We start from the raw sequence: 57,671 nt of genomic DNA, 5'->3' as shown, positions 1-57,671 counted from the left end.
GCGGCAGTCGTTGCCTTGTCTACCACTGCGATGCCACCTCTAGCAAACGCTGCTGATAACGTTGATTTTACCCTAGTCAAGCAGGCACCACGCTCTAACTTGCAAGTCGCCATTGTGCCGTTTGCAGGGGCAGAGAGTATCTCGGGCATCATCACCAATGATTTGACCAATTTGGGGCAATTTACTTTAGATAGTAATTTACCAGAGCGGCCTCATAGCAGTAGTGAAGTCACTTTGCCTGTCTGGCAGCATAACGCCGTGCCTTATTTGGTGGTTGGCAATACGCGCAGCAATCGTGGCAATATTGAGATTAACTTTGAAGTCATAAATGTGGCGACAGGTGAGGTGATGCAGGGTCTGCAAACCGTTACCAGCAAAAATAACTCACAAAGTTTGCGTATGGCAGGGCATAAGGTTGCTGACCGTATCTATGAGATATTGACAGGCATCAAAGGCGATTTTTCTGGGCGCATTGCGTATGTGGTTGAAACAGGCAAGCCCAAAAACCGTGTCTCACGTTTGGTCATTTCTGACGTGGATGGGTTTAACCCAAAAGTGATTTATGAGTTTAACGGTACCATTAAAACCCTAAATACCTCTGCTGACAATCAAACCTTTACTTTTCAAGTTCAGCCCGACACGCTAGGCTATCCGCAGGTCATGTCTGCCAATATTGTCAGCGGAGCAGTCAGCAATTTGACGAATTTTAAAGCCATGAATTATGGCGCATCCGTGAGTAAAGATGGTCGCGTGATATTTAGTAGCAGTTTTGAAAACGGCATACCGCAGATTTATTTGGCGCAAGGTGGCAATTCTCGTCGATTGACCAATGACCCTGTGGGGGCTATTTATCCTAGTTGGGCGCCTGATGGGCAATCATTTGTCTATACTTCAGACAGAGCCGGTGGTAAAAAAGGCGGTAATAAAGGTCAAATTTATCTATATAATCTATCAACCGGTAGTGAACAGCGTTTGACGGGCGGCGGACTAAGCAGTATGGGGCGCATCAGCAATGATGGTAAAAAAATGTCCTATTTGTCGGGTGCCAATCAAGGCGTGGTGATGGATCTGGGTTCGCGCTCGGTAACCGCTGTAAATAACGTTGGGTTAAGTGAAGCCCCAGGTGTCTCACCCAATGGACAACACTATATTTATTCCAATAAAAATGTCATTACCATTGTATCAAATGGCAAATCCATCAGTATTAGCCCATCCCAAAATGGCGTACCCAATGGCTTGATTTATGGACCACTTTGGCTCAATCCAGACGCCAATAATGTTTTACCTTAACCAAGCCACAAATAACATGAAGCATGTTTATCTCTTACTCCGTTTATGGTGCGCCGCTGTTATGGCAATTGTCATGGCAATTAGCTTGGCGATGACAGGCTGTCAGACCATGCGCTCGCCATCAACAACCTTATCTAACACCTCCTTGCAAAGTTCGACCTCATTGCCCAAAGTCATAGCGACTGCGCCAACCAATTTGCCGCATATGGATGCTAGACAGCTGTCAGGCAAGTTAATTTTTATTTATTTAACTGGATTTGGGGAAAATCGCCAAGGGCAGCTGATTGAAACCCAAATCGATGGCAGCGACCCAAAGACTTTGTATAAGGTCAATGGTACGATAATGAGCTTATCTGCCAGTCGCTTAGGCGATCGCCTGATTTTTACGGTTCAAGCAGGCAAAAGTTATCCTAAAGTCGTTATCCTTGATAGAGCGACTTTGCAAGTTACTGAGATTTCTGGGGTGTCTGCGGTTTCTGCCAAACGCACCCATAATTTTAGTGGCGCAATCTCCCCCGATGGACGCCAATTGTTACTAGCAAATAGCCAAATGGGCAATCCAGAGATTTTTTTGACCGATAGCAGCGGCAATATAAAACAACAACTGACCCATCAACCAGCGATTGATTTAGCCCCTGTGTGGCTGCCAGATGGTCAATCCTTTATATTTACGTCAGATAAAGCCAAATTTTTACAACCGCAACTTTATCAATACCATTTTGCAAAACAACAATTTTTGCCTTTAAACTTGCCCGGTAAAACCAATGCCATCGCTCGGGTTAGTCCCTCGGGGCGTTTGATCACTTACGTCAGCGATAATAGCCAAGGCAGGCTCGCAGATATGGCAACTAAAAAAAATATCGCTATCAATGATGAAGGATTGGCTGAACCTGCCAACTTTTCGCCCGATGGCAACTATTTGCTGTATTCGGCAAAAAACCGCATAAAAATCATCCCAGTACCAACCTTTAAACCATTGGCATCACAGCAGTCCCCTGTTAGCTGGACGGTCGAGTTTGCCGATAGCAACCACCAACCATTTACCATTCGAGAACCGATTTGGGTAATACCCTAAAGTCCATAACAATCAATTGAAATTCTATACTACGACCCGATAAAAAAAGTAATAATCATTGATGGAAAATTATAATGAACCTAGAAAAACCAACAGATGCTCACACACCTGACCCAGCCAACCCACAATTTGGTAGTGGGGCGAATGGTTATCCATCAGCGTTACCGCAATACACGCAGCTCAGTCAACACTTACCGGTGACCCAAAGCCAAATCAGTTATAACCACATTACTTATGCGTTGGCGCTGTTTAGTTATTTTACCGCGGGACTGACTTGGATTATTCCGATTGTGATGAATTATTTAAAGCGCGATGAGGCTAGGAACACGTGGCTTTATAGTCACTTTGATTGGCAAATCAAAACATTTTGGTACAGTATATTTTTTTGGGTGATTGGTTTTGTCATGGTGATTTTTGCAACGGGTGGGCTATTTTTTGGCGCTGCCGTTGATAGCAATCATGCGATGGGTGGCAGCTTTATTGTCGGTGCTTTAGGCGGCTTGATAATCGTCGCCACAGTCTTATGGCATCTGTATCGCATTATTCGTGGTTGGATTGCGTTGTCAAATGGTCGAGCCGTGCCTTAGTCTTTGATTATAGGACGTTAAAAGCTAAAATCTGTAATCTATAAGCCGAGTTAAGCTCATATAGTAGTTAATGTAGCAGTGAAGGCAAAGAAAATTGCAGGTGTTTATTTAGCGTCAACACTGATATAATAGCTTTTCTGATTTTGACGAGATAGTCTAGACAGCGCGTCAACGGGTGCTATCTCTCAAGCTAAATAGGTTAGTTCTGCTTGTATAAAGGGCAGAGTCAATTAGATTCACCCATGCAATGTGAGTGCTTATTCAACTATGTATGCCTTTCTTCGTCCGTTCTTATTTAACACCGATCCTGAAAAAGCCCACGAAATCACGTTATCGTTACTCGAAAAATCGCAAAAATTTGGGATGCTCGGGTTTTTGTACGGTAAACAAGAACTAACAACTGAATGTATGGGGTTAACCTTTACCAATCCGGTTGGTTTGGCAGCAGGGCTTGATAAAAACGGCGAATATATCGATGCGTTAGCAGCATTGGGTTTTGGCTACATCGAAATTGGTACGATTACCCCAAAACCACAGCCTGGCAATGACAAACCCCGTCTATTTCGTATCAAAGAAGCCCATGCCATTATCAATCGCATGGGATTTAACAATAAAGGCGTCGATTATCTCATTGAGCAAGTCAAGCGTGCAAAATATCAAGGCATTTTGGGTATTAATATTGGCAAAAATGCCAGCACGCCTGTTGAAAATGCCCTTGATGACTATATTTATTGTCTAGAGCGAGTGTATCCTTACGCGTCTTATATTACGGTGAATATCTCCTCTCCCAATACCAAAAACCTGCGTGACTTGCAAAGTGGTGATGCGCTCACGGCGCTGCTTGATGGTATCAAATCACGTCACAGCCAACTCGCTAGCCAACATCAGTATTATGTGCCATTGGTACTGAAAGTTGCCCCAGATTTGGAAGAAGATCAAATTGATTATATTGCCAAAGAATTGGTGCGTTTTGATATTGATGGGCTGATTACCACCAATACCACCTTAAGCCGCAATGGGGTAGAAGACTACAAAACCAGTCAAGAAGCAGGCGGGCTATCAGGTCGACCACTCAGTCACCGTAGTACCCAAGTTCTTGAGCAGTTTGCCGAACGCTTACCGAGCTCAGTTGCACTTATTGGCGTAGGCGGCATTGACAATGGTCAACGTGCGGTTAAAAAGATTGAAGCAGGTGCGGATTTGATTCAACTCTATAGTGGTTTGATTTATGAAGGGCCAGAGCTCATCCAAACCTGTGTTGAAGCCATTGACGGTTATCGTCTAAGCCAACATTCACCCTCTAATTTGTAAATCCCATGATACGAGCTTGACCCGATGACTTTGTTAGATATGGTAGTGTTGTTTGTATTGTTTATTGGGTTGTGGCAGGGGTTTAATAATGGCTTGATGCGCTCACTGGTGGGCATGTTTGGTTGGCTATTGGCGCTGCTGCTCGCCAGTTATTTGGCAAAACCTTTAGCCCCGTTTTTTGTGTCGCTGACGGGCTCAACCGGCCTTAGTATCATTGCGGCATTCTTGGCAATTGGCTTATTTGTCATCGTGGGACTGCAAATTGTATTATGGGTGATGAGTAAAACCTTGCAGGGGCTTCGGCTGAGCATCCTAGATAAATTGGCAGGCGCAGGGTTTGGCTTGGTCAAAAATTTGGTCATTGTGTTGATGCTGGTGAGTTTATTGGCGCCTTTTGTCAGTCAACGTGACTTTTGGCAGCAGTCTAAGTTTGCCAAGGCGCTACTGCCACTAGCACCTTTTGCGACCCAAATCACCCAACAGCTTGCTGCCAATCTGGGGAAAACCGCTTTCGAAGGAATAGGGCAAATGGGCCAATAGCATTGGTAAGTTTAACTGACGGCTAACATCTTCTAAGCCGCCAAATAAGGTAGTTTCATTCAATTTTCATCAGGTCTCATAGCCATCCGTGAAAAATCAAAGGGGTAAAATATGTGTGGAGTTGTCGGTATAGCCGCTCACAGTCCGGTTAATCAAATGCTATACGATGCGCTGACTATGCTGCAGCATCGTGGGCAAGATGCTGCGGGTATTGTGACATGTCAAGATGGCCGTCTGTTTTTGCGTAAAGAAAATGGCATGGTGCGCGATGTGTTTATGACCCGTCATATGATGCGTCTTGTCGGTCATCAAGGCATCGGGCATGTACGCTACCCAACGGCTGGTACGTCTAGTAGTGCGGAAGCTCAGCCTTTTTATGTCAATTCGCCGTATGGTATTACCTTGGCGCATAATGGTAATTTGACCAACGCAGAAGAGATTGCCAAAGAACTGTTTATGGAAGATATGCGCCATATTAATACCGATTCTGATTCAGAAGTCTTGCTCAATGTGCTAGCGCATGAGATGCAAAAACTCGGTATCCAGCATCCAAGCCCCGATGATATTTTTGAAGCGATGACATCCGTCTACAAACGTATCGAAGGCGCGTATGCGGTAGTCGCTATGATTACGGGCTATGGTATTTTGGCATTTCGTGACCCCAATGGCATTCGTCCGCTGATTTTTGGTCAACGATTAGCGGAAAATGGCGGTTTTGAATATGTGGTGGCATCTGAGTCAGTTGCGTTAACTGCATTGGGTTTTGATATCGTTCGAGATGTGAAGCCCGGTGAAGCGATTTTTATTGATGAAAACAATAACTTCTTTAGTCGCCAATGTGTCGAAGCCAAAGAGTTTAGACCTTGTATTTTTGAATATGTCTATTTTGCCCGCCCAGATTCGATTATTGATAATATTTCTGTTTATAAAGCCCGTATGCGTATGGGCGAGTCGTTAGCGCAGAAAATCATCAAAGAATGGGGTGAAGATCACGGTATTGATGTGGTTATTCCTATTCCCGATACCTCACGTACTTCTGCGATGGAGCTTGCCCAACATCTAGGCGTAAAATACCGTGAAGGCTTTATGAAAAACCGTTATATCGGTCGCACCTTTATTATGCCAGGTCAACAGCAGCGCAAAAAATCGGTACGTCAAAAATTAAGCGCGGTGCCTTTTGAATTTAGAAATAAAAACGTATTGTTGGTCGATGATTCAATTGTACGTGGCACGACTTGTCACGAGATTATCCAAATGGCACGTGATGCAGGCGCCAATAATGTGTATTTTGCCAGTGCCGCGCCACCGGTCAAATATCCCAATGTGTATGGTATTGACATGCCAGCGCGCAATGAGCTGATTGCCTCAGGTCATAGTGTGGAAGAAGTGTGTAAAATCATCGGCGCGGATCGTTTGATATTCCAAGATTTGGATGACTTGATTGAAGCGGTACAAGACAAACACAGCGATGCCAAAAAATTTGATTGTTCGGTATTTGATGGCAAATACATCGCCGGTGGTATTGATGAAGATTATTTGGATGAATTGCAGCGTAAACGCAGTGATAAAGCCAAACAGAAAAAATCTGGTATACAAGACGTGGCTGATACGCCTGTGGATATCGTCGGGGTGCAAACCGAGGTATAAGTTATCCTTCATAAAAAAAGCCCAAGTAGGGCTTTTTTTTATGGGGATTGAAAACCTATCAGATTCAATCCCCATAAAAACCCATTAAGGCTAGCAATACCCACCAGCATACTTAGCAGTAATTGCTTTTTCCAATGATAGCTGAGCAACACCACTAAAAGCGCCAATATCTCTGCCACAAGTAATGGCGATAAGCCCAGACTCATACTCATAGCGTTGGGCATAGGCTTGGGCTGCTGCCAATGCAAGGAAGTTAAAATCAACAGCGTCATCACGGATAATGGCAATGCTTTATTCACCGCGAGCAACAAGGGGGCATCCAATAAACGCTTTGGCAAAATTATCGGGGTCAAGCGGGTGAGAAAAGTCACCAACGCCATGGCAAAAGTAGCGGCGACTAAATAAAAGTTATCAGGTGGTGTGTTCATAATATTCTAACGATTAATGGATAAATTTTTTGGCGGTTGAGCTGTCAGATAGTTTGAACTGTCAGAGAGCTTGCTCATGAGCAGATTTATTGCTCATAAAAAAGTGGATGATAATGAGTCCCAAACTCACGCAAATCGCTGATAGTAAAAGCCAATCGGATATAAAATAAAACGCCGCTGTGAACGCAATGATGGCGATGAAGATGGGATAGTAAGCCTTGACTGCTTTAAACTGCTCGTAGGCTAAAATAGCAAATAAGCACACTAACGCAAAATCCAAATGGGGCACCCAATCATTGAGCCCTTCACCCAGCAAAATGCCCAATATAGTACCGATAACCCAATAACACTGATTGAGCAAACTCACAGGTAGTATGAGTCTTTGGCGTTCATTTTCATGAAGGGTGGTTAACACGGAAAAAGTTTCATCGGTTAACGCAAACAAGCAATAAAATCGACTGATAGGATTGGTTGGTAATTGTTTTAATAAAGGAATGGCATAGAAAGCATGGCGCAAATTTATCGCTAAAGTATTGCTGGCGATGGTTGAGATTCCAACCCCACCCGCTAACAGCGTAATAGAAGCATATTGCGCCGCACCCGCATATAACACCACACTAGATAAAATCGCCGCCCATATAGGAAGTTTTGCTGCCACAAACAACACGCCAAAGGCAATCCCCGCAGGGATATAACCCATTGCCACAGGAAAACTTACTTTAAACGCCTGTTGCCATAACCCATTTTTCATTAATTCATTTGTCATCATTGCTATTCTTGTTTAGATTCTAGCCATAAAAATACCCTAGCAAGTAGGGTATTTTACCGCTCAAATCATTTATTGATTATCTACTACTTTGTTGTCATAGATAGGCGCATTGCGGTCTTCAAAAACCACTTCGTCCTCAACAAATTCTGGTTTGACTTCGACAATAAAGTCTTTGCGCGACATACCTAGCCACAGTGGAATCGCACTGGCGATATACACCGATGAGAAAGTACCTAAAATCAAGCCAATGAGCAATGCTACTGAGAACCAATGTAAGCTTTCGCCGCCAAGCAGCAGCATCGCGACCACCACTAGCAACACCGTTGAAATGGTCATAATAGTACGACGTAGCGTTTCAGTGAGCGATAGATTGACAATTTGCGTTGGGCTCGCACCACGGACACGGCGAAAATTCTCACGGATACGGTCAAAGACCACGATGGTATCGTTAATCGAATAACCAATCAGTGATAACACCGCGGCAAGCACGGTCAAATCAAACGGCCATCCGAAAAGTGCGAAAATACCCACGGTGATAATACTATCGTGAAATAACGCCAACACCGCGCCTAAGGCTAATTTGGCTTGGAAGCGCACCATCACATAAATAAACATACACAGTAATGCCAGTGCCGTTGCCCCCAAGGAGCTGACATAAATCTCATTACCTACTTGACTGCCAACCACGTCAATATTCTTGATGGTGGCATTGTTGTTGGGTAAATCTAACGCAGTATCGAGCGAGTTTGATAACCCTTCGATTTGTTTTTGCGGTGGCAGGCGTACCAAAATTTCTTTGTTACTGCCCAAATATTGCACCACACTGTCATTGATTTTATGGCTTGATAAGGCTGACTGAACTTGGGCTTGTTGCACCGGTTGCTCATAAACAACCGTGGCTGACACACCGCCAGTAAAATCCAAGCCTAGATTTAAACCTTTGGTTAAAATAGCGACCAAACCCAGAATCGTTAAGATGGCGGATAATATGGCAAAAGGTTTAGATACCTTTAAAAAATCAATAATACGCCGACCGGCAAAGAATTTTTCACCGCCAAAATCCTCTGCCGAAAATTCAGCGCTGGTAGCGTTAGCCACCGCCAACCCAGCGGTTTGGGTTGCAGTGTCGGTAGGTTGAGCAGGCTGCTTGACTAAATTTTTATTCACCCCTTTACCATTACGGCGCGGCGTTTTGCGGTGCTGTTTATTTGATGCCATTTCATCACTACGACGTACGCCGAGCTCTGAGAGTTTTTGCTCGGGGTTGATGGGTTCTGAGCCGTCTAAACCGTCTAGATCCTCTAACTTGTCATCATTCATTATTTATTCGCTCCTTAACCAATACTTAGGCGTTTGACAGTTTTGCGGTAGCCATAAGCTAACTGTACCAGTGCACGCGTGACGGTCACTGAGGTGAAGATAGAGCTGGCAATACCAATGGCTAAGGTGACAGCAAAACCTTTAATCGGACCTGTACCAATCGCAAATAAAATAAATGCGACAATCAAGGTAGTCAGCTGTGCATCAAAAATACTGGTAAATGCGCGGTTAAAACCTGCCACAATCGCAGATTTTGGTCTGGCGCCGTTGGCAAGCTCTTCGCGGATGCGTTCAAATATCAGCACGTTGGCATCCACCGCCATCCCGATGGTTAACACGATACCTGCGATACCCGGCAGGGTTAGCGCAGAACCAATCAATGACATGATGGCTAAAATCATCATTAAGTTAAAAATTAACGCAATATTGGCAATCAAACCAAATAAACGATAAAAAATAATCATAAATAAGAACACGAGTAAGTAGCCGACTTGGGTAGAGAACATACCTTTTTGGATGTTATCTTGTCCCAATGATGGACCAATAGTACGTTCTTCAACAAAATACATGGGCGCCGCTAGTGCACCTGCACGAAGTAACAAAGCCAGCTCTGAGGCTTCTGCATTACTATCTAAGCCCGTGATTTGGAAAGTTGAGCCAAAGACGCCTTGAATGGTCGCTTGATTGATAATGTGGCTTTCTGCGTAAGGTGTCCTTACTTCTTTATTTTGACGCGTCACTGGGTCTGGCTGGAAGGTGATACGCTGCTTATTTTCAATAAACAGCACAGCCATTTGTTTGCCCACTGATTTTGCTGTGGTATTTTGCATCAAACGACCACCTGCGTTATCCAGTGTGATATTCACTTGAGGGCGACCGTTTTGATCCATCCCTGCTTGGGCGTCTTGTACATTTCGACCGGTGACCACAGCTTGACGTTCCAATAAGGTTTTTTGTGGGCTATCGACTTCACCAAATGAATAGGCTTCAGTGCCTGCAGGCAATACCCCAGATGGATTGGCTTGGAAAGTATTGTTTTGGTCAGACACCATACGAAATTCTAGATTGGCAGTACGACCAATGACCCGTTTGGCTTCTGCGGTATCTTGTACCCCGGGTAATTCCACCACAATACGGTTGGCACCTTGGGATTGCACCACGGCTTCAGCCACGCCTAGCTCATTAATACGGTTTCGTAAAGTCGTCAAGTTTTGGGTGACCGCATCTTGAGATATTTGTGAAATCGTCGACTGGGTCAAGGTCATGTTAATCGCTGGACCCCCCGCATTGATGAGCGGTTGTAATTCGTAATTTGTCCCAAAGCGACTACGTAACACATTAATGGCTTGATCACGCGCGGCATTATCGACAAAGTTTAACGTCAGATTATTTTGCCCTGCTTGTAAATTGGTCACGGCAATTTTTTGGTTGCGTAGCTCTGTACGGATATCTCGGGTTAGGTTTTCCAAACGCTGAGAGACGGTTTTGCTCATATCGACTTCTAGTACAAACCGTACACCACCCCGCAAGTCCAAGCCTAATTTAATAGGATTGCCGCCAATATTACGTAGCCATGCTGGCGTGGTTTGTGCCAAGTTTAGTGCCACCACGTAATTGTCGCCAAGCTTTTCTTTTAGCACTTGTTGCGCTTTAAGCTGCGTTTCAGTCGACTCATCACCAATTTTTAACAAAGCTGATTTACCATCAAAACTGTTGTTTTTGGTTGGAATATTGGCGGCATTTAGGATGGTTTCCGCTTGCTTTAGCACATCATTGGTCAATGTGGTACTAGCGGAAGCCCCCGTGATTTGAACGGCGGGCTTGTCTGGATAAAGGTTTGGTAGGGCATACAGGGTGCTCAGTAGCAGCACAATGCCGATTAAAAAGTATTTCCAAGCAGGGTAGTGCATAATCTTGACTTCTTAAACTTGATTTTTTTAGGTAACTAGTTGTTCTACTAGGTTTATTAACCGTAGGGCTATTAACCGCGATCAACAAGGCAGTACAATATCATAATAGCCAGTTGGCAACTTAACAGAATGCTAGGTCGCCAACCTGACAGGTGAGCTGCATCAGCAATTATTTAAGACTATCAATGGTACCTACAGGCAATACCGAAATGATTGAGGCTCGTTGCACCATCACCTCTTGGGTAGTATTTAATGCAACAACCGCATATTCACCTTGAAGTTTTTTGATTTTTCCCATCAAGCCACCGGCAAATACCACTTCATTGCCTTCTTTAATGGCATCAATCATTTGACGATGCTCTTTGTTACGACGGCTTTGTGGTCGGATAATAATAAAATAAAAAATAGCAAAAAAAGCCAATGGCAATAGCATTTGCATAATGGTGGAAGCACCCGTTCCAGTAGGCGCTGCCGCCGCACCTTCCGCATGGGCAGATTGGATAAATGCTAAAATAGCGGTAAGTAGCATAGTTAAAATACCCTTAAATTGAGATTTAGTCATAAAATGGTGATAAAAACAACCTGTAATGATAACCGATTTAGCCAAATTAATAAATGATTAACCCTTGTTTGCTGAAATAATTCAGCGCTGTAAAAACGATGATTGATTTGGCGATCTAGCGATTTTGGATAGTTTTGGATAATAAGTTCAAAAATTTTTATCGGGGTTATTCACTATTTTATGCTTGATAATTAACAATGACGTAACAATAAAGTTAATGGTTATGCTATGCTTAGTTGTAACAAATTATTTCTTTTAGGGTCAAACAATTGGGTGTTACCAATTGAAGGAAAATCTCATGAGTATCACGTTAAATTTTCAACCGATTGATAAAATCCGAAAGCAAGTAAAGTCAAAACTATGGCTAGGTCTAGTCATCGCGACTTCGTTAACCGTCCCAACGCTGGCAAACGCTGAAATCACCCAGCGTGATATCGACAATTACGGTACTGCAATGGCGGCTGCAGCAAATGCCAAAAGTATTTCGCGCGTTGCAAGCCTAGTGGCAGATGATGCCTTGATATCCGTGTCGCGTAAAGGAAAAACCACCACTTTAAATAAAAGCAATTATCTAAACCTGCTGCAAAACAACTGGTCAAAAGCAACGCGATATGGCTATGATATCCAATTAAACAATGTGGTAATTAGCGGTAACCGTGCCAAAGCAGATGCGATAACAACAGAAGTCATCGTCGAAAATAACGTGACGACACGTTTAGTAACAACTTCACGTATTACCTTTGCTGAAAGCGGTAATTCGGTGTTATTGTCTAGGGCGATTAGCCAGCTTGTAATTGAAAAGCACTAAGTTAGTGGTATTAAAAGTGGTGTTAAACAGGGTGGTGCAAAAGTTTTGTGCCACTTTTTTTATGGATTCTAGTATAATTTCAGCCAATATTTAATTTCACTGGCTTGAAATCACAGCCGTTTTTTTATTTATAATGTCAAATTTTAGCTTATATTCGTTCATAGCTTTACGCTATGAGATGGGTATATGTCCTACATCTAAATTGCAAAAAAGAGCTAGGAATTATCATGTTGCTTTCGATAAGCCATTCATCAAAAAAAACTATCAAACCGTTAAGTTTAGCTATTTCTTCTATTATTTTGGCAGCCTGTAGCAGTGCGCCAACCAGTACTACCAGTCCAGCGGGTAAACCCATGATTGGATCATCCAGTCACAGCAAAAGCACGGTGCGTAGCGCGCAAGAAAATGCAGCGCTACTGGATATGGATAGTTTGGATGAACTGGAAGGCCTGCTTGAAGCCACCGACATGACCATGGTAGAGAATAACGCTTTGTTGGTTCAGCGCTATGGTAATCTGTGGGATAGACTGCGCGTCAATTTTCGTATGAACTCCAATGTGTACGATCCGCGTATTGAAGCGCAAAAAAGTTGGTTTATTAGCCGCCAAGACTATCTAAACCGATTAACAGCGCGTGCTAGCCGCTATTTATACTACACAGTGCGCGAAGCTGAACGTCGCAATATTCCAACGGAACTGGCATTATTGCCTGTCATTGAAAGCTCTTATGACCCCAATGCCAATAGTAACGCGTCTGCTGCAGGGTTATGGCAGTTTATTCCAAGTACAGGCCGTATTTATGGGTTAAATCAAACCAGCACCTTTGATGGTCGCCGTGATGTGATTGAGTCAACCCGTGCCGCTTATGACTTTTTGACCGCCTTGTATAACCAATTTGGGAGTTGGGAGTTGGCATTGGCATCCTACAATGCCGGTCCAGGCCGTGTCCAATCCGCGATTAATTACAATGCAGCGCGCGGGTTACCAACGGATTATTGGTCGCTCAAACTACCCACTGAAACGATGAACTATGTCCCTCGATTTTTGGCTGTGGCGCAAATCGTCAAAAATCCGAGTACCTACAATGTGTATTTACCCGCAATTGCGAACCGTCAGCATTTTAGAAGTGTCCCTGCCAATGTTGGCGTGAGCTTGTATGAGATTAGTAGTTTGACAGGCGTAAGCTATGAAGAACTGCGTGCCCTAAATCCTGCGTTGATTGCAGGTACGGTAGATATGTCAGGCCCAAGCCGTATTCTGATTCCTAATGATCTCAATGAATCAATTGACCGTAAAATCACCCAATTACGCGGTAATGGTTATATGAGTCAGCAAGGTTATTTGGCAAACAATAGCTATGTCACGCCTAAAACTGTTACACCGACTTATAACACACCGACCACAAACTCTGGCAACCAAACCCGAACTACCACCACAAGTCAGGGTGATTCACTCAGTGCCGCCAAACAAGCCTATAGCAAAAAAGAAACAGTTAATTTGCCATCGTCTAGCAGCGATTTGGCGGCGATGGCAACTAGTATGGTTAAAAACCAAACCACGACTTATATCGCCCCCATTCCTAGTACACCAAGCATCCAAAGCCGCAATACAGTAATCAAAGAACCACCGATTACCGCCACTGAGCAAAAAATAGTGACCGCTGAAATGCAGTCTACCAATACATTACCAACCACTTCAGCCGTTGTTACTGCCAACAACACCGTGGTGCAAGAACCACCTTTATCCAATCAAGAGCGTAACTTGATTGCTAAAGAAATCGAAAAAACCGCACCCCAAGTAGAGCAAGCGATTAACCCTACAGATGGTAATATCAAGCTCAATGCCATCCAGACCCAGCAAGCTATATTAGAAGCCAAAGGCGAAACCAAAAAACTCAGTTACGAAGAGCCGCCAGTGGTGTTGCCAAAAGAGGTCAAAATTACCCAAGCGTCGAGCTTAAATGGTAAAGCACCAAACACGGCGCAAGTGACCACGAGCAAATCCAATACCGCCAGTGAAAGCAATGCTGTCACGGTTAGCAAGCCGGCTGCCAAAAAACGTCCGAGCGGCACACGCAGCATCTATCAAGTCAAAGCTGGCGACACCTTGGCAAATATCGCCAGTCGTATGGGTGTGAATTGGCGAGATATCGCTGAATGGAACCAAATTGACCCAAATGCCGCCTTGCTAGCAGGTTCAACACTTTACTTATACAACGCCAAGCCTATCGAACCCAAAGTAGCAGAAGCGCCAAAACGTAAAGCCAATAGCTATATCGTGCAAGCGGGGGATACCTTGACAGGCATCGCTGACAAGTTTGATCTAAATGTCGGTGAGTTAGCAAAATTCAATAATTTACCAGTAACTTATCAAGTGCGTACCAACCAAAACTTGTGGTTAATTTCAGACAAAATGCCAAAGCCGCCAGTGGCACAGCCAGTAGCGCAAAAGCCTGCCCCTGCTAGAGCTGAAGTGCAACCGGTATCCAGTCGTTATACGGTTCAGACGGGTGATACCTTGTCGGGTATCGCTGATCGATTATCCGTATCGCCCAAAGACATTGCTGATGTCAACGGTTTTAACACCAATTATCGTGTGCAAAAAGGACAAGTCATCATCGTGCCTGTCACAGTTGAAAAGGTCAAATATGCGCTAGCTGGCAAATCGATTAACTACACAGTACGCCCAGGTGATAGTTTAGGTAGTGTCGCCAATAACTTTGATTTAACGGTAGCAGACTTGGCGAAAGCCAATTATCTAAAACCCACAGCCAACTTAATTCAAGGGCAAAAACTGGTTATTCCTCAAGCAGGATTGGGTACGGTGGCTAGTGTGACAGCGACCCGCGAACCTACCGTCAAACGCGACTCTGCAAAACCCGAGAGCAAAAAAGAAACAAAAAAAGAGACCAAAGCAGCCAAAGACGCCCAATCAGAGGATGATAACAAGCTAGCGTTAAACCCAGTAAGTAAATATAGTCATGGTGATGCACAAGGCTATCAAGTAAAATCAGGTGATAGTCTGACAAACTTGAGTGCAAAATATGGCGTTTCTAAAAGTGAGCTTGCCGCTTTAAATAACTTAAAAGGTAATGAGTCGTTGTTGATTGGTCAAAACATCAAAATTCCGAAAACCACAACAACCTATAAAGTCAAAGCAGGCGAAGGCTTAATTTCTTTGGCAGGACGCTTTGGCATCAGCCCTAAAGAATTGGCTAGTTTAAATAACTTGTCACCAACAGCGTCGCTAAAAGTAGGTCAAACCATTACGGTGCCAAGATAGGTTATAGTTTATAAAATAAAAAACCACTGTGTAAAAATAGTGGTTTTTTACTTAAGTTTTTGCCCGGTTTTTATAGTTTAGTTTTTATACTTAGCAAGGAAATAATAGGCAATAAAAAAGCGTATTTAATTAAAAATACGCTTTTTCAGCTATAAAGAGATAAGGGTTAATTAGTTAACGATATCTTTTAAACTTTTGCCTGCTTTAAAGCTTGGGACTTTGCTTGCTGGGATTTGGATTTCTTCTTTAGTTTGTGGGTTACGGCCAGTACGTGCTTGGCGTTCTTTGACACTAAACGTACCAAAGCCAACTAATGACACGGTATCATTAGCTTTCATTGCTTCGCCAATCGTTGCGATAAAGGCATTTAATGCTTCAGTTGATTGGGCTTTAGAAAGGCCACTTTTTTTAGCAATGCTATCAACTAATTCTGACTTATTCATAAGAATATCCTTCAAATTTTTAGGGATGAAAATAAACGTTATATATACAAAGCACACGCTTGGCAATTAATTAGGCTCAAAGCCTTAAGTATCAAGTGCTGCATAAGTAATTATGATTCGATTATAAGTAAACTCCAACGGCTTCACAAGCAGTTTAAGCATAATTTCTGTGGAATTAAGCATTGATTAACGTGTTTTTGCAAAATATAGCGGTTGGCACACCAAACGATAACATTTTATTTCAACAAAAACCGCTAAAACTTGTTATATAAAAGCATAATGGCTGAAATCAATCTAGCCATTATGCTTTTATTAGCAGCCAATATGAATATTGAACGACTAGCATTGTTTTATACCAGACTTACAATAATTAATGTTATTAACAACCTTTTGAAGTTACACTATCGACAAATTACAAAACCCATATTTGATTAATTTTGTGGAAATTTAATGAACGATAATTTTCAAACTTCGACCAATGCCCCAAGCAATATAGCCACGACAGCGCTCAATGTGGTATTAGTGATTATTGAAACCTTGCTGACCCTGTTGCTACGTTTTGATGCAGATCTTCGTAAGACTGTTTATCCTTTAGCCACGACCAATACTGTCGTTCGTATTCATGCTTATGTCCCAAGCGTCACTTTTTATATGACCTTTACGGTTAATGGTATTTTGCTAGACAGCCAATTACAGCCTTCTCAGCAGGTCGATGTGACCATCAATGGCTTTACTTGGCAAATTGCACAGAATTTATTTACCAACCAGCCTAAAGCCATCGAGCAGCTACAAATTCGCGGCGAAGCACAAAAGATGGCAGAGGTGAAGGCTTTTTTACATCAAATTGGTATCAATCAGCTATTACAAGTCATCACAAAGGCAGTCAAAGGCGATAAAGACAAGCAAAAAACCAAAAAGCCTATCAAAACCGATGCTGACTACAAACAACAAGTTGAGATACTCAATAGCCAAGTCAACGCCGCAAATCTACAAAAAACAGCGCTTGAAGCACAAATTGTAGAATTAAAAAGTAAAAATCAATGGATGAAACGCGCGGCAATCGCATTTTTTGTATTATTCGTTATTTGCGCGATTGGTTGGGTAGTAAAATAACACCCATTCTCCTATATTACTTTGATAAAAAATTGCTTTGATAAAAAATCGCTTATCATTGAGTAAATAAATCCGAGAAATAAATAAATCCGAGTGTTTTAGTAAGAATTAATCTTGACTAAAAGACTCGGATTTTCATATAATAGCCATACCAACCATAAAACGTGTTTTCACAGCTTACTGTGCTTGAACGGATTTAAATTTTTAACTTAAGTGGGGCTACTATGCGATTGACAACCCGAGGACGCTATGCAGTGACGGCGCTGCTAGATTTGGCATTGCAAGAGCAAAAACATGAATTGGCTGTGTCATTGTCTGATATCGCAAAACGTCAAGAGATTTCTATTTCTTATCTTGAGCAGTTGTTTTCAAAGCTGCGTAAAAAAGGGTTAGTCGTGAGCACTCGCGGTGCGTCAGGCGGTTACCATATTGCCAAACCCATCAATGAAATCTCGATTATGACCATTATTTCAGCGGTTGATGAGTCGGTGGATGCTAGAGCTTGCGAAGGCAAAGGCAACTGCCAAGATGGCGCTATGTGTTTAACCCATGATTTATGGAATGGATTGTCTGAGCAAATTGAAAACTATTTGTCCACCGTGACACTAGATACACTTATTAATCGTCAAATTATCCGTGAAATTTCTGAGCGTCAAATTTTGATGGTTGAAGACATGCAGGATAAAAATCAGTCTGCGGCAAACCCAATGACAGAAGCACCCGTATTACAACGGGCAAAGCATAGCACCACTAAAGTTAGTAATATTAGTAATAATCATTCATTAGCTGATAACAGCAAAACCTTAAAACAAAATTCTGGGGAGAATTTGTTAGCATGAATAAATTAGTCTATTTAGATTATGCCGCGACCACACCAATTGATGAGCAAGTCGCCCAAAAGATGATGAAATACATGACCTTTGATGGCGTGTTTGGTAATCCTGCCTCGCGTTCGCACGGGTTTGGTTGGCAAGCTGAGGAAGCGGTTGAAACTGCCCGTGAGCAAATCGCAGAATTAATCAACGCCGATCCACGTGAAATTGTATTTACTTCAGGGGCTACTGAGTCAGACAATTTAGCGATTAAAGGGGCGGCGCAATTTTATAGTGGTAAAGGTAAACATATCATTACCAGTAAAATTGAACATAAAGCTGTGCTAGACGTCTGCCGTGAATTAGAAACAGAAGGTTTTGAAATTACTTATCTAGACCCACAGCCAAAGACAGGTCTGATCACGGTTGACCAAGTGAAAGAGGCTATTCGTGAAGATACTATTTTAGTGACCCTAATGATGGTTAACAACGAACTTGGCACGTTAACAGATGTCGCGGCAATTGGTGAAATCACACGTGAAAAAGGTATTATTTTTCATGTCGATGCGGCGCAGGCAGCTGGTAAAACTCCGATTGATTTAGAGGAATTAAAAGTTGATTTGATGAGTTTTTCTGGGCATAAAATTTATGGCCCTAAAGGTATTGGTGCTTTATATGTTCGCCGCAAACCACGTGTGCGTCTAAAATCTCAAATGCAAGGTGGTGGTCATGAGCGTGGTATGCGTTCAGGTACTTTGGCAACGCATCAGATTGTAGGAATGGGTGAAGCCTTTGCCATTGCGGGCAAACGTATGGCAGAAGATGAAGCCAGACTGACAAAACTGCGTCAACGCCTTTGGGATGGCTTAAAAGAGCTTGATGAAATTTATCTTAATGGTGACATGAATCACAGTATTCCAAACATCGTCAACATCAGCTTTAACTTTGTAGAAGGCGAATCGTTGATGATGTCATTGAAAGATTTTGCCGTGTCATCGGGTTCTGCTTGTACGTCAGCGACGCTTGAGCCTTCGTACGTATTACGCGCGCTTGGATTGTCAGATGAGCTTGCTCACAGTTCAATTCGTTTTAGTTTGGGTCGCTATACCACCGAAGAAGATGTTGACCATGCGGTTGCTGAGATGCGAACCGCGGTTGAAAAATTACGCGCTTTATCACCGCTTTGGGATATGTATAAAGAAGGCGTTGATTTAAATAGTGTGGAATGGAATGAACATTAATTTGAATTAAAAATTAATTTCCATTAAAAATTTATTCAATTGAATTAATAAGTAAAGATTAGTCAGTTACGTTTGACGTAACCAGCCAAAAGGAAAATGAAATGGCCTACAGTGATAAAGTGCTTGACCATTATGAGAATCCACGAAATGTGGGAAACTTAGATAAAGATGCCAAAAATGTCGGTACCGGTATGGTCGGTGCCCCAGCGTGTGGTGATGTGATGCGCCTGCAAATCCAAGTGGGTGATAACGGTATCATTGAAGATGCGCGCTTTAAAACCTATGGTTGTGGTTCAGCCATTGCATCAAGCTCATTAGTGACAGAGTGGCTTAAAGGCAAAACCCTGGATGAAGCTAGCGCAATTAAAAACAAAGATATCGCAGAGGAGCTAGCCTTGCCACCGGTTAAAGTGCACTGCTCAGTGCTGGCAGAAGACGCCATTAAAGCAGCGATTGAAGATTATAAATCTAAAGCCAATGCTTGATTGATTGTGCGATTCTAAAAGTCTTATTGACTCATCCTCAATAAGACTTTGGCTCAGTTACTTAAAGTGAGTCGCTTAAAGATTGAAATTAGTAGATGGGGTAGTAAAGTGATTGAATTATCAAACGATGCAGCTCAACATGTACGCGATTTTTTACAAAACCGTGGTCATGGCGAAGGTATCCGTGTGGGTATCCGTACCGCAGGTTGTTCCGGTTTAGCGTATGTACTGGAATTTGTTGATGAGCCAGACCCTAACGACCAACGTTTTGAAAGCAACGGGGTTAGTGTATTTGTCGATCCAAAAAGCTTGGTTTATCTTAATGGTTTGAAAATGGATTTTGTCAAAGAAGGTCTCAATGAAGGCTTTAAATTTAGTAATCCAAACCAAAAAGGTGAGTGTGGCTGTGGTGAATCTTTCACCGTTTAGTTTTTAATATTTTTTTTGTCAGTATAGTGATGGCTCGGTAGGGGAAGTTGAAAATGGTTAATTATTTTGAGTTGATGAATATACCCCAACAATATCAAATTGATATCGCCAAGCTTCAGCAGACCCTTCGCCAACTTCAATCTAAGTTCCATCCTGATAACAATCTTGATGCGTCTGTAGCTGAGCAACACCTTTCGCTATCTGCTAATACCGATGGTTTTTTGCCTGAATCAATCGCCAAATTATCCGCACTAAAGCCTGAGCAAGCGTCTGCGATTATTAATGAAGCCTACAATACGCTTAAAAACCCTGATTCTCGCGCATCACATTTGTTGGCACTCAAAGGCATTTCACAATCTATTAACCAGCCGATTCGTGATTTGAACTTTTTAGACGATGCCATGTCATTTCGCATCGATTTAGATGATGCTGATAGCCAAAGTATTACGCAACTTAGCAAAAAACTTACCGAATGGCTAAATAATTATCAACTTGCCTTTAACGAAGTTTATCAAAAAATTGATAACCCAGCTGAAGGTGAGGTTAATGCTGATGCCTTAACCAAACAGGCGATAGATATTATTCAAAAACTACAGTTTTTGGTTAAACTGCAAGCAGATGTGGCAAAAACCACCGATGAATTAGCCCAGCAGAATTTTGATAATGATGATGATCTGTATGTGTAAATCATGATTAAAGGGTAAATCTTTCTAACATTGGTTAATTTATTTGGTTTATCATGTTTTTAATTTATAATACCATCCGTTTTGACTTTCTATAAAGATACAAACTAAGCTAAAGATATAAACTAAGCTGGTTTTATTTTCAAATTATTTTTTCTATTTTTTAATTGGTCCAATTTATGTCGTTATTACAAATCGCTGAACCCAATCAAAGTGCCAAGCCCCATGCGCATCGTTTTGCTTTAGGAATTGATTTAGGAACCACGCGCTCACTGGTAGCGGTAGTGCGTTCAGGCGAGCCACAAGTGATTGGTGATAAAGTTAGTGAGTGTCAATCCAGTGACAATAACGCCAATGACGACAGTCAAATTGCTACTCAGGTAAAAGGTAGCGATTGCCAAAAGCTTTTACCCTCGGTGGTGTATTTTGGTTTAGATGACAATGGTAATCCAGAAACTTTGGTAGGTAGTCATGCTGAAGCAATGGCAGAACAAGCGCCAAGCTACACAGTACGCTCGGTCAAACGGTTTATGGGACGAAGCATCAAGGATATTAAGTTCAATCATCCCTATGAATTAGTCGGTGATGTCGACGTCATGCCAAGTATCCAAACCCCACAAGGTGCCAAAAACCCTGTTGAAATATCAAGTATCTTGTTAAAACATCTGTATGATCGGGCAAAATTGGCATTACCTGACAATAGTATTGTAGGGGCGGTGATTACGGTGCCGGCTTATTTTGATGAAGCACAGCGCCAAGCGACTAAGGATGCGGCTAAATTGGCAGGCATTCATGTGATTCGCTTATTAAACGAGCCGACGGCTGCTGCGATGGCGTATGGGCTGAACCAATCACAAGACGAAGCGTATCATCTTATTTATGATTTGGGTGGGGGCACGTTTGATGTATCGGTGTTAAAGCTCAATCACGGTGTGTATGAGGTGCTGGCAACTGGCGGTAATAGCGCACTGGGTGGCGATGATATTGACCGCTTGATTGCTAATTGGCTGATTCAACAAACAGGCTTGAATCCATCAACCATTGATAACCATCAAAAACAGCTGCTAAACGTACAGGCTCGCACGCTTAAAGAGCAGTTGTCAAAAACAGACCAAGTGACTGCCAAGCTTTCAATCAGCGGTCAAGCTTTTGACATTGTGTTAACCCAAAGCAATCTTCGCCAAATTATCCAGCCTGTCACTGACCGTACATTAGCGGTGTGTGCGCAAGTGCTACGTGATGCTGGACTTGAGACGTCCCAGCTTGATGAAGTGGTATTGGTAGGTGGTTCGACACGAATGCCATTGATTCAGCAAATCGTAGCAGAAACGTTTAATCAGCCGCCACTGTCACGCATCAATCCAGATGAAGTCGTCGCATTAGGCGCAGCCAAATATGCCGACCAATTAATCGGACAACAGCAAAATACGGTGTTGCTGCTTGATGTCACGCCTTTATCCTTGGGGCTTGAGACCATGGGCGGTCTCACCGAAGTGATTATTCCGCGTAACACGCCCATTCCTGTGACCCGTAAACAGGTATTTACAACCTATCAAGATAACCAAAATGGTATGATTATCCATGTGGTACAAGGTGAACGCGATACGGTGGCTGACAATCGCTCGTTAGGACAGTTTAAACTGACTGATATTCCAGCGATGAAAGCAGGATTGGCGCGTATCGAAGTCACTTTTCAAATTGATGCCAATGGTCAGTTAACAGTTTGGGCTAAAGAGTTGACAACGGGCAAAGCAAGCCAAATTCAAGTCAAGCCATCTTACGGGTTGTCAGAAGATGAGCAGGAAAAACTGCTCAAAGCAGGCTTTGATTTTGCCATGCAAGATCGACTGCAGCGTAGCTTGATTGAAAGTCAGGTAGAAGCAAAACGAGAATTATTGGCGCTAGCATCTGCGCTTGCAGAATTTGGCTTTTTATTAACCGATGAGCAGAAGAATACGCTGCAAACCTCGATGGCTGATGTTCAACAGGCAATTGATGGTGCTGAACAAGCCCAGTTAGAAACAGCGAGCGCGCAGCTAAAAGTTCATAGTGATGATTTTGCTGCACTTATCATGAACCAAGCGGTCAATGAAACCATGAAAGGCACTTCAACCGCGGATTGGTCAAATTAATTTTGAATACATAAGACTATTAATTAAGAGATTGCTATGCCAAAAATTACTGTATTACCGCATCACCAAATTTGCCCCACTGGCGCAGAGATTGAACTCAATGAAGGCGATAATCTATGCCGTGGTTTGCTAGAAAAAGGCGTGAAAATTGAGCATGCTTGTGATATGTCAAAAGCTTGTACTACTTGCCATGTTATCGTGCGAAAAGGCTTTAATAGCTTGGAGGAAATGGATGATATTGAAGCTGATTTGTTAGATCGCGCTTGGGGGCTAGAGCCAAATTCGAGACTATCTTGCCAAGTCATCATCGACGATAAAGATTTGACCATTGAAATTCCAAAATATACCATCAATCACGCCTCTGAAAATCATTAATACCCACCGATAAAAAAAGGCTTACTAATCATGGTTAGTAAGCCTTTTTTGATGGCGCTACGTATTGCTAAACACTCGTTATTGCTAGAACAAGGCGCTGACTTATTCAGCGCATATGTATTAATAGCATATTATGGCGTAGCAGTCTGCGGTTTAACCGTGACTTTAGTGATGGATTTTAGGTATGCTAAGTAATCCTCAAACTGGGACTGACCGATAGTTTCGCGCACGATTTGGGCAGTTTGTTGTTTAACTTGCGGCGTGATTTGGGCGTTATCATTAGTGATAACACCGCCAACAATCACGCTCGCACCCGACATAGTAGGCCGCGTCATGACCGCTAGTTGATTGTTAACAGCAGGTTGACTAAATGCCACACCACGCTCGTCATCGCTCAGTTTGCTGTCTTGACGAGTCACAATCCCCAAATCTTGGAATGGGGCACCCGCCGCCGCAATTGAATTGGATTGTTTGACTTTGGCAGCGATGGCATTGGCCTCTGCCACTGCTAAACTTTTTGCTTTCTCTTCAATAAGTTTGGCTTTAATAACCGGCTCGGCTTCTGCTTGTGTCATGAGTTTGCTAGTGCGGTGATTGGTTGATTGTAACCATACCACTTTATCAGAGACATCTATGCCGACTGATACACTGCCTTCTTGCAGCGCCAGTGGCTCAAATGCTGCCGCTACAATAGCAGGTTGACTCAGTGCAGAGGAGTTATTGGTTTTAGGGTAGTTTTTAATCGATTTGGCGGTTAATTTATAGCGATTGGCAAGCTCGGTGATAGTAGCGCCAGCAACTGCGTCATTATTGATTTTACCAATCAAATCTTGATAGGCGGCTTCACGCTTTTGCGCCATAATTTGTTCGGTTAATACAGGCGTCAAGCTTTCAATGGTTGGTGGAGTTTGACCATTGATTTTTACCAATTTGAATAAATGATAGCCATAGTTGGTTTTGATGGGGCTCGTGACTTGACCGACTTTTAGGGTCTTGATTTGGGTCATGATGGTGTCATAATCATTGGGGAACATCGATTGGGTAATCGGACCGATATTGCCGCCATCATTTTTACTGCCTTCATCTTGCGAGTACTGTTTGGCAAGTGCCGCAAAATCCGCTTGATTGGCATCAAGTTTACTTTTTAATGAGGTTAAGGTGGCTTGTGCTTGACCACCATTCATCAAAATCATTGCCAATTCGTATTCGGTCTGGTTGTTGCTATTTTTCAAATAGGTTTGATACTGTTGCTGCAATTCCTGAGCCGTTGGGGCAGCAACAGGCAGGGCATTTTTATTGAGCTCTAAATAAATTAAATCCACCATCTCACTAGATTTAAGTGTTGCTTGATTTTTTTGATAATAACTTGCAATCTCTTGCGGCGTCACTTGTACCTGCGGCGCAAAGCTGTGCCAGTCCAAACGCAGCACTTGCACAGGGCGCGACTCAGACAGCATTGACATAAGTTTATCAATACTCCCTTGCGCAAAAATCCCTGTATTAATGATACCGCGGCTAAAGGCAGTTACCAACAAGTCTTGACGAACCGAATCAAATAATTGCTCTTTGGTCATACCGCGACTGGTTAAATAGTTAGCAAACAACTCGTTAGAAAATTTTCCGCTGGCGTCTTGAAAGGTTTTTTCTGCCATCAACATTTGGGTGATAGTGGCGTCCGACACAGTAAAACCAAGCTGGTTGGCTTGGTTGATAATCAAATAACGGTCAATCAAATTGTGCAGCATTTGCTCACGTAATTTATCGCTATTAATTAGGCTTGCATCGCCATTCACTTGCTCAAGCAACGTTTCGCGGCGCTTGTTAATCATATTTTGCAAGGTAGCATTATCGATATTTAACTCTGCAACTTTGGCGACAGCATTGGGGTCATCGCCGCTACGGACAATTGACTCAAACCCTGTGATGGCTAAAGGAAGTAAAAAAAGAACGAGCAAGGCTTTGCCCATCCAACCTTTCAAAAAATTGCGTAAAGATTCCATATTGCTCACTTGCAGTTTAGATGGATTTATTAAGGATAACTAATTAGGCTAAATAATCAAATCAAACAGGATATTATAGGGGAACTGTCCAGCAAAATCATTATCTTTCATCAAGTTGGGTAGACAGTTTTAAGATATAGCAAAATAGTAAAAAGGCAGCTTATTAGCAATTTATAAATTTTTAGATAACGCGTTATAAATTCTTAGATAGCTCGGAAATAATAGCGTCAAGGATTTTGAGTCTTGCGCTATATTTATCATCGGTGGCAATCACATACCAAGGGCGTTTTTTATGGTGGGTTAAATGAATCATGTCGGAAGCGGCTTGCACGTACTCATGCCATTTGGCGCGGTTACGCCAATCATCATCGGTAATTTTAAACTGCTTATTGGGCGTCTCTTCACGCGCTTTAAAGCGTTTAAGTTCTTCTTCTTCACTGATAGCGAGCCAAAATTTGACCACAATGGCATTGCTCTGTACCAAGTCGTTTTCAAAGCGATTGATTTCGTCATAAGCACGTTGCCAGTCTGCCTCTTTTGCAAAGCCCTCAATACGCTCAACGAGTACCCGACCATACCAACTACGGTCAAAAATGGTCACTCGGCTATTATGCAGGCGTTGTTTGAGTAAGGCGACGCATTTATTGCGTTTGAATTTTTGCGATAAATACGCTATATCCACATCTGCCATTTCATCATGGGGCAGGCGCGTCCAAAAACGCCACAGATAGGCGTGTTTTAATTCGTCTTCGGTCGGTGCAGAGATAGCGTGGATGGTAAATTCACGCGGGTCGAGTGGGGCAATGATGCGGCGTATCGCACCGCCTTTGCCTGCCGCATCCATGCCTTCAAAGACAAAGATAATATGGCGCTGACCTCGCTCACGAATCAGTTCAGCGAGTATATGTTGTTTGCTATGCAGTTGTTTTTTATAGTCTGCCTTTGCTAATGCTTGGTTATCGACGCTAACCAACTCATCAATCAGAGGGGTTGGTTTAAAAGGCAGTGGGTTGGGTTTAACAGGATTTTTGTCCGTTTTAGGGTTAGCTGATTTATCAGTTTTTGCTGGGTTGTCTTGGGCATCATCGGCTGTAGCTAGTTGGTTCATGGTCTGCAGCGCTGCTAATACAACATTGGCAAATTGGATATTTGAGGCATCAATATCCTGTCCATCTATGTGGTGCCAGCTTGATTGTAACCCCATAAGCTTGCTGCTAAAGCGTTTGAAACGTTTCACGTCTTTTTTTCGAAACCAATCTAAATGGTACAACTGTTCAGGGTCAGGCTCTTCATCGGTCAAGCGTTTTTTTAGCGTTTTGTTATCCACTGAAAACCAGCACTTGACGATATCGGTGTTGTTATTGACCAAATCTTGTTCAAACGCCTCAATGTCTTCAATCATTTGCTGTAAGCGCTGTTCATCTATATCATCGCCACAGTCAAACACATAACGAATCAAGTCAGCGTACCAGTTGCCAAAATACACGGCAATTTCACCCTTTCTAGGCAGTTGCCATGTGTGACGTTGCCAAATCGGTTGGTAGTGGCTGGGATGCTGTCCCATGGTTGCATGAACCTTGATATAGCGTGCGTCCATCCATTCGGTTAGCGCTTTAACCGCTTCGCCTTTGCCCGAATTTTCCATGCCATTCACCAAGATGAGTAACCCGCGCGAGTTTTTGCCAGCCCGTTGCTCGCGTAGGGTGGTTTGCTCGGTAATCAAGTCAAAACTTAATTGTGCCTCAAGCGTTGCAGGTGGCGTTTTGTGAAATTTATCGGTTTTGGGAGATTTGGCAGCGTGATTGGTGGGTGCAGACGCGGCTGTATTATTATTCAAGTTGTTATTTAAGTTATTATTTGAGCTATTGTTTAAACTGTTGCTATTTTGCGTTGGCATACGACCTTCTTAGGGAAATACCCAAAATTTTGCTAATGACCGCTTCATTTTTTTAAAAGATAGCAGTTATCCTACCGGTGAACAATTTACGATTTGTATTTTTGGTGGATTTACATTAAGGTAATGCGGCACAAAACTTCATTTTACTGTGGGTTTATACAATGGATAAACTGCAGTTTCTCTGTTTTGAATTTAAAAATTTTGCAAAAAAATCGAGGCCCTATGAGCAGCTTAAGCCAATTAGAACAAGATTTAAAACAATTTCGCGCCCTTCCATACCACAGCGATACCCAGTTAGCGCAAAAACTCAGTGAAGTACAAGCCTGGCAACGCGGTCGTATTCATAAAACCCACCAAGCGTTATTTGCCAGCGCCAACAACCAAGCCATGGGGGAATTTTTAATTGACCAACTATATGGGGGCGAAAAATTCAATGTGCTCGCTGAACAGCTAGAGCGCATGGTGCAAAAGGCTGAAAAACTAGAAAAATTTATCCCTGCCAATGCCGTGAGCACAGGCGCAGCCGGTATCATCGAAGCGATTAACGCCATTAAGCTTGATTTACAACTTGCTCAATATTTACAAGAGAATAATTTATCCGTGGATGAGCCATCCATGATTAAAGCCTATCAGTCCGTGAACGCAGAGTCGGCAAGACGCCAGCAGATTGCTGACCTCAAACAAATGTGCTATCGCACAGACAAATATCTTAAATCATTTATCTTACAAAAAGCATTTTCACTTGCCAAAGGCACAGCGTACAAAAAAGGCTTTCAGCCGTTATATGACTTTATCGCCGAAGGCTTTGCTGCCATCAAACCGATTAAAAGTATTGGTGCCTTTATCGAGCCATTTTGTGAAAAAGAGTTGCAAATCATTACCAATGTGCATGCTGGCAAAGAACATCCTTTTGATGTTTAGTGATAAAATAGAAAAAAATTTGCACGAACTTTGCGCTTTTAACTTTGCCAATTTTTGATTGGCGATGACCTCACTAGGAAACCACATGAACGACAATAACCATAATTCAATCCAAGACAGCTTGGTTAAAGACAGCATCCAAGCCAATGACAAACTCAATAGCCAAGTACAACAGTCACTGACAGCTGACACCACCATCAACCGTCAATTTACTGGCACAGCTGATTTGCCAGAATCCGTGCCGCAAGGTCAGCAGCTCACTCGCCCTGCATCCGCTACCCCAACTGACGCTATCCCCAATGAGTCGTCAGCGCAATCAACTAGCGGTTTTGATAAGTCGGCTATCTACAATCCGCACACTGCAGCCACTGATGGCAATGAAGAAACCCATTTTGGCTACAAAACCGTGAAAAAAGCTGAAAAACAAGAAAAAGTAGCAGAAGTGTTTACCTCTGTTGCCAAAAAATACGACATCATGAATGATTTAATGTCACTGGGTATTCATCGTCTGTGGAAACGCTATGCCATAAGCCTAACGGGCGTGCGTGCAGGTCAACGGGTGCTAGATATCGCAGGCGGCACAGGTGACTTGGCAAAAGCCTTTAGTAAAGAGGTGGGTCGCACAGGTCATGTGGTATTGGCCGATATCAATGAAGCGATGCTAGAGGTCGGTCGTGAGCGTCTGCTCAATGCAGGCTGTAGTAACGTCGATTTTGTACTCGCCAATGCTGAGACGCTGGCACCATTTGATGATGAAAGTTTTGATTTGGTGACAATTAGCTTTGGGCTACGCAACGTCACCGACAAAGACGCGGCACTGCGCTCGATGTATCGGGTGCTCAAAAAAGGTGGTCGCTTGCTGATTTTAGAATTTTCAAAACCGGTGTTTGAGCCATTTGGTAAAGTCTATGATTTGTATTCATTTACCGCATTGCCACTCATGGGTAAATTGGTGGCGAATGATAGCGAAAGCTATCAGTATTTGGCGGAGTCTATCCGTATGCACCCAGACCAACGCACCCTAAAAGGCATGATGGAAGACGCAGGGTTTGTCAATTGTGATTATCACAACTTAACAGGCGGCATCGTGGCGGTACATCGCGGGTTTAAAAAGTAACTGATGGCGAAAAATATAATAGCTCACTGAAATTTATATACTAAAAGAGAATCAGATGTTTACTGTATTACTACTCGCAGGCATTGAAAAAGTGGTTAATCTAGCGATTGCCACTGACCCCATCACCCAAGCAGGGTTACAACCGTTATCGGGTAAAGTTTTGCGCCTAGTGATGGCAGAGCCAGCCATTGAATTTGATACGATTTTTAATGATGACCATATCCGCTTTGAACCTGTGACAGTTGATGTTTTTGAACCTAAAGGTAGCGCTGTGGTAAGCAAACCTGATTGTGTTGTCAAGGTAGACAACCCTGTGCATTTGCTCAATTTGATGGGTGAACCACAAGGCAATCTGCCGATTGAGGGCGATTATAAAGTGCTGATGCAAGTCAAACAGTTAGTCGCTGGGTTTGACCCTGATATCATTGGTAAACTGCAACCTCTGATTGGTCTACCGATGGCAAGTCAACTGTCTAATCTGTTAGCCAACCTAAAAGGCACAATCGCTGTACCTGCCAAAGAGATGTTTGCCGATATTGCCAATATCAGAGAGTGGAAAACCAACGGTGCAAATACTGATGACAATACAGGCAATGAGTTAAAACAACAGCTACTAAAACTGCGGGCGGATATTGAACGTGAACAAGCCAGACTCGATGCCATCAAGCAACAGCAAGCGGCTTTATTGGAAAAGTAGATTAGAAGAATAGATTGCAAAAGTAAATTTATTGCAAAAGTTGCTTTTGCACAATCAAAATGACGGGTTAAATCCCCGTCTTTTTTTAACCATTAAAAAATTGCTTATATCATGCTAGAATTCCCACCATTGATAAGCTTTCTAACGAGTTGCCAACGTGTTACTAAATCATCGCAAACGTCTTTTACAACTGTGGCGCATTGCCGCTCATTATCGTGTTGATACGCATCTACCTATTGAAGAGACGCCGCAGCTTGAGCCCATTGCCAAACTTATCCGTATGCACCCTGCCAGCTATTTTCAAAAACCGCATCCAGACGGGGTTAGGCTAGCGCTTGAAGAGATGGGCACGCTGTTTTTAAAATTAGGGCAGCTGCTTTCCACCCGTCGTGATTTGGTCACCCCTGAGATTATTGAGCAGTTGGTGCATCTGCAAGACAGGGTGAAACCCTTTAGTGTCGATACAGTTATCGAGCAAATTGAACAATCGACAAAAAAAGGCGGTTTGGGGCAATCTATCAATCAGCTATTTGCTAGATTTGATAGCACACCGTTAGCGGCGGCATCCATCGCCCAAGTGCACACCGCACGCCTGCATGATGGGCGTGAAGTGGTGGTTAAAGTAGTTCGCCCAACCATCCGTGAACAGATTATTGAAGACTTTGAATTATTGCGCGATTTGGCAGGGTGGGCGTCAGCACGGATTGAAGCGGCGCGTGCCGTACATATTATCGATATCGTTGAAGATTATCGGCAAGTCTTGCTCAATGAGCTTGATTTAACCCTTGAAGCTGCCAATACCACCCAAATGCGTAACAACTTTTTGGGTTCATCGATGATGTATGTGCCTGAAGTGTATCAAGCCAGCAAAAACATCATGGTGATGGAACGCATTGTTGGAGTGCCGATTTCGCAAACCCAAGTATTTGATGCGCTTGGATATGATAGGGCGGCACTTGCGGCAAAAGGATTAACGATTTTTTTCACCCAAGTATTTCGCGATAATTTCTTCCATGCCGATATGCACCCTGGCAATGTGTTTGTTGAAACGCTGCCCACCGATACCCCAAATCCCAATCCCCGCTATATCGCCCTTGATTGCTCAATCGTGGGCGAGCTATCTAAAGCTGACCAAATGATTGTGGCAAGGCTTTTATTATCGGTAATGAACAATAACTTTACCGGTCTAGTGGATATCATCGCGCGAGCAGGCTGGATTCCACCCAATACCGATAAATACGCCCTCATGCGCGATATGCGCCGCACCGTGTCACCGATGATTAGTAAGCCAATCAACGACATTGATTTTGCAGGCGTGCTCATGTCGGTGCTTGATATTGCGCGTCGCTATCATTTGGACATACCGCCGCAATTAATGCTACTGCTTAAAACGCTAGTGCATGTGGAAGGTCTAGGACGGGATTTATACCCTGAGCTTGATATTTGGTCGCTCGCCAAACCGATTTTGACGGGCTGGGTGAAGCAGCAATTTGACCCGATGCAAAAAATTGGTGAGCTACGCAAGCAATTACCTGAACTGTTACTAAGTCTCAATGACATACCACAATTGCTGGATAACAGTTTGCAAAGTCTGTCAAATCTGGGTGGACACCAAGATCAGCAGCTGCGTGAAATACAGCAAATTCGCTCAGATATGCTCAAAAGTCGTCAGCAGGATTGGCTGGCGCTGCTTGGGTTTGTGGGTTCGTTATTCATCGCGCAAATGATTGCCAGTCATGCCGTTTGGCAGGTGAGTAGCTGGCTTGCGCCAATTTTTTATGTGATGGCGGTGCTGTTTGTATTGTGGCGGTTAATGGGGTAATTATGAATGGTAAAAACATTAGAAGATTTACAACCCCATACTGCCTTAATATTGCCGATTGTCATTTATCAGCAAAGACTCAGTAAAAATGAGTTTCATTTTCAGTATTTGGTTGGTTTGAGTTGTTTCACCATAGGATTGTATTTCTGTTATGTCATCGGCTCGTTAGCATTTAAAATTAACCATGATTTAATAACAACTGCGTTATGGATACTATTTAATCCATTTACTGGGGTAGTATTTTGGTTAGGGTACCTTGCATTAACAGGGGCGAAAAAATCTTTAAAACGGTTTGACCAATTACCGCAACAGTTTGTCTTTGCCAACATTAGCCAAAACACAATTGAAATTTATTCTCATTTGAGTGAGTTATGTTTTGATAGTACCTTTGACAATCTAGAATACTGTAAATCCCATGTTTTCAAAGGTACACACATTTTTGAAATTAAAGCAAAAAATAGCAAAAAAGTCGGTTTTGGCGTTAGTAGTGAATTGACTTCAACAATAGATAATCAAGACTATAGACTAAAAGGCTATGATGTTGCCTATATAATTAACCTTGCTAAAAATCGAACTGATAAAGGTGTAATGCTATTTAAAAAAGGTCTATATATCAATGGTTATTAATTTAAGATTAAATAATATTTAGGGATTATTGTGATTAAAATAATGCTCAACCAATAACTTGACGATTAAAGGCACAAAAGGTTTTGCCAAATCATGTCCCATATTCTTTATCAAATGAAACTCACTGTGCGCAATCGCCTTGGCAATCGCCCGACCATGCGCCGATGGCACCAGCCCATCTTTTTCCCCATGAATGATAATGGTTGGCTGTTTGATTTTTTGGTCGAATTTGACAATAGAGCCAGTGGCTAATATAGCTTGCAGCTGCTGAAGCGCGCCACGTGGGTGATAACTACGTTCAAACCGCAAGCGAATGAGCCGTTCTACTTCCTCTTCATCCACATGATTGGGCGAGCCGATACGCTGCATACACCACACGCCGTATGCGACCACGTCATCAATTTGGGTGGTTTTGGGATGTGACAGTAGGGTTTGCAGCTGCTTTGGCTTGGTGGGTGGTAAAAATGGCTTGTTGTTACTGGTAAACATAAGACCCAGTGTCGACACGCGTTTTGGGTATTTGGCAGCCAAAATTTGCGCAATCATACCGCCCATTGATGCCCCCACTACATACACATTGTTCAGCGCTAATTTATCAAGCAAGCGGCGGGTATCTTCAACCATGTCAAATAAGTTGTACGCCACAGGAAAATGACGGTTCGTCAAACCCACTTGCATACGCAGCATCATTTTGACATTGTTGACGGGAAAACGGGGGAAGGGTCGGGCGATTTTTGAGGATAGCCCGATATCACGATTGTCAAAACGAATCACAAAAAAGCCTGCGTCAATCAAGCCTTTGACAAAACTATCGGGCCAAAACACCAACTGCGAGCCTAAGCCCATAATCAGCAGCAAGGGCGGATTGTCGGGATTGCCACCAACTTCAACACACAGTTGTAATTCATCACCAATATCAATTATGGCACTTTGCATAAAGTCCGTAATCACTGAGGGTTCAAAATTAAATTTGGCTAAATCCATAATTTATTCCAAAAATATCAATCTGCTAGTGGGGTGTTGAATGAACTTGCCGCATTAGATGACCCGTTGCACGAGCGTGGCAACTAAGATAGTTACTAAGACAGCCAATCCGCCACTTGCTTGGTTAACGTTAAGCGCTGTTTTGCTGCTTCTTTACCGGCTAATACAAACCCTAAAATGCTACTAGTATCATCTTTTGGATGGGCGATCATGACCATGCCATCAGTCGTTGGGGTCGTTTGCCAATACAGTTGATCGTCACTGTACTGCCCTGATACGGGTAATACCACCAAAGGTAAACTAGGTGTTTTGATAGCCACCGGCATGGCAGGATACGCCACTTTGGTCGGCGCCATGTTAGGATCAGCCAAGGTTTTTGCCAAGGCTTTGGCTTGGTTCATCAATGGCATGACATAGGGCATATAGCTACCCATCACGTTGGCACAATCGCCAATGGCATAAATATGCTTTGCCGATGTGGCTAGGTAGGCATCGACCTTGATGCCTTGCTGCACTGTTCTTGGTAAATGGGTTGCTGTAGGATTGATGTGCTGTGACGATGCTATGGCAATGTTCGCTGATGCGGCAAGCTCAGTATTAGCCACCAACCCAATCGCTATCAAAACAATATCCGCCTCAAAAATTTGTGATTGGTTATCCCTGTCAAACGAGATGGTCACGGTTGCCTTATCGCTTGTATCAATAGTTGTATCAATATTTTTATTAAGGTTTGTCGTGATACTGGTGATATCAGTGCCTAAATAAAATGTCACCCCTGACTGAGTCAAAGCGTCTTGTAACATGACACCTGCTTCGCTAGGTAGCTGCTGAGCCAGTGGGCGTGCCGCTTTATCGAAGAGAGCTACTGTGATGTCAGCGGTCTGGTTAGCTGTATTTTGACCAATCAAATCATTAGCAAATTCACAACCAATCAACCCTGCACCAATAATCGCTACCTTAACCGGCGCTGATTTTTGAGATTTTAGGGTGTTTAGGCGCTGCTGAAAGCTTTTGTACTCATCTAGATGATTAACAGCAAAAATGGTTTGGTTATTGACAGCTAGATTGGGTAACAGTCTAGAATGCGCGCCTGTCGCCAATACCAAATCTCGATAAGCAAGCGTTGTTTGAGACGCTTCATTGACTAACGAGCGAACTACGATGAATTGTTCATCGGCATTAATATCGGTGACTTGATGAAAATTTAATAGGGTTAGGTTTAACGTTTCTGCCATTTTTGCCGCGCTTGCATTGGCGATGCTATCGGCAAGTTTGTTTTGCGCATAGGCATTTGACAAGGTGGGCTTAGCATAGCTATCACCACTGTCTTGACACACCATGACGATAGGCAAGCTGGTCGTTAGCTTTCTGAGCTCACGCGCTAGCGTATAACCCGCCATCCCTGAGCCAATAATGATTACAGGTTGGGGTTGTGTATTTGGCAGTTGCGCAATAGGCGCATCATTTGAACTGATACTGTCTAAGCTTACACTATTGTCACTGGCACTATCGACACTCGCATTATCGACATTGTTAGTTGATTGCATGATAAAACCCTATTATATTTATTATAGTTCAATCATTTCAAAGTCTACTTTACTGACCCCACATTCAGGGCAAGTCCAATCTTCGGGAATATCTTCCCAACGTGTGCCCGGAAGGATGCCTTCTTCTGGGCAGCCCAATGCCTCATCATACACCCAACCACACACGATACATTGATATTTTTTCATTGATAACTTTCCCTATGTTAGTGGTAACTTTTGCTATTGAAGATAAGGATAAAAATTGCAATTACAATGCCGAGCAGTATGTTAACCATGCAAAACTCACGCAATCACCTAAAAATTTAACTTGCGATAGTTTACAAGTATGCACTGAAACAAGCAAGCCAATGACAGGCAACATTCAATCCCATATCAGAACCTTTAAATCAGTTCGCCCAAGCCTAGCCTATTAATCATGGCTAAAGTAAAGGCTTAACGCCATCTATGACCCTAATTGGCTCAGCCTGAAAAAATTGCTAGAATGAGGCACGCTTTAGCAATTTTCACTTAATTTTCACTTAACACTTAATTTTTCTGAACTCGGTCAATCCTATGCAATCGATTATATCCCCTGATTCACCACACCCATTTTGGCAAATCATCAGAGTGGTACCTGATTTTCCCAAACAAGGCATTGCGTTTTATGATATCACGCCATTATTGCGCGCTCACGTCAATGCGGTAATTGATGCGTTACTGGCAGCGATACCACAGCCAGTGTTTGAGGCGGTTGATTGCTTTGGCGCTATTGAAGCACGGGGGTTTATTTTTGCTAGCCTGTTGGCGGGTCGAACAGGCAAAGGCATGGTATTGGTACGCAAGGAAGGCAAGCTGCCACCGCCTGTGGCGAATAAAAGCTATGCGCTAGAGTATGGTAGTGATACTTTAGAGATGCAGGCGGGACTTGCGCCCGCGAATGTGTTATTGGTGGACGATATATTGGCGACAGGCGGCACCTTGAGCGCTGCGGTGGGGCTTTGTGGGGCTGCAGGGCATCAGGTGTTAGGCGCACTTGTATTGCTTGATTTGGTGGATTTGCATCAACCGCTTGCTATACCACTTTATACCGTGTTGCAAGCTAAAGGTTAGTGGGATGGCATGGGGCTAATCATGATTAAAGGACATGATTAGCCGCTAACAAAAATTTAATGAACCAAGCGTCATTCATCAAAGTTTTAATGAATAAAGCTTTAATTAATAACGCTTAATTAACCAAGCCTCTCAAAGTTTGTTCTAACGCTTCTCTAGCTTGGATAAAGCCTTCAATACCGGCAGATAATAACGTTTGGCTGATAGGATCAAGCGCATGCTGCTCGGCAAATTGGGTCTCATCAAGGGTTTGTTTTTTGAGGTCAATAAACTTCATGTCGGGGAATAGCTGACGCTCGACTTTGACGTCCATCGTGGCAAGTTGGTCTAGCAAATCAGGCGCAATCGTTAATAAGTCACAACCTGCCAATACCAATATTTGCTCAATGCTGCGAAAACTAGCGCCCATGATTTGGGTGGTGTAGCCATGCTGTTTGAAGTAATGATAGATAGTTTTGACTGAGTTCACGCCTTTATCACGGCTGATTTCGATGCTATCGATTCCTTCGTCTTTTTTCTGCCAATCCAAAATCCGTCCGACAAATGGCGAAATCAAGGTAACATCGGCATCGGCACAGGCTTTGGCTTGGTGCAAACCAAATAGTAGCGTCACATTACAATGGATACCTTGTTGCTCTAACGCTTTGGCGGCTTGGATACCTTCCCACGTGCCAGCGATTTTGATGAGTACGCGTTTTTTATCAATCCCAGCGGCTTCATACGCTTTGATAAATTGCTGCGCTTTGACAATTGTGCCATCGGTATCATAAGACAATCTTGCATCCACTTCAGTGGAAACACGACCATCAATCAGTTTTAAAATTTCGGTGCCGATATAAATGGTGAGCTCATCAATCACTGCATCGATATCATTGGGGTATTTTTGTAATGTCTCAATTAAAATAGGCTGCATTTGTGGCGCTGACAATGCCTTGGTAATCAAGCTTGGGTTGGTGGTCGCATCGACTGGTTTTAAGCGGGCAATCGCTTGCAAATCCCCAGTATCTGCCACAATGGTTGTCATCATTTTTAGTTGGTTTAAGCTGCTAGTCATGTACTTTCCTAAATGTCAAATTGCTGCATGTCACTGATAACCTATCACGGACAAAATAGTATAGTTTCATTCAATGTTGTTTAACCTATGTCAAAAGCTATCACAAACATTGTGACAATCGCTAGTTTTTTTTCTATTTTGCAAGTATTTGTTAAGCGCTAAGCAGAAAAATCCAATTTTTTTTAGGGTATGCCAAAAATATTGTGTCTATATCAATAATTGTGATGAAAAAGCGCCGAGCGAAACTCGATTAACAGGCGTGATTTGTGCTAGTATTAGGCAATTTCTGCTATAAAGCCATTTGGTAACTTTGTATATTTCAAGGTATATTTCAAAGTATATTTCAAGCTAGGCTGCCTGTGATTTATGACCCTCAATCCTATCGCGCAGGTCAGTGTTGACTGTTGAGTTGTAATTTTATGAATGAACAAACGATGAGCAATGATGAATTAGTTGGACTTCGCCAAAAAATCGATGAAGTGGATGAAAAAATCCAGCGATTAATCAACGAGCGAGCAGGCTATGCGGTGCAAGTAGCCAAAGCCAAAAAGACGCAAGAAGACAATCCGATTTTTTATCGCCCAGAGCGAGAAGCACAGGTGCTAAAAAAGGTGATGGCGCGCAACGAATCTATGGGCGGGGTACTACCAGCGGATAAGATGGCGCGTTTGTTCCGTGAGATTATGTCGGTGTGTTTGGACTTAGAAGCGCCACAAAAAATTGCGTATTTGGGCCCTGCAGGTACCTTTACCCACATGGCAGCGCTGAAGCATTTTGGTAAAGCCGCTACCACAGTGCCGCTATCGACCATTGCTGATGTGTTTCGTGAAGTGGAAGCCGGCTCTGCGATGTATGGCGTCGTCCCTGTGGAAAATTCCTCAGAAGGGGTGGTCAACCATACCCTTGATGGATTTTTATCCTCCGATTTAAAAATCATTGGCGAGGTGGAATTACCGGTGCATCATCAGTTTTTGGTGGGTGAGCATACCAAAGTGGGCGCAATTTCAAAAATTTATGCCCACAGCCAAGCGCTTGCCCAATGCCGCCAATGGTTAGATACCCATTATCCCAATGTCGAGCGGGTGGCAGTCTCTAGTAATGGTGAAGCGGCGCGGCGTATCAAAAATGAGTGGCACTCAGCCGCTATTGCAGGGGAAGTGGCAGCAAGCGAATATAATTTGCACAAACTATTTGAAAACATCGAAGATACCCCATTTAACACCACACGTTTTTTAATCATTGGCCGCGAAGCAGTAGCGCCGTCAGGTCAAGATAAAACCTCGATTTTAGTGTCAGCCAAAGATCAGGCGGGCGCGCTGATTCAAATATTGCAGCCACTAGCTAAACATGGGGTGTCGATGACCAGTATCGAAACCCGCCCAGAGCGTCCAAACAAATGGGCTTATGTGTTCTTTATTGATATGCTTGGTCATATTGACGATGCCAATATGCAAGCCGCGCTCGCTGAGATTCGTCCCCAAGTCAAAGATTTACGGGTATTAGGCGCTTATCCAAAAGCGGTGATTTAACCGTTTTTGGCAATAAAATTTTATCAGTATCCATCATCAACGAAAGGTTTTGATATGACGATCCAATCGGTCAATCACAGTATTGAGCAGTTAAAAGCTTATGAAATGGATAAATCCAATGAAGAGCTGACCCGTGAGTATGGCTTGGGTGACATCGTCAAATTGGCGAGCAATGAAAATCCAACCGGCTGCTCGCCACACGTGACCTTGGCAATCACGTCAAAACTGGGGGAATTATCTCGTTATCCCGATGGCGCCGGGCAAGGGCTTAAACAAGCGTTAGCCGATTTTTTGGGCTGTGAAACAAAACAAATTGTGTTGGGGAATGGCTCTAATGAGTTACTCAATAACATTACCGCAAGCTTTGCCGATGGCGATGATGTGATTGTGTATTCTCAATACGCGTTTTCGGATTACGAATTGGCGTCTTTGGGTATTAGTGAGCGAACCCAACAAGTCGCTGCCAAAAATTTTGCTCATGATTTGCCTGCGATGCTTGAGACGGTCAATCAAACCGCCAATTGTAAAATGGTGATTATCACCAATCCCAACAACCCCACCGGCACTGTGCTTGCCAAAGATGATCTGATTAAATTCATCAAAAAAGTGCCATCGGAGGTGTTGGTGGTGATTGATGAGGCTTACATCGAATTTGCGCCAACGCTCAGCTGTGTAGATTTGACCCAAGAGTATGACAATGTCATTGTGCTACGTAGCTTTTCCAAAGCTTATGGACTGGCAGCCTTGCGCATTGGTTATGCCGTAAGCAGCGCAAGCATTGCCGAGATTTTAAATTATACGCGTCAGTCGTTTAATACCAGTACGTTGGCGCATGCCGCCGCCACAGCAGCGATTAAAGACCAACATTTTATTAACCAATATTTGGCGTTTAACCATGAGCAAAGACAAGCCTTATATGATGGCTTGGATAGCTTAGGTGTCGTCTATGTCAAATCAGCGACCAACTTTGTGATGGTCAATGTCGGTGATGGCATGGACATCTACCAAACTTTGATTGAGCAAGGTGTGGTAGTGCGGCCGATGGTTGGCTACGGTCTGCCAGCCTGGATACGTGTGAGTGTGGGTTTGCCTGAAGAAATTAATCGTTTTTTAGATACGTTGGCGCAGGTATTGAGCTAAGCCAATGTTAGAAAAAAATCGTGAAGTATTTTGGCATTTTTTAGCGTTATTTGTGGTCATCGTTTGGGGAACAACATTAGCAAGCACCAAGGTGCTGCTGGCGGATATGTCACCCATTCAGATTTTGCTGTATCGGTCGTTATTTGCCTATGGGTTATTGTTTGCCATGTCACCTAGACTGCAAACCTTTAGTAGTGTAAAAAACGAAGTGTTGTATTTTTTGTCGGGGCTGTGCGGTATCACCTTGTATTTTTTGCTAGAAAATACCGCATTGCTATATACCTATAGTAGTAATGCGGCGCTGCTAGTCACAGCATCCCCCTTGTTTACGGTGCTGATTGCCAGTTTTATCATTAAAACCCATGCCTTTAGCAAGTTGCTGTTGATAGCCTGTGTGATGGCGTTGGTTGGCGTGGCATTAGTACTGGCTAATCAGCCGATGAGTTTAACCAATGGCATGCTAGGTAATATTTTAGCGATATTAAGTGGGTTGGCGTGGTCATTTTTTGGCTTTGCTAACAGTGCAATTAAAGATGCGCTCAACCCGATGGTACGCATGCGTAAAGTGTTTTTGTATGGCATAATCACCGCGTCGCTGTATATGCTTGTGACAGGTGAAGCCTTTATCAACCTTCACGCGTTTACGCCCATCAATCTGGCAAATTTGCTGTTTTTAGGTGGTATCGCTTCCGCCTTGTGTTTTGTGTTGTGGACCAATGCCAATAAGCATTTGGGCGTGGTAAAAACCTCGCTGTATATTTATTTTATTCCGCTCATTGCGGTATTGTTGGGTGTGGTTTTATTGGGCGAAAAAATAACCGTCAGCACTATGTTGGGTGGGATTTTGATTGCGCTCGCAGTCTTTTTAGCAAATTATAAAAAATCGGTAAGTTAAATGTTTGAAAAAGTGTGTTTTATTGGGCTAGGGCTCATCGGCGCAAGTTTGGCACAAGCCATGCGTGATAAAAATCTTGCCAAATCAATTGTGGCGGTCAGCCGTTCACAAGCAACCATTGACAAAGGTATCAACTACGGACTGCTTGATGCAGGATTTGATGATGCTGCCCTGGCGGTGCAAGGGTCAGACTTGGTGGTGATAGCCACGCCGGTACAGGCGGTCAAAAAGATTTTTGAACAAATCAAACCCGTCATTACCGATAAAACTATTATCATGGATGTGGGCAGTACCAAAGGCAATATCATTGCAGATGCCAGCGCGGTGTTTGGTGAGGATATGCCCAAAGGTTTTGTGCCGGCCCATCCGATTGCCGGCGCAGAAAAATCAGGGATTGATGCGCGTAATGCCAAACTATTTGATAACCACAAAATTATCTTAACGCCGCTAGATACCACTAGCAAACAAGCCGTTAAAAAAGTGATTGCACTATGGGCGCAGACTGGCGCAGAAGTGGTGACCATGCCAGCGGATTATCATGATAAGGTGCTCGCGCGTACCAGTCATTTACCCCACTTGCTAGCCTACAATCTAGTTGCGCAATTAGCCAAGCACAACGACAATATGGATATTTTTCGTTTCGCGGCGGGTGGCTTTCGGGATTTTACCCGTATCGCCGCCAGCGACCCAACCATGTGGCATGATATTTTTTATGCCAATAAAACCGCGCTCCTCGATGCCATTGATGAATTTAGTGAGCAATTAAGCCAGTTGAAAGCAATTATCGAAACCAATGATTCTGAGCAGATGCTGGGTATATTGACCCAAGCCCAAGCCGCCCGACAACATTTTGGACATATGTTAAATAAAACGCCTTATTTGGAAAAACAAGCCATGAAGCAAACTTACGTTATCGCCCCAGCCCAACAATTTGAAGGCAGTCACACCGTCGCAGGTGATAAGTCTATTTCCCACCGTTCGATTATGTTTGGTTCGTTAGCCAAAGGTACCACCACGGTGACAGGGTTTTTGGAAGGTGAAGACGCACTCGCTACTTTGCAGGCCTTTCGCGATATGGGCGTAGTGATTGAAGGTCCAAACCAAGGCAGGGTAGTGATTCATGGGGTTGGATTACATGGGTTAAAACCTTCACATGATCCGCTATACATGGGTAATTCAGGCACCAGTATGCGCTTGTTATCAGGTATTTTATCGGCACAAAAATTTGATTCGGTGATGACGGGCGACCCGAGTTTATCCAAACGTCCCATGGAACGCGTCGCCAAGCCACTGCGTGACATGGGTGCCAAAATCCAAACCACGGGCGAAAAAGGCACGCCGCCGATTAGCATCACCGGTAATCAAAATTTAACAGGTATCAGCTATGAAATGCCGATGGCATCAGCGCAGGTGAAATCGTGTTTGCTGTTAGCAGGGCTATGGGCACAAGGTACTACCACGGTGATTGAGCCAGAAGTGACGCGCGATCATACCGAGCGCATGCTGACGGCATTTGGTTATCCTGTGACAGTGTCAAAAGTGCACAATGGCAATCAAATCAGTGTGACAGGGGGCGGCGAATTAACGGCATGTGATATCGCAGTGCCTGCTGATATTTCATCTGCGGCATTTTTTATGGTGGCAGGCGCCATCGCCCAACAAGGCAATGTGACCATCAAAAAAGTGGGCATCAATCCCACGCGCACTGGCGTGATTGATATCTTAAAGCTGATGGGCGCTGATTTGACATTGATCAATGAAACCACCGTTGGCGGTGAGCCAGTTGCCGATATCGTGGTGAAATCTTCAAAATTGCAAGGTATTGAGATTCCTGAGCACTTGGTGCCACTCGCCATTGATGAATTCCCTGTGCTGTTTGTGGCAGCAAGTTGTGCCACGGGTAAAACCGTGCTGCATGGCGCAGCTGAACTGCGCGTTAAAGAATCTGACCGTATTCAAGTCATGGCAGATGGGCTAAAAACCTTAGGAATTGCCTGTACTGTACTCGATGATGGCATCGAAATTGAAGGTCGCGGTGATGTGGCACAGGTGTTTGGCGGTGGTGAGATTGAATGTCACCATGACCATCGCATTGCCATGAGTTTTACTGTGGCAAGTTTGCGAGCAAGCGATACGATTACCATTCATGGTACTGAAACGGTCAATACTAGCTTCCCTAACTTTGCTGAACTGGTCAATAGTGCAGGATTGCAAGTTAAAGTGGTGACTGACTAAACCTAGGTGAGCTAAATTTGTATCACTGTCGCAAGTCTTTACATTGATGACATGAAAACTAAGATAGACTATGACTTTCTTAGTTTTGACTTTTTTATAAAAAATAAAATTTATCGTTGTGTTAATGAAAAATCAAATCCCCGAAAATCAAATCCCCCAAAGTCAAACCATTGATATCATCAATAGTGACATTCCGACCCGTGCTGTTGATATGACTGACCATGAAAAACCAACCGTAGTGACCACCCCCAAAGGGGTATTGACCGCACTGGCTGCTTTTTTGATTTGGGGGTTTTTCCCGCTGTATTTTAAGCTACTCAAAGATTATGATGCGATTGAAATCATTGGGCATCGAATTATTTGGACGTTTGTCACGATTTTACTGATCATGATAGTGACTAAAAACTGGCACTGGGTGAAAGTGATTCAAGCCAACCCAAAATGGCTACTTTATACTGCCGTTTCGGGGACGATTATCTCGGTCAATTGGCTGGTGTACGTGTGGGCGGTCAATCATGATCAGATTTTGGAAGCCAGTTTGGGCTATTATATTGGTCCGTTGATGGGTATTTTACTATCGCTAGTGGTTATCAAAGAAAAACTGCGTCCTTTGCAATGGATGGCAGTGATTTTGGCAGCGATAGGCGTGGCGATTCAGTTGGTCGTGCTGGGTAAATTGCCGTGGGTATCGTTATTGTTGGCGAGTAGCTTTTCTGTGTATGGTTTGATGCATCGCCATACGCCGGTTGATGCGCTGTCTGCGATGTTTATCGAAACGGCATTATTGGTGCCGGTATTTATTGGCTGGTTCGCTATGCATGATGTTGCTAGTAGTCAATTAGATTTTTGGCTGTCGCCATCAATTTTTTTATTGATGCTTGCAGGGCCAGTGACCTTGATACCGCTATTGATGTTTAATAAAGCTACCAAAATGGTCAACTTTAGTTTATTGAGCTTTTTAAATTATTTGACCCCGTCCATGATTTTTTTATTGGCGATATTTTTGTATCATGAGCCTTTTAACATTTATAAATTGATTACCTTTGCCTTTATTTGGACAGGGTTGGTATTTTTTAGTTATGATTTAATCAAACAGCGAAATACCTAACGAGAGTAAAAATGACGACACCAGAAACCACCCAACAAACTAAGCTTGAAACGCCCCACAGCACCACGCAAGCCCCTACACAAAAAACCATGCATGAATCACTATATTCAGCGGCGGATGCCTTACACGCGATTGCAAACGAAAAGTCCAACAATCAGCCAATCAAGCTGACGGGCAATTCAACGGATACGGTGTTTGTGAAGGGACTTAAAGTCGATGCCGTGATTGGCGTGTATGAGTGGGAGCAGCAAATAACCCAACCATTGATTTTTGATATTGAAATGGTGGGCTGTCAATACCAAGCGTCGCAGACTGATAATATTCAAGATGCCATCAACTATAAAAGTGTCAGTGAGCGTGTGGCTGAAGTGAGCATTGCCAATAAAGTGGCGCTATTAGAGCGGTTAGCGCAATTGGTCGCTGAGATGATTTTGGCAGAATTTGCCCCAGAAAAAGTCACAGTGACGATTCACAAACCAACCGCCATCAAGCAAGCCGATAGTGTGGGGGTTAAAATTACCCGTTTTCAGCAAAATTAATTAGCCTAAGCAAAAAATATGTTTATTTGAGCATTTGAGTATGAGTGTACCACCGCGTGATGTCATAGTCATCGAAGCCTGTGTTTTGTCGTTAGCCAGTAATGTCAAACAACTTTATTATTTACAAAAAGCCAAAGACTGGCTGCAAAACTTTGGCACTTTGACCCTCAGCGCGATTCATAGTAGTGAAGATACTTGTAGTGATAACAATTTAAACGACGATGTAAACCAGCAAACATCCAATACAGCGGTTTATTTTAACCAAGTGGCTTATTTAGCATTTGCGCAGCCAATAGATTATTGGCAGTGGTTACAACTCACCAAGAAGTTTGAACAGCAACAAGACAGACTTCTGTACCAAAAACCCGCTGTTACATTAGACATTGATATCATTGCGGTAAAATGCCTGCATCAAATTGACAATATCGACAATAATCTCGATGAAAAAGGCAATCGATTCGTGCTATTTGCTCAATCAGCAAACCAGTGGTTAGGCATCCGCCGGCGTTTTCCACTAGCTTGTTATGACCAAGTAGGGATAGTAGATTTATCAAAAAATATCGATTTGTCCTTTATCCGAAGTTTTTAATCCTCATCGCTGTCACTATCACTATTAATATCACTGTCACTATCAATGCCCAATTTTTTCATACGGTAGCGCAGTGAGCGAAACGTTGTATTTAACAGTTTAGCAGCTTGGGTGCGATTCCAACCACTGCAGTTGAGCGCCGCGATAATGACTTTTCGTTCTTGATTCATCAAATATTCTTCCAGCCCTTCGGCAGGCAGTTGACCTTCTTCAGCAGAGGGCTGGGCTAAATTAGGTGCATTGATATTCCCTATCGGCGCATCTAAAGTTAACGATTCATGGGTTAACGCATCATGGGTGGATTGGGTTGGTGTGGGCGTGGGCGTAAGTTGAATATTGGGTTTGACTTTGTAACCACTTGCAAACAAGTTGCTGCCATAGGAAGTATTGATGGGGCTGTTGGAAGCGGATTTAGGCTCGGCTAAGGGCTCAACTTTTGGCGCGCTCGGTTGACTCGGTATTGATAAGACGGGGTGATTGGAGTTTTCTGTGATTTCATGAGTTTTTTGGGTTTCATGGATTCTAGGAGTGTCAGCCGGTACGTTGGCGGCTGATAATGGCAAATTCAAATGATGGGCTTCAATCACATTATCATCAGCTAGGGTAATCGCCCGCTCTAAGATATTTCTTAATTCACGCACGTTGCCTGCAAAGTGATGGTTTGTCAATTGAACCGCGGCTTCATTCGATAATGTCGGTGGCTGCGCTAGTCCCCAATCGTCTGCAATCAAAGAGATAAAATGATTGGCTAACAGTAAAATATCATCACGCCGTTCATTGAGACTGGGTAATTTTACTTCAATCACGTTGATGCGATAATATAAATCTTGTCTAAATTCACCCGTTTCGACAAGCTTAGCCAAATTTTTATGGGTAGCGGATAAAAGGCGCACATCCACGGCAATCTCTTGGGTGCTTCCAATGGAGCGGATTTTCTTTTCTTGTATCGCGCGTAATAATTTGACTTGCATGGAAATCGGCAAATCCGCTACTTCATCCAAAAATAGCGTACCGCCATTTGCTTGTTGGAATAACCCTTCTTTATCTGCGGTAGCGCCAGTAAAGCTGCCTTTTTTGTGCCCAAAGAACTCGCTTTCCATCAACTCTGATGGGATGGCGCCGCAGTTAACAGGCACAAAATTGGCAGAGCAGCGTGGGCTTAAATCATGAATGAGCTTGGCAACGACTTCTTTACCCGTGCCCGATTCTCCCCACAAAAATACGGGCGCTTGGCTACGCGCCAATTTTTGGATGGTGGTTTTGAGCTGGGTAATGGCGTTAGATTGTCCGATTAGGCGATTGCTAAAAGGATCATAGACTTCTTTACAATTGAGTTTATGGGCATTTTCTGCCACTTTTAAGGCGTTTTCGACCAACTGGCGTAGCCGTGATAGCTCAAGTGGCTTGTTGACAAAATCAAAGGCGCCCAATTTTAACGCTTCAATCGCCAAATCCATGCTACCGTGGGCGGTAATCACTGCCACAGGGGTTTTGGCATAATTTTTACTGATAAATTTAACGATATCTAGTCCTGTGCCATCAGGAAGTTTGAGATCGGTTAAGCAAAAGTCAAAACTATACGCTTGAAGATGGCTGATGCCGGTGGCATAGTCATAGGCGACTTTGGTTTCAATGCCCATTTTTTTGAGTGTCATCTGCATCAAGCGACACAAATCTACTTCATCATCAATAATCAGCGCTAATGCCATACAGATGCAAAACCTTTAACACAAAGTAATTAGAGGGGATTATAACACTTCGCTCATTTTATCGTCAGTAAGCTATGGCAAACAAGCTAGTGCAACGTTATGGCAGGCTAAATTATCATAGCCAAGTCATTTGCTAACCCAGTTACTTATTAACTCAGTTACTTGCTAGCGTCCGACCCACAAGCACCCTTGGTGATACTCATAGTCTTGTCCATAGCATTGCCGCCATTATTTGCCATACAAGCGTTGCCATAGGTTTGATAGTGGACGATGCCATTATTGATAGTTTTGACGCAGACAGGATCATATTGCATGGTGCACATCATCTCAGGTTTCTTGATGGGCTGAGGCATGGTTGTGTGGTTTTGCTGATCTGAGCTAACAGCTTGGCAGCCAAATAAACTTAATGAGAAACAGAGTGGGGTAAAAAACTTGAACATAGCATTTCCTTATTGTGTTCAGTAGGTGATATAAGAGGTGATACAAGCAGCATTGAGTATACCAAAACTCAGTGAAATCATCCCCAATAATAACCCACTTGCCAAATTATTATTGCTATTATCTGTTACCAAATCTTTAAAACTTAAGCAGGCAGCCCGCCGTCAGCCGTTGGACCATTAACCAAGCACGCCCCAAATCCGCCTATCGACAAGTACAAGGCTGATGGTTAAAACAGACTTGCCCATTTGGTCAGACACAGCATAAGAGGTAAAAGCTAAGGATTAAAAGGATGCGTTGAAGTCAATGTCATAGCCCAGTCAAAAGTTGTTGTGAAATTTGTTAGCGCATTTTATTTTATAGTTAAATTGATAAAGATTCACTATAACGATGTAACACTCGTTTGATCAAGAGGCAATCATGTTAACACTCACTTTTTTGGGTACATCAGCAGGGATACCCACCAAACACCGCAACGTCACCGCGCTTGCTGTATCACTCATCAATCCTTATAGCAAAGCAAAAAACGTCCCTTGGGTATTAGTGGACTGTGGGGAAGCCACCCAGCATCAATTACTCAAAACCCCGTTGTCCGTGATGCAGCTAGAATTGATTTGTATCACCCATGTGCATGGTGACCACTGTTATGGCTTGCCAGGGTTATTGGCTAGTATGGCGATGAGTGGGCGCAAGCATCCATTAACCCTTATCGCTCCACAAGCCATTGCCGATTATCTTGCAGCCGTGCAAGCCACGACAGCGCTGATGATAAGTTTTGACATTAATTTTATCGCCATTGAAAATAGAGCGCAGGGAGATAGTTACCAACCCATCACGCTGGATTTGACAGATGACCATCAGCTACAAGTTGACGTGATTGCGCTATCACACCGTATCCCTAGCCACGCCTTTAAATTCACCCAGCGCCTGTCCAAAAAAACCTTATTGACCCAAAAACTCACCGAGCTTAACGTGCTAGATAAACGGCTATGGGGAAAGCTTAAATACGGTATTGACGTCAATCTAGATGATAACACCTTACTAAAATCCGCGGATTTTGTCACCACCACGCTGCATAAAACCGTGCTAATAGTCGCAGGTGACAATGACTCACCTGAGCTATTAGCCGATGCCATATCAGATACCGATGTGTTGGTACACGAGGCCACTTATACCCAAGCAATTGCTGATAAACGAAAATTAGCCCCTAACTATTTTGACTCCATGCATTCAACCGCCAAGCAAGTTGCCGAGTTTGCGCAGTTATCACGGTTAAAAAACCTGATTTTGACCCATTTTAGCGCGCGTTTTCAACCTTTTGATAAACCTAGCAGTAAAACTTTAAATATGTCACATATTCGGGCAGAAGTGGATGCCAGTTATCAAGGTAATTTTTGGCTTGCCCAAGATTTTGATGAATTTAAAATCGACAATGGCAAGGTTAAAAAACGCAATACGCAAATAAACTAATCTTCAGAAAGCCATCTTGTTAAAAGAAAATTTTGTAAAAAGTTTTATTGATAACTTTTTTTTATACGCACCAGTCAAATTTACTTGTTATTCCGCCTAGAATTGTTTTGCATAATTAATTATATTTATGGTAATTTAATTATCATTTTTTTAATTTATAACTGTCTAAGCTAATCGTCAGTTGTGGATTGAGAATCCAACCGAACCGCTTGAGGAGAGTGTATGCAAATTGGTGTACCAAAAGAAACTGCATTATATGAAAATCGGATTGCGATTACCCCCGATACCATTAAAAAGTTCATCAAGTTGGGTCACAGTATTGTGGTCGAACGCGATGCCGGTAAAGGTTCGTTTATTACCAATGATGCGTTGGAACAAGCAGGGGCGCAAATTGTTGATGATGCGATCTCAACAAGTGATGTGGTGCTCACGGTCAATAGCTTACCGATTGAAAAAATCAACCAGCTAAAACAAGAAGCGATTGTCATCGGTATGATGAATCCGTATCGCAATGCCAATTTGCAGGACTATGCCAATCGCCACGCCAAAGTGTATGCCATGGAGCTATTGCCCCGAACTTTGTCGCGGGCACAAAACATGGACGTGCTGTCATCCCAAGCCAACTTGGCAGGTTATAAAGCGGTGATTTTGGCTGCTAACCAGTTTGGTCGTCCTTTCCCCATGTTTATGACATCGGCAGGTACGGTGAAACCTGCGCGTATTGTCATCCTAGGCGTGGGCGTCGCGGGTTTGCAAGCGATTGCCACCGCGCGTCGTTTGGGAGCGGTTGTGGAAGCCAGTGACTTACGTCCCACCGTGCGTGATCAAGTGGAGTCAGTCGGTGGTAAATGGCTCGATGTTCCCATGAGCGATGAGGAAAAAGCCAAAGCCAAAGACACAGGCGGCTATGCTTGGACACCGTCTGAGCAATATATCAAAGACCAAGCCGCGGTTGTCGATAAAGCAGTCAGCCAAGCAGATATCGTGATTACCACGGCTCAAATTCCTGGTCGCAATGCCCCGCGTTTGATACACCAAGCTACCATCGATAAAATGAAATCTGGCTCAATTCTACTTGATATGGCCGTGGAAACAGGCGGTAACGTAGAAGGCTCAGTGGTCGGACAAAATATCATCACCCCAAACGGTGTCACCATCATGGGTGTGCCCAATATTCCATCGACCTTGGCGGCGCAGTCATCGGCATTGTATGCCAACAATTTGTATAACTTTTTTGCAACCTTGATGGATGACAATAAAGTGTTTGCGCTTAATCCAGAAGATGAAATCCAAAAAGCCTTGCTGGTTACTAGCCAAGGTCAAGTATTGTTAGCCAGTCGCTAACCTAATTTTCATTTAATTTTACCTATCGAGGTTAGGAGGTTTTATGTTATTGACCCTATTAGCGTCTGCGACATCTGCCACCCCATTTGTGGCAATCTTTAGTATCTTTGTTTTGGCTATTTTTGTGGGTTATTACGTGGTTTGGGGGGTAACACCTGCACTGCATACCCCACTCATGGCAGTGACTAATGCATTATCCAGTATTGTCATCGTCGGTGCCATGCTGCAGACCGTCAGCATCAATGGGGATATGTTTACCCCAACAAGTCTTTTGGGGGCGTTTGCGGTATTTTTAGCCAGCATCAATATTTTTGGTGGTTTTTCGGTGACGGAACGTATGCTAGCGATGTTTAAATCAAAAGATAAAAAAGCCAAAGCTGAGCCAAACAAAGAAGGAAATGCTTGATGAATGAGAATTTGAATTGGGTCGCCCAACACGCTGATTGGTTTTATTTGATTGGTGCGGTGCTATTTATTTTAACCTTACGGGGTTTATCAAGTCCAAAAACCGCCATCCGTGGTAACCGATTCGGTATGATAGGTATGGCGATTGCTATTATCACTACCTTTTTCTTGGCACCCAGTCCGGTATTTGTATTAATTGTTGGCGCGATGGTACTAGGCGCGGTGGTCGGCACTTGGAAAGCACGTACCGTTGCCATGACGCAAATGCCAGAAACCGTGGCTTTGATGCACTCTTTAGTCGGTTTATCGGCGGTTGCCATCGCACTAGCGAGCGTGTTGCATACAGGTGTCGAGCATAGCACCATCGCGCGGTTTGAGTTATTTATCGGCTGTTTTATTGGCGCAATTACCTTCTCAGCGTCAATGTTTGCTTTTGGTAAATTGGCGGCAAAAAGCTGGGCAAAGACGATTAAAGGCAGTTGGGTAAAACCTGTCCAAGCGCTATTGTTCATCGCGATGTTAGCATTTGGTATTATGTATTTTACCACCCAATCTATGCCAGCGTTTTATGCCATGACCATTTTGGCTATTATTTTTGGCTGGATGTGGATTGCGCCGATTGGTGGCGGTGATATGCCTGTGGTGGTATCGCTACTCAACTCATTCTCTGGGTGGGCAGCAGCCGGTATCGGTTTTACCCTAGGTAACTCAATGTTGATTATCGCAGGTTCGCTGGTGGGTTCATCTGGGGCGATTTTGTCCTACATTATGTGTAAAGCCATGAACCGTTCACTGCTCAACGTATTGTTTGGCGGTATGTCAAGCAGCTCAGCCGCTGCGACAGAAGAAGATACCGGACCCAAAACTTACCGTACAGGCTCACCTGAAGATGCTGCCTTTATGATGGAAAACTCTAGCAGTGTCGTCATTGTGCCAGGCTATGGTATGGCGCAAGGCCGTGCGCAAAATGCGGTAAAAGAGCTTTATGAAATGCTCAAAGAAGAAGGCGTGGACGTGCGTTTTGCCATTCACCCCGTGGCAGGTCGTATGCCAGGTCATATGAACGTACTATTGGCTGAAGCAGATGTGCCGTATGAAGATATCTTAGAAATGGATGAAATCAATTCCGACTTTGCAGGTACAGATGTTGTGCTGATTATCGGTGCCAATGACGTGGTCAACCCAGCGGCAAAAGACGATCCAAACTCACCGATCTTTGGTATGCCAATTCTTGAAGCAAACAAAGCGCAAACCGTGATGGTCATCAAACGCTCAATGAGTGCCGGCTACGCAGGTCTTGATAATAGCTTGTTCTACATGGACAAAACCATGATGATCTTTGGCGATGCCAAAAAAGTAGTAGAAGACATGATTCGCCATATCAATGGTACAGGTCACTAAGTTTTTGTAACTTCAATCAACCCTGACTAACCAGTTTAGTCAGGGTTTTTTATTTGCTATAATCAGGCGGATATCACAAGGAAAATTCATGAATTTATTACTTCGTTACCTTATCTTATGTTTGATGCTAAAATCCGATAAAGCAAAGTCATCCAAACCAAGCTATAGCGATGCGATCATCCGCTACTATCGGATTTTGCCACATGATATGGGGTTTCGTCACCATGTGCCTAATTATCGCTACTTAAGCTTTATTGAGCTTAACATCCAACAGTGGCTGATGCAGCAACGTCCAACGGACAAGCTAGGTTGGGTGATTGCATCGCAACAATTAACTTATATCAAAGAAAGCTTTTTGTTGGATAAATTGGCGCTTCGCAGTCAATTATTGGCTTGGGATAAAAAATACCTGTATTTTCGCCACGAGTTTTGGGTGAAAAATGACTTAAATGTGGTGGCACTGACCAAAATTGTATTGATGTTGGATGGGCAAGTGCAACCGACCAGCGTCATTGTACAGCAAGATGAACAAGCTCATCCTGTCATCAAAACTTGGCAAGACAATCTTAACGAAATCAAAAAACTCACCCCCATCAAATAACTGGAGAAAAAATATGTCCCTCAAATGGAACGACACGTTAGAAATTGCCATTCAACTTTCTGAAAAATACCCTGATGAAGACGTGCAATATATTCGTTTTACCGATTTGCATCGGTATGTGACGCAGTTGGAAGAATTTGGCGATGACCCAACCAAATCGACCGAAAAACAACTAGAAGCGATTCAAATGGCTTGGCTAGACGAACTAGATTAAGCTGAATGCTAGATTCTTCTTCATACTAGATTGTTAATGAGCAGTAGCTAAATTAATTTACCCATGAAAAATTACCCACGTTTGCTTAATGCGTCAGCCAAAAATAACATTTTTTGATGTCATTGACTTGGGTAAATAATCATTTGCCAACCTCACGAAGATTGCCAACCCCAGCAAAATTAGCCGTATCACTGGGCTGTTAGCATGCCATATGTAGGTTAACAGTATTTAGTTTAACAGTAAGTTTTGTAATATTTGCTCATAAATTGCGGCAAGTTTGCCCAAGTCTTCAACTGCTACACACTCATCAATTTGGTGGATGGTTGCATTACGCACGCCAAGCTCAACCACTTCAGGCGACCTATTGTCAACATTCAGCGTTGCGATAAAACGACCATCTGAAGTGCCGCCTGTGGTTGACAGCTCTGTATCTGTCCCTGTCACGGCTTTAATCGCGGATTGACAGGCGCCGACGAGGTTGCCTTGCGGCGTCAAAAATGGGTTGCCTGATAATTTCCAATTGATGTGATAACTGGCTGCACCGTCTTGAAAATGCTTGTCAAAAATCGCATGGGTGGTCGCTTTAAGTTTCTCATCGTTGGTCTCAGTTGAAAAACGAAAATTAAACTCAGCGCTTAAAGTTGCAGGAATCACATTGTTAGCCCCAGTGCCTGCATTAAGGTTGGAGATTTGCAGGGTGGTGGCGGGAAAATACGCATTGCCATTGTCCCAAGTTTGGCTACAAAGCTCGGATAGGGCTGGCAAGGCATAATGAATAGGGTTCACTGCCAAATGCGGGTAGGCAACATGACCTTGTTTGCCAGTGACTGTCACAACGGCGCCAAGCGAGCCACGGCGACCATTTTTGATGATATCGCCCAATGTGTGAGTGCTAGAGGGTTCGCCAATCAAGCAATAGGTTATGGGTTGGTTGCGCGATTGCAATGTTTCCACCACTTTGACTGTACCGTTAACCGAAGGACCTTCTTCATCAGCGGTGATTAAGAAAGCAATTGAGCCGTGATGATTGGGGTGCTTGGCGACAAAATTTTCAACAGCGACAGTAAATGCCGCAATCGCTGTTTTCATGTCTGCAGCACCACGCCCATACAGTATGCCATCTTTGATAGTAGGCTCAAATGGCGGATAAGTCCATTGGCTGACATCGCCCGTGGGCACGACATCGGTATGTCCTGCAAAACATAATACGGGCGCCTGCGCCTGCCCACGACCTTGACGAATTGCCCATAAATTTTTGACTTCTGCTTCGCGTCCTGTTGCACCTTTTTCACCAAAGTATAAAAATTCACAATCAAACCCAAGGTGGTTAAGCCGCTCAGCCAGTATATTTTGACAGTCAAGGTCAGTTGGCGTCACTGATGGCTCGCGCATCAGCTGTAAACTCAGTGCTAAGGTTTGCGCTTGAAGGTGGTCTAAATCAGTGGCATTACTGGCATAATCAGTCATTGTCGTTTCCTTAAAATCTCTCAAAAAGCTCGCTTATTTGCGCTGCATATTAGCATAAATTAGCGCCTTAGCGGGTCGCATTGTTCGCAATCGCTCAGGATTTTGGCTACAATACGCTTTTTTTCTCGCTATGCTTTTTTCTTATTGTGCTTTTTTGTGTTTTTTGCGAATGTTACTGGGGACGTGTGATACCGATGAATATCTCTACTTTTTTAATGGGCATGAGCGTGTGCTTTTCGTTAATTTTGGCGATTGGGGCACAGAATGCATTTGTGCTTAAACAAGGGCTAAAACAACAATTTGTGTTTATCGTGTGTTTGATTTGCGCGTTATCTGATGCGGTGTTGATTACGGGTGGCGTGTTTGGTTTTGGCAAGCTGATTTCACAATTTCCGCTGATTATCACCATCGCCAAATACGCAGGGGCGTTGTTTTTAATTGTGTATGGTACTCGAAGTTTTATTGCCGCTTATCAATCAAACCAATCGCTCGTGGCGCAGGGTGAAGACGTTGGTAATTTAAAACAGGTGATTGCCATGTGCTTGGCGTTTACTTGGCTCAATCCCCATGTGTATTTAGATACGGTGATTTTGCTTGGGACGATTGCGTCACAGGTTACCGATAAATTGGCGTTTGCGTTGGGTGCAATTTTATCATCGTTTATCTTCTTTTTTAGTTTGGGTTATGGTGCGCGTGTGCTGCAGCCGCTATTTGCCAAACCATTGTCTTGGAAAATTCTTGATATCCTCATCGGGATTGTGATGTGGGGGATTGCGGCAAGTTTATTACTGGCTAATTAGCCCATCTTTTCTCATCCAAGTGGCAATGGAGAAGCGTTCACGATGGGTGATTGCGACTTGATGGACTAAGTTACTGTTAAAAATCACCAATCTGTTACCTTGGGGCTGTAATTGTTGCTGTCTGTCATGCTGATCGATGACGATAATTTCACCGCCATCGGGCGCGCCCCAACCCTCATTGAGATAAAAAACCGCTGATAACACACGTTCATCACGCCCTTGCGGGTTGTCTGAATGCCACTGATAACCATACCCTGCAGGGTAGCGGGCATAATGGGCTTCACTACGGCGAATGCCTGTGTATAAGGTTTGATTAAAAAATTGCGCGAGCTCGTTAATCGCTTGTAGATACTGCATACCTATCGGACAGCGCTCATCAATCCAGCGGGTGCTATCGCCGCGAATGCTAGTGATTCGCTCACCCTGCGTCAAATTGGCGGCATGGTAATCAATCAAGCCACTCTCTTTTTGTAACGCCTGAAAAAATTTGACGTCAAAACAGTCATCTAGCACGATAAACCCGTCATTAACCAAACCGTCAAGCTGTGCGTCATTTATTTTTTCAAACCAATTGGGCAGGATAAAATTCAACTCTGGCATATGCGCTATGTTTCCTCCACTATTGTTTAAACATTTAACTGGGCAATTTTTAGCAAAAACTTCTAGCAAAAACTTCGCCAATTTTTGATAGCTATGCTACCATACCTGCTAATTTGTTTACGAAAAATTTATTATGAATTATCAACACAGCTACCACGCGGGCAACTTCGCTGATGTGGTAAAACACGTTTTATTACTCCAATTACTTGAGATGATGAGCGCCAAGCCAAAACCTTATTATATTTTGGATGCGTATGGTGGGCGCGGTTTGTATTCACTTGCCAGTGATGAAGCCAAAAAAACGGGCGAAGCCATCCATGGCATTACCAAACTGCTAGCGCAAGATAATAGCCAAGCGCCACAGGCGGTGCAAACCTATCTACAAGATATTGGCTACGCCAAAAAATTCTACGATAAGCATGTGTATCCAGGTTCGCCTTGGTTTATTGCCCATCATATTGAAAAACAACAAGACGCTCACCCAGAGATTAACAATCGCGCCGAAGCGTTTGAATGGAAAGCAAGCGAATTTGATGCGCTCAACTACCAACTGCACCAATTGCCCATTGGCGTGCAACATCGCAATGCCTATGAAGGAATTTTGGCGGTGCTACCACCGCAAGAAAAACGCGGGTTGATTTTAATCGATCCTCCCTTTGAACAGGAACACCGTGATTTTAGCGCATTGGTAGATTTATTGGTCAAAGCGCATAAAAAATGGTCAACCGGGGTGTTGGCTCTTTGGTACCCCATCAAAAACAACGACGCGGTTGAGCTGTTTTATAAAAAAATGAAACGCACCGAAATCCGTCGTCAGTTGGTGCTTGAGCTGAATATTTTTCCACCCGATTTGCCGATGGGCTTAAATGGGACGGGTATGCTGGTGATTAACCCACCGTGGCAATTTGATGCTAAAGCTGAAGAGATTTTGCAATATCTACAGCCAATTTTGCAGCATCCTGAAAGCCCACAAATGAGCGTGGAACAGCGCACCAAAGTACAATGGTTGGTTGGCGAATAATTTCACACTTGGCGTGTTAAGTGGTCACACAACCCGCCAAATTTCGCAATTTGTTACCGAGCTCGATGCACCTAGCAACAGAAAATTTATTATAGACGACCTGCAAGAGACAACCTGCAAGGATAATCAATGAATAACGATAATAATAACCAACCAACCCTTATCAAGACGCCCATCGACGCATTACAACAGCCGCAACAGCCGCAACAGCACACTAAGGATATCAATCCGATTCAGCTTGAGCATCAGCGTAACCGTGAATTGGCAGAAACCGATGACTATGATGGGCTCACCTTTGAAGTCATTGAAAATGCGCGTGTCGCTGACAAAACGATTGCGCAAAAAGGCGTTTATTTAATTCCCAATTCATTCACGCTATTATCGCTGCTTGCGGCATTTTATTCGATTACCCAAAGCGCGTTGGGGGAAGGGCATTATATGCGTGCCTGTGTGGCGATTTTTATCTCGGCATTGCTAGATGGGTTAGATGGTCGGGCGGCAAGGCTATTCAATGCACAAAGTCCCTTTGGCGAGCAGCTAGACTCGCTAGCCGACTGCATCGCGTTTGGACTTGCGCCTGCGTTATTGATTTATCATTATGCGTTAGAGCCGTTGGGGCGTATTGGTATCGCTTGCGCCTTTGTGTATGCTGCCTGTGCCGCGTTGAGACTGGCGCGTTTCAATGTACAAATTGGTGTTGTTGATAAAAAATACTTTGTCGGGGTAGCAAGTCCGTTAGCCGCTATTTTAGTCACGACGTTTGTGATGGTGCATATGGATTGGCAAGTTGAATTGCCGGCGACCAGTCCCGCTTTTCAAATTTTGGCAGCCATTTGGGTAGTGATTGCGGGCTTTTTGATGGTGAGTAATTTAAAATACTATAGCTTTAAAGAGTTTGATAAAAAGCGTGTCCCGTTTGTGGCATTGATTTTGATTGTGTTTGCGCTCGGTATCGTGCTGTATAATATTCCTGCAGGACTGCTGGCGATTAGCGTGATTTACGCCTTATCGGGCCCAGTAACTGCGGTTTGGAGCAAGCTTAAACGCAAACCTGTTTAGAGCTACTTTAGGTTTTTTTGTTTCAGTAGTAATTTTTTTTAGAAACGGATGTTCAAATATAGTTAAAACCGAATTATACCAAGCAACTTTCAACACAATCCTTAAGCGTAT

General features: G+C 43.4%; 53 protein-coding genes and 1 pseudogene (1 of these 54 running past the window's edge). 38 read left to right on the top strand and 16 right to left on the bottom strand.

The genetic code is table 11. The features are described from left to right. From RT084_RS01850 to purF, 6 genes are all read left to right on the top strand, one after another. Nucleotides 1–1,290, top strand: partial view of a TolB periplasmic receptor gene (locus tag RT084_RS01850; RefSeq protein WP_312383532.1) — the 3' portion only. Its footprint begins 21 nt before the window's first position; 1,290 of the gene's 1,311 nt are visible here — the last part of the coding sequence; its start codon lies beyond the left edge, outside the window; its stop codon occupies nt 1,288–1,290. Nucleotides 1,291–1,351: 61 nt separating this feature from the next. After that, on the top strand, nt 1,352–2,365 hold the full coding sequence (locus RT084_RS01845) for a hypothetical protein (protein WP_312383534.1): 1,014 nt from the start codon (nt 1,352–1,354) through the stop codon (nt 2,363–2,365). A 74-nt stretch (nt 2,366–2,439) separates the two neighbouring features. Next, nucleotides 2,440–2,952, top strand: a complete 513-nt coding sequence (locus RT084_RS01840; RefSeq protein ID WP_083106207.1) for a DUF4870 family protein — start codon at nt 2,440–2,442, stop codon at nt 2,950–2,952. A 267-nt stretch (nt 2,953–3,219) separates the two neighbouring features. Then, complete coding sequence (locus RT084_RS01835) at nt 3,220–4,263, top strand: quinone-dependent dihydroorotate dehydrogenase (protein ID WP_065252633.1); 1,044 nt, start codon at nt 3,220–3,222, stop codon at nt 4,261–4,263. A 24-nt stretch (nt 4,264–4,287) separates the two neighbouring features. Next, a complete protein-coding gene (locus RT084_RS01830) occupies nt 4,288–4,803 on the top strand; it encodes a CvpA family protein (RefSeq protein ID WP_312383542.1) in 516 nt (171 codons plus the stop codon). A gap of 111 nt (nt 4,804–4,914) precedes the next feature. Next, nucleotides 4,915–6,450, top strand: coding sequence for an amidophosphoribosyltransferase (gene purF / locus RT084_RS01825; RefSeq protein ID WP_312383543.1), 1,536 nt, complete (start codon nt 4,915–4,917; stop codon nt 6,448–6,450). A 38-nt stretch (nt 6,451–6,488) separates the two neighbouring features. Here the strand turns inward: purF and RT084_RS01820 are convergent, their stop codons facing one another. From RT084_RS01820 to yajC, 5 genes are all read right to left on the bottom strand, one after another. Beyond that, complete coding sequence (locus RT084_RS01820; RefSeq protein WP_312383544.1) at nt 6,489–6,878, bottom strand: AzlD domain-containing protein; 390 nt, start codon at nt 6,876–6,878, stop codon at nt 6,489–6,491. A gap of 61 nt (nt 6,879–6,939) precedes the next feature. After that, the gene (locus RT084_RS01815) at nt 6,940–7,647 is read right to left on the bottom strand and encodes an AzlC family ABC transporter permease (protein WP_062330425.1); all 708 of its coding nucleotides are present in this window, start codon (nt 7,645–7,647) and stop codon (nt 6,940–6,942) included. Nucleotides 7,648–7,716: 69 nt separating this feature from the next. Continuing rightward, on the bottom strand, nt 7,717–8,865 hold the full coding sequence (gene secF / locus RT084_RS01810) for a protein translocase subunit SecF (RefSeq protein WP_312383649.1): 1,149 nt from the start codon (nt 8,863–8,865) through the stop codon (nt 7,717–7,719). Between the two features lie 116 nt (nt 8,866–8,981). Then, the gene (gene secD / locus RT084_RS01805) at nt 8,982–10,877 is read right to left on the bottom strand and encodes a protein translocase subunit SecD (protein WP_312383548.1); all 1,896 of its coding nucleotides are present in this window, start codon (nt 10,875–10,877) and stop codon (nt 8,982–8,984) included. 169 nt (nt 10,878–11,046) lie between these two features. Further along, the gene (gene yajC, locus RT084_RS01800) at nt 11,047–11,391 is read right to left on the bottom strand and encodes a preprotein translocase subunit YajC (RefSeq protein WP_081454568.1); all 345 of its coding nucleotides are present in this window, start codon (nt 11,389–11,391) and stop codon (nt 11,047–11,049) included. Nucleotides 11,392–11,737: 346 nt separating this feature from the next. Between yajC and RT084_RS01795 the strand changes: the two genes are divergently transcribed. Both RT084_RS01795 and RT084_RS01790 read left to right on the top strand, forming a co-directional pair. Continuing rightward, nucleotides 11,738–12,247 carry a hypothetical protein gene (locus RT084_RS01795; RefSeq protein ID WP_313097424.1) on the top strand — a complete coding sequence of 170 codons (510 nt, stop codon included), beginning with the start codon at nt 11,738–11,740 and terminating at the stop codon, nt 12,245–12,247. Between the two features lie 227 nt (nt 12,248–12,474). Further along, nucleotides 12,475–15,528 carry a LysM peptidoglycan-binding domain-containing protein gene (locus RT084_RS01790; RefSeq protein WP_312383551.1) on the top strand — a complete coding sequence of 1,018 codons (3,054 nt, stop codon included), beginning with the start codon at nt 12,475–12,477 and terminating at the stop codon, nt 15,526–15,528. Between the two features lie 170 nt (nt 15,529–15,698). On the opposite strand, the gene RT084_RS01785 is transcribed toward RT084_RS01790, so the two are convergent. Beyond that, nucleotides 15,699–15,971, bottom strand: a complete 273-nt coding sequence (locus RT084_RS01785) for an HU family DNA-binding protein (RefSeq protein ID WP_099808014.1) — start codon at nt 15,969–15,971, stop codon at nt 15,699–15,701. A gap of 450 nt (nt 15,972–16,421) precedes the next feature. On the opposite strand from RT084_RS01785, the gene RT084_RS01780 reads away from it, so the two are divergent. The 8 genes and pseudogenes from RT084_RS01780 (at nt 16,422) to fdx (ending at nt 23,241) form a co-directional block, all read left to right on the top strand. Then, nucleotides 16,422–17,084, top strand: a complete 663-nt coding sequence (locus tag RT084_RS01780) for a hypothetical protein (protein WP_313097422.1) — start codon at nt 16,422–16,424, stop codon at nt 17,082–17,084. A gap of 224 nt (nt 17,085–17,308) precedes the next feature. Further along, a pseudogene (locus RT084_RS01775) lies at nt 17,309–17,740 on the top strand (Rrf2 family transcriptional regulator); the annotation flags it as partial. Between the two features lie 179 nt (nt 17,741–17,919). Beyond that, the gene (locus RT084_RS01770; protein ID WP_312383557.1) at nt 17,920–19,137 is read left to right on the top strand and encodes an IscS subfamily cysteine desulfurase; all 1,218 of its coding nucleotides are present in this window, start codon (nt 17,920–17,922) and stop codon (nt 19,135–19,137) included. A 101-nt stretch (nt 19,138–19,238) separates the two neighbouring features. Next, nucleotides 19,239–19,622 carry a Fe-S cluster assembly scaffold IscU gene (gene iscU / locus RT084_RS01765; RefSeq protein WP_050324430.1) on the top strand — a complete coding sequence of 128 codons (384 nt, stop codon included), beginning with the start codon at nt 19,239–19,241 and terminating at the stop codon, nt 19,620–19,622. 108 nt (nt 19,623–19,730) lie between these two features. After that, the gene (gene iscA, locus RT084_RS01760) at nt 19,731–20,051 is read left to right on the top strand and encodes an iron-sulfur cluster assembly protein IscA (protein ID WP_065252641.1); all 321 of its coding nucleotides are present in this window, start codon (nt 19,731–19,733) and stop codon (nt 20,049–20,051) included. A gap of 53 nt (nt 20,052–20,104) precedes the next feature. Further along, a complete protein-coding gene (locus tag RT084_RS01755; RefSeq protein ID WP_312383558.1) occupies nt 20,105–20,737 on the top strand; it encodes a Fe-S protein assembly co-chaperone HscB in 633 nt (210 codons plus the stop codon). A gap of 176 nt (nt 20,738–20,913) precedes the next feature. Then, complete coding sequence (hscA, locus tag RT084_RS01750) at nt 20,914–22,866, top strand: Fe-S protein assembly chaperone HscA (protein ID WP_312383560.1); 1,953 nt, start codon at nt 20,914–20,916, stop codon at nt 22,864–22,866. Between the two features lie 36 nt (nt 22,867–22,902). Next, nucleotides 22,903–23,241: an ISC system 2Fe-2S type ferredoxin gene (gene fdx / locus RT084_RS01745; protein ID WP_062330444.1), complete on the top strand. Its 339-nt coding sequence runs from the start codon at nt 22,903–22,905 to the stop codon at nt 23,239–23,241. A 131-nt stretch (nt 23,242–23,372) separates the two neighbouring features. Here fdx and RT084_RS01740 read toward each other — a convergent pair whose 3' ends face one another. Beyond that, a complete protein-coding gene (locus tag RT084_RS01740; protein WP_062330446.1) occupies nt 23,373–25,241 on the bottom strand; it encodes a SurA N-terminal domain-containing protein in 1,869 nt (622 codons plus the stop codon). Nucleotides 25,242–25,434: 193 nt separating this feature from the next. After that, complete coding sequence (locus RT084_RS01735) at nt 25,435–27,138, bottom strand: ATPase (protein ID WP_312383566.1); 1,704 nt, start codon at nt 27,136–27,138, stop codon at nt 25,435–25,437. Between the two features lie 222 nt (nt 27,139–27,360). On the opposite strand from RT084_RS01735, the gene RT084_RS01730 reads away from it, so the two are divergent. From RT084_RS01730 to RT084_RS01710, 5 genes are all read left to right on the top strand, one after another. Continuing rightward, complete coding sequence (locus RT084_RS01730; protein WP_312383568.1) at nt 27,361–28,059, top strand: DUF8198 family protein; 699 nt, start codon at nt 27,361–27,363, stop codon at nt 28,057–28,059. An 85-nt stretch (nt 28,060–28,144) separates the two neighbouring features. Beyond that, nucleotides 28,145–29,176: a bifunctional demethylmenaquinone methyltransferase/2-methoxy-6-polyprenyl-1,4-benzoquinol methylase UbiE gene (gene ubiE, locus RT084_RS01725; protein ID WP_312383569.1), complete on the top strand. Its 1,032-nt coding sequence runs from the start codon at nt 28,145–28,147 to the stop codon at nt 29,174–29,176. Between the two features lie 55 nt (nt 29,177–29,231). After that, nucleotides 29,232–29,873: a ubiquinone biosynthesis accessory factor UbiJ gene (locus tag RT084_RS01720; protein ID WP_312383571.1), complete on the top strand. Its 642-nt coding sequence runs from the start codon at nt 29,232–29,234 to the stop codon at nt 29,871–29,873. Between the two features lie 157 nt (nt 29,874–30,030). Then, nucleotides 30,031–31,695, top strand: coding sequence for an ABC1 kinase family protein (locus tag RT084_RS01715; protein ID WP_312383573.1), 1,665 nt, complete (start codon nt 30,031–30,033; stop codon nt 31,693–31,695). A gap of 6 nt (nt 31,696–31,701) precedes the next feature. After that, on the top strand, nt 31,702–32,322 hold the full coding sequence (locus tag RT084_RS01710) for a hypothetical protein (protein WP_312383575.1): 621 nt from the start codon (nt 31,702–31,704) through the stop codon (nt 32,320–32,322). 18 nt (nt 32,323–32,340) lie between these two features. Here RT084_RS01710 and RT084_RS01705 read toward each other — a convergent pair whose 3' ends face one another. From RT084_RS01705 to rubA, 3 genes are all read right to left on the bottom strand, one after another. Continuing rightward, nucleotides 32,341–33,306, bottom strand: coding sequence for an alpha/beta fold hydrolase (locus RT084_RS01705; RefSeq protein WP_313097416.1), 966 nt, complete (start codon nt 33,304–33,306; stop codon nt 32,341–32,343). Between the two features lie 95 nt (nt 33,307–33,401). After that, nucleotides 33,402–34,853 carry an FAD-dependent oxidoreductase gene (locus tag RT084_RS01700; protein ID WP_313097414.1) on the bottom strand — a complete coding sequence of 484 codons (1,452 nt, stop codon included), beginning with the start codon at nt 34,851–34,853 and terminating at the stop codon, nt 33,402–33,404. 21 nt (nt 34,854–34,874) lie between these two features. Next, the gene (rubA, locus tag RT084_RS01695) at nt 34,875–35,039 is read right to left on the bottom strand and encodes a rubredoxin RubA (protein WP_036589380.1); all 165 of its coding nucleotides are present in this window, start codon (nt 35,037–35,039) and stop codon (nt 34,875–34,877) included. 366 nt (nt 35,040–35,405) lie between these two features. On the opposite strand from rubA, the gene RT084_RS01690 reads away from it, so the two are divergent. Beyond that, nucleotides 35,406–35,942, top strand: coding sequence for an adenine phosphoribosyltransferase (locus RT084_RS01690; protein ID WP_313097412.1), 537 nt, complete (start codon nt 35,406–35,408; stop codon nt 35,940–35,942). A gap of 115 nt (nt 35,943–36,057) precedes the next feature. Here the strand turns inward: RT084_RS01690 and RT084_RS01685 are convergent, their stop codons facing one another. Beyond that, entirely contained in the window at nt 36,058–36,996 is a 939-nt protein-coding gene (locus RT084_RS01685) for a transaldolase (protein WP_313097410.1), read from the bottom strand. Between the two features lie 419 nt (nt 36,997–37,415). Here RT084_RS01685 and pheA point away from each other — a divergent pair, with 419 nt between their 5' ends. From pheA to RT084_RS01650, 7 genes are all read left to right on the top strand, one after another. Beyond that, nucleotides 37,416–38,525, top strand: coding sequence for a prephenate dehydratase (pheA, locus tag RT084_RS01680; protein ID WP_313097407.1), 1,110 nt, complete (start codon nt 37,416–37,418; stop codon nt 38,523–38,525). A 54-nt stretch (nt 38,526–38,579) separates the two neighbouring features. Further along, the gene (gene hisC / locus RT084_RS01675) at nt 38,580–39,665 is read left to right on the top strand and encodes a histidinol-phosphate transaminase (RefSeq protein WP_313097405.1); all 1,086 of its coding nucleotides are present in this window, start codon (nt 38,580–38,582) and stop codon (nt 39,663–39,665) included. Nucleotides 39,666–39,669: 4 nt separating this feature from the next. Beyond that, on the top strand, nt 39,670–40,560 hold the full coding sequence (locus RT084_RS01670) for a DMT family transporter (protein ID WP_313097404.1): 891 nt from the start codon (nt 39,670–39,672) through the stop codon (nt 40,558–40,560). Then, nucleotides 40,561–42,795 carry a bifunctional prephenate dehydrogenase/3-phosphoshikimate 1-carboxyvinyltransferase gene (locus tag RT084_RS01665; protein WP_312383591.1) on the top strand — a complete coding sequence of 745 codons (2,235 nt, stop codon included), beginning with the start codon at nt 40,561–40,563 and terminating at the stop codon, nt 42,793–42,795. It abuts the gene before it with no gap. A 211-nt stretch (nt 42,796–43,006) separates the two neighbouring features. Further along, nucleotides 43,007–43,903 carry an EamA family transporter RarD gene (gene rarD, locus RT084_RS01660; protein WP_312383650.1) on the top strand — a complete coding sequence of 299 codons (897 nt, stop codon included), beginning with the start codon at nt 43,007–43,009 and terminating at the stop codon, nt 43,901–43,903. A gap of 11 nt (nt 43,904–43,914) precedes the next feature. Further along, nucleotides 43,915–44,442 carry a dihydroneopterin aldolase gene (folB, locus tag RT084_RS01655; RefSeq protein ID WP_282849480.1) on the top strand — a complete coding sequence of 176 codons (528 nt, stop codon included), beginning with the start codon at nt 43,915–43,917 and terminating at the stop codon, nt 44,440–44,442. Between the two features lie 40 nt (nt 44,443–44,482). Beyond that, on the top strand, nt 44,483–45,031 hold the full coding sequence (locus RT084_RS01650) for a hypothetical protein (protein ID WP_312383594.1): 549 nt from the start codon (nt 44,483–44,485) through the stop codon (nt 45,029–45,031). On the opposite strand, the gene RT084_RS01645 is transcribed toward RT084_RS01650, so the two are convergent. Continuing rightward, the gene (locus tag RT084_RS01645; RefSeq protein WP_313097402.1) at nt 45,028–46,740 is read right to left on the bottom strand and encodes a sigma 54-interacting transcriptional regulator; all 1,713 of its coding nucleotides are present in this window, start codon (nt 46,738–46,740) and stop codon (nt 45,028–45,030) included. The genes RT084_RS01650 and RT084_RS01645 overlap by 4 nt on opposite strands. A 158-nt stretch (nt 46,741–46,898) precedes the next feature. After that, on the bottom strand, nt 46,899–47,180 hold the full coding sequence (locus RT084_RS01640; RefSeq protein ID WP_203171869.1) for a subtilase-type protease inhibitor: 282 nt from the start codon (nt 47,178–47,180) through the stop codon (nt 46,899–46,901). 418 nt (nt 47,181–47,598) lie between these two features. Here RT084_RS01640 and RT084_RS01635 point away from each other — a divergent pair, with 418 nt between their 5' ends. From RT084_RS01635 to iscX, 6 genes are all read left to right on the top strand, one after another. Continuing rightward, nucleotides 47,599–48,648 (top strand): ribonuclease Z, encoded by a 1,050-nt coding sequence (locus tag RT084_RS01635; RefSeq protein ID WP_312383598.1) that lies wholly within the window; start codon nt 47,599–47,601, stop codon nt 48,646–48,648. A 222-nt stretch (nt 48,649–48,870) separates the two neighbouring features. After that, nucleotides 48,871–49,992 carry a Re/Si-specific NAD(P)(+) transhydrogenase subunit alpha gene (locus RT084_RS01630; protein WP_099833975.1) on the top strand — a complete coding sequence of 374 codons (1,122 nt, stop codon included), beginning with the start codon at nt 48,871–48,873 and terminating at the stop codon, nt 49,990–49,992. Nucleotides 49,993–50,035: 43 nt separating this feature from the next. Next, complete coding sequence (locus tag RT084_RS01625; protein ID WP_076776182.1) at nt 50,036–50,398, top strand: proton-translocating transhydrogenase family protein; 363 nt, start codon at nt 50,036–50,038, stop codon at nt 50,396–50,398. Between the two features lie 11 nt (nt 50,399–50,409). Further along, a complete protein-coding gene (locus RT084_RS01620) occupies nt 50,410–51,798 on the top strand; it encodes an NAD(P)(+) transhydrogenase (Re/Si-specific) subunit beta (RefSeq protein WP_312383652.1) in 1,389 nt (462 codons plus the stop codon). An 88-nt stretch (nt 51,799–51,886) separates the two neighbouring features. Continuing rightward, entirely contained in the window at nt 51,887–52,399 is a 513-nt protein-coding gene (locus RT084_RS01615; RefSeq protein WP_312383600.1) for an acyl-CoA thioesterase, read from the top strand. Nucleotides 52,400–52,412: 13 nt separating this feature from the next. Then, on the top strand, nt 52,413–52,613 hold the full coding sequence (iscX, locus tag RT084_RS01610) for a Fe-S cluster assembly protein IscX (protein WP_007116656.1): 201 nt from the start codon (nt 52,413–52,415) through the stop codon (nt 52,611–52,613). Nucleotides 52,614–52,841: 228 nt separating this feature from the next. Here iscX and dapE read toward each other — a convergent pair whose 3' ends face one another. After that, nucleotides 52,842–54,080, bottom strand: a complete 1,239-nt coding sequence (gene dapE / locus RT084_RS01605; protein WP_312383603.1) for a succinyl-diaminopimelate desuccinylase — start codon at nt 54,078–54,080, stop codon at nt 52,842–52,844. A gap of 185 nt (nt 54,081–54,265) precedes the next feature. Here dapE and RT084_RS01600 point away from each other — a divergent pair, with 185 nt between their 5' ends. Then, the gene (locus RT084_RS01600) at nt 54,266–54,880 is read left to right on the top strand and encodes a LysE/ArgO family amino acid transporter (protein ID WP_313097397.1); all 615 of its coding nucleotides are present in this window, start codon (nt 54,266–54,268) and stop codon (nt 54,878–54,880) included. Here RT084_RS01600 and RT084_RS01595 read toward each other — a convergent pair. Continuing rightward, nucleotides 54,866–55,480: a 2OG-Fe(II) oxygenase gene (locus tag RT084_RS01595; protein ID WP_313097396.1), complete on the bottom strand. Its 615-nt coding sequence runs from the start codon at nt 55,478–55,480 to the stop codon at nt 54,866–54,868. The genes RT084_RS01600 and RT084_RS01595 overlap by 15 nt on opposite strands. Nucleotides 55,481–55,613: 133 nt before the next feature. On the opposite strand from RT084_RS01595, the gene RT084_RS01590 reads away from it, so the two are divergent. Together RT084_RS01590 and pssA are read left to right on the top strand one after the other, a co-directional pair. Continuing rightward, on the top strand, nt 55,614–56,501 hold the full coding sequence (locus tag RT084_RS01590) for a 23S rRNA (adenine(2030)-N(6))-methyltransferase RlmJ (RefSeq protein WP_007116651.1): 888 nt from the start codon (nt 55,614–55,616) through the stop codon (nt 56,499–56,501). Nucleotides 56,502–56,630: 129 nt separating this feature from the next. Next, a complete protein-coding gene (gene pssA, locus RT084_RS01585) occupies nt 56,631–57,560 on the top strand; it encodes a CDP-diacylglycerol--serine O-phosphatidyltransferase (protein ID WP_312538693.1) in 930 nt (309 codons plus the stop codon). The last annotated feature ends 111 nt before the right edge of the window (nt 57,561–57,671 follow it).

The organism is Moraxella sp. CTOTU48717 (assembly GCF_032057165.1).
Classification (GTDB): Bacteria; Pseudomonadota; Gammaproteobacteria; order Pseudomonadales; family Moraxellaceae; genus Faucicola; species Faucicola tetraodonis.
Note: the sequence above shows the minus strand (reverse complement) of the source record. Positions and strands in the feature narration are given on the sequence as shown.

What these genes read in the sequence shown, in the direction of transcription:
- RT084_RS01845 (WP_312383534.1), top strand. Translation starts at nt 1,352, where the DNA reads ATGGCAATTGTCATGGCAATTAGCTTGGCGATGACAGGCTGTCAGACC.
- RT084_RS01840 (WP_083106207.1), top strand. Translation starts at nt 2,440, where the DNA reads ATGAACCTAGAAAAACCAACAGATGCTCACACACCTGACCCAGCCAAC.
- RT084_RS01835 (WP_065252633.1), top strand. Translation starts at nt 3,220, where the DNA reads ATGTATGCCTTTCTTCGTCCGTTCTTATTTAACACCGATCCTGAAAAA.
- RT084_RS01830 (WP_312383542.1), top strand. Translation starts at nt 4,288, where the DNA reads ATGACTTTGTTAGATATGGTAGTGTTGTTTGTATTGTTTATTGGGTTG.
- purF (WP_312383543.1), top strand. Translation starts at nt 4,915, where the DNA reads ATGTGTGGAGTTGTCGGTATAGCCGCTCACAGTCCGGTTAATCAAATG.
- RT084_RS01820 (WP_312383544.1), bottom strand. Translation starts at nt 6,878, where the DNA reads ATGAACACACCACCTGATAACTTTTATTTAGTCGCCGCTACTTTTGCC.
- RT084_RS01815 (WP_062330425.1), bottom strand. Translation starts at nt 7,647, where the DNA reads ATGATGACAAATGAATTAATGAAAAATGGGTTATGGCAACAGGCGTTT.
- secF (WP_312383649.1), bottom strand. Translation starts at nt 8,865, where the DNA reads ATGGCATCAAATAAACAGCACCGCAAAACGCCGCGCCGTAATGGTAAA.
- secD (WP_312383548.1), bottom strand. Translation starts at nt 10,877, where the DNA reads ATGCACTACCCTGCTTGGAAATACTTTTTAATCGGCATTGTGCTGCTA.
- RT084_RS01795 (WP_313097424.1), top strand. Translation starts at nt 11,738, where the DNA reads ATGAGTATCACGTTAAATTTTCAACCGATTGATAAAATCCGAAAGCAA.
- RT084_RS01790 (WP_312383551.1), top strand. Translation starts at nt 12,475, where the DNA reads ATGTTGCTTTCGATAAGCCATTCATCAAAAAAAACTATCAAACCGTTA.
- RT084_RS01785 (WP_099808014.1), bottom strand. Translation starts at nt 15,971, where the DNA reads ATGAATAAGTCAGAATTAGTTGATAGCATTGCTAAAAAAAGTGGCCTT.
- RT084_RS01780 (WP_313097422.1), top strand. Translation starts at nt 16,422, where the DNA reads ATGAACGATAATTTTCAAACTTCGACCAATGCCCCAAGCAATATAGCC.
- RT084_RS01770 (WP_312383557.1), top strand. Translation starts at nt 17,920, where the DNA reads ATGAATAAATTAGTCTATTTAGATTATGCCGCGACCACACCAATTGAT.
- iscU (WP_050324430.1), top strand. Translation starts at nt 19,239, where the DNA reads ATGGCCTACAGTGATAAAGTGCTTGACCATTATGAGAATCCACGAAAT.
- RT084_RS01755 (WP_312383558.1), top strand. Translation starts at nt 20,105, where the DNA reads ATGGTTAATTATTTTGAGTTGATGAATATACCCCAACAATATCAAATT.
- hscA (WP_312383560.1), top strand. Translation starts at nt 20,914, where the DNA reads ATGTCGTTATTACAAATCGCTGAACCCAATCAAAGTGCCAAGCCCCAT.
- fdx (WP_062330444.1), top strand. Translation starts at nt 22,903, where the DNA reads ATGCCAAAAATTACTGTATTACCGCATCACCAAATTTGCCCCACTGGC.
- RT084_RS01740 (WP_062330446.1), bottom strand. Translation starts at nt 25,241, where the DNA reads ATGGAATCTTTACGCAATTTTTTGAAAGGTTGGATGGGCAAAGCCTTG.
- RT084_RS01735 (WP_312383566.1), bottom strand. Translation starts at nt 27,138, where the DNA reads ATGCCAACGCAAAATAGCAACAGTTTAAACAATAGCTCAAATAATAAC.
- RT084_RS01730 (WP_312383568.1), top strand. Translation starts at nt 27,361, where the DNA reads ATGAGCAGCTTAAGCCAATTAGAACAAGATTTAAAACAATTTCGCGCC.
- ubiE (WP_312383569.1), top strand. Translation starts at nt 28,145, where the DNA reads ATGAACGACAATAACCATAATTCAATCCAAGACAGCTTGGTTAAAGAC.
- RT084_RS01720 (WP_312383571.1), top strand. Translation starts at nt 29,232, where the DNA reads ATGTTTACTGTATTACTACTCGCAGGCATTGAAAAAGTGGTTAATCTA.
- RT084_RS01710 (WP_312383575.1), top strand. Translation starts at nt 31,702, where the DNA reads ATGGTAAAAACATTAGAAGATTTACAACCCCATACTGCCTTAATATTG.
- RT084_RS01705 (WP_313097416.1), bottom strand. Translation starts at nt 33,306, where the DNA reads ATGGATTTAGCCAAATTTAATTTTGAACCCTCAGTGATTACGGACTTT.
- RT084_RS01700 (WP_313097414.1), bottom strand. Translation starts at nt 34,853, where the DNA reads ATGCAATCAACTAACAATGTCGATAATGCGAGTGTCGATAGTGCCAGT.
- rubA (WP_036589380.1), bottom strand. Translation starts at nt 35,039, where the DNA reads ATGAAAAAATATCAATGTATCGTGTGTGGTTGGGTGTATGATGAGGCA.
- RT084_RS01690 (WP_313097412.1), top strand. Translation starts at nt 35,406, where the DNA reads ATGCAATCGATTATATCCCCTGATTCACCACACCCATTTTGGCAAATC.
- RT084_RS01685 (WP_313097410.1), bottom strand. Translation starts at nt 36,996, where the DNA reads ATGACTAGCAGCTTAAACCAACTAAAAATGATGACAACCATTGTGGCA.
- pheA (WP_313097407.1), top strand. Translation starts at nt 37,416, where the DNA reads ATGAATGAACAAACGATGAGCAATGATGAATTAGTTGGACTTCGCCAA.
- hisC (WP_313097405.1), top strand. Translation starts at nt 38,580, where the DNA reads ATGACGATCCAATCGGTCAATCACAGTATTGAGCAGTTAAAAGCTTAT.
- RT084_RS01670 (WP_313097404.1), top strand. Translation starts at nt 39,670, where the DNA reads ATGTTAGAAAAAAATCGTGAAGTATTTTGGCATTTTTTAGCGTTATTT.
- RT084_RS01665 (WP_312383591.1), top strand. Translation starts at nt 40,561, where the DNA reads ATGTTTGAAAAAGTGTGTTTTATTGGGCTAGGGCTCATCGGCGCAAGT.
- rarD (WP_312383650.1), top strand. Translation starts at nt 43,007, where the DNA reads ATGACTGACCATGAAAAACCAACCGTAGTGACCACCCCCAAAGGGGTA.
- folB (WP_282849480.1), top strand. Translation starts at nt 43,915, where the DNA reads ATGACGACACCAGAAACCACCCAACAAACTAAGCTTGAAACGCCCCAC.
- RT084_RS01650 (WP_312383594.1), top strand. Translation starts at nt 44,483, where the DNA reads ATGAGTGTACCACCGCGTGATGTCATAGTCATCGAAGCCTGTGTTTTG.
- RT084_RS01645 (WP_313097402.1), bottom strand. Translation starts at nt 46,740, where the DNA reads ATGGCATTAGCGCTGATTATTGATGATGAAGTAGATTTGTGTCGCTTG.
- RT084_RS01640 (WP_203171869.1), bottom strand. Translation starts at nt 47,180, where the DNA reads ATGTTCAAGTTTTTTACCCCACTCTGTTTCTCATTAAGTTTATTTGGC.
- RT084_RS01635 (WP_312383598.1), top strand. Translation starts at nt 47,599, where the DNA reads ATGTTAACACTCACTTTTTTGGGTACATCAGCAGGGATACCCACCAAA.
- RT084_RS01630 (WP_099833975.1), top strand. Translation starts at nt 48,871, where the DNA reads ATGCAAATTGGTGTACCAAAAGAAACTGCATTATATGAAAATCGGATT.
- RT084_RS01625 (WP_076776182.1), top strand. Translation starts at nt 50,036, where the DNA reads ATGTTATTGACCCTATTAGCGTCTGCGACATCTGCCACCCCATTTGTG.
- RT084_RS01615 (WP_312383600.1), top strand. Translation starts at nt 51,887, where the DNA reads ATGAATTTATTACTTCGTTACCTTATCTTATGTTTGATGCTAAAATCC.
- iscX (WP_007116656.1), top strand. Translation starts at nt 52,413, where the DNA reads ATGTCCCTCAAATGGAACGACACGTTAGAAATTGCCATTCAACTTTCT.
- dapE (WP_312383603.1), bottom strand. Translation starts at nt 54,080, where the DNA reads ATGACTGATTATGCCAGTAATGCCACTGATTTAGACCACCTTCAAGCG.
- RT084_RS01595 (WP_313097396.1), bottom strand. Translation starts at nt 55,480, where the DNA reads ATGCCAGAGTTGAATTTTATCCTGCCCAATTGGTTTGAAAAAATAAAT.
- RT084_RS01590 (WP_007116651.1), top strand. Translation starts at nt 55,614, where the DNA reads ATGAATTATCAACACAGCTACCACGCGGGCAACTTCGCTGATGTGGTA.
- pssA (WP_312538693.1), top strand. Translation starts at nt 56,631, where the DNA reads ATGAATAACGATAATAATAACCAACCAACCCTTATCAAGACGCCCATC.